At 54.1% G+C, this 55,910-nt stretch carries 61 protein-coding genes (1 of these 61 cut by a window edge); 51 read left to right on the forward strand and 10 right to left on the reverse strand.

The window, feature by feature from the left end; translation table 11 throughout:
* The first annotated feature begins 56 nt into the window (after positions 1-56).
* Positions 57-524: a hypothetical protein gene (locus tag ACT6RZ_RS07350; protein WP_444701477.1), complete on the forward strand. Its 468-nt coding sequence runs from the start codon at positions 57-59 to the stop codon at positions 522-524.
* Between the two features lie 227 nt (positions 525-751).
* Entirely contained in the window at positions 752-2,311 is a 1,560-nt protein-coding gene (locus ACT6RZ_RS07355; protein ID WP_444701478.1) for a peptidylprolyl isomerase, read from the forward strand.
* A 268-nt stretch (positions 2,312-2,579) separates the two neighbouring features.
* On the opposite strand, the gene ACT6RZ_RS07360 is transcribed toward ACT6RZ_RS07355, so the two are convergent.
* Positions 2,580-2,708 carry a hypothetical protein gene (locus tag ACT6RZ_RS07360; RefSeq protein WP_444701479.1) on the reverse strand — a complete coding sequence of 43 codons (129 nt, stop codon included), beginning with the start codon at positions 2,706-2,708 and terminating at the stop codon, positions 2,580-2,582.
* A 238-nt stretch (positions 2,709-2,946) separates the two neighbouring features.
* Between ACT6RZ_RS07360 and ACT6RZ_RS07365 the strand changes: the two genes are divergently transcribed.
* From ACT6RZ_RS07365 to ACT6RZ_RS07380, 4 genes are all read left to right on the forward strand, one after another.
* Complete coding sequence (locus ACT6RZ_RS07365) at positions 2,947-3,186, forward strand: hypothetical protein (RefSeq protein WP_444701480.1); 240 nt, start codon at positions 2,947-2,949, stop codon at positions 3,184-3,186.
* Between the two features lie 48 nt (positions 3,187-3,234).
* Positions 3,235-3,462, forward strand: a complete 228-nt coding sequence (locus tag ACT6RZ_RS07370; protein WP_444701481.1) for a hypothetical protein — start codon at positions 3,235-3,237, stop codon at positions 3,460-3,462.
* A gap of 181 nt (positions 3,463-3,643) precedes the next feature.
* A complete protein-coding gene (locus ACT6RZ_RS07375; RefSeq protein WP_444701482.1) occupies positions 3,644-3,928 on the forward strand; it encodes a hypothetical protein in 285 nt (94 codons plus the stop codon).
* Between the two features lie 221 nt (positions 3,929-4,149).
* Positions 4,150-4,491: a PilZ domain-containing protein gene (locus ACT6RZ_RS07380; protein WP_444701483.1), complete on the forward strand. Its 342-nt coding sequence runs from the start codon at positions 4,150-4,152 to the stop codon at positions 4,489-4,491.
* A 143-nt stretch (positions 4,492-4,634) separates the two neighbouring features.
* On the opposite strand, the gene ACT6RZ_RS07385 is transcribed toward ACT6RZ_RS07380, so the two are convergent.
* Positions 4,635-4,988 carry a hypothetical protein gene (locus tag ACT6RZ_RS07385; RefSeq protein WP_444701484.1) on the reverse strand — a complete coding sequence of 118 codons (354 nt, stop codon included), beginning with the start codon at positions 4,986-4,988 and terminating at the stop codon, positions 4,635-4,637.
* A gap of 144 nt (positions 4,989-5,132) precedes the next feature.
* Here ACT6RZ_RS07385 and ACT6RZ_RS07390 point away from each other — a divergent pair, with 144 nt between their 5' ends.
* Both ACT6RZ_RS07390 and ACT6RZ_RS07395 read left to right on the forward strand, forming a co-directional pair.
* Complete coding sequence (locus ACT6RZ_RS07390) at positions 5,133-6,056, forward strand: LysR family transcriptional regulator (RefSeq protein WP_444701485.1); 924 nt, start codon at positions 5,133-5,135, stop codon at positions 6,054-6,056.
* Between the two features lie 287 nt (positions 6,057-6,343).
* Complete coding sequence (locus ACT6RZ_RS07395) at positions 6,344-6,871, forward strand: OmpA family protein (RefSeq protein WP_444701486.1); 528 nt, start codon at positions 6,344-6,346, stop codon at positions 6,869-6,871.
* A 126-nt stretch (positions 6,872-6,997) separates the two neighbouring features.
* Here the strand turns inward: ACT6RZ_RS07395 and ACT6RZ_RS07400 are convergent, their stop codons facing one another.
* Positions 6,998-7,996 (reverse strand): LLM class flavin-dependent oxidoreductase, encoded by a 999-nt coding sequence (locus tag ACT6RZ_RS07400; RefSeq protein WP_444701487.1) that lies wholly within the window; start codon positions 7,994-7,996, stop codon positions 6,998-7,000.
* Positions 7,997-8,291: 295 nt separating this feature from the next.
* On the opposite strand from ACT6RZ_RS07400, the gene ACT6RZ_RS07405 reads away from it, so the two are divergent.
* The 26 genes from ACT6RZ_RS07405 (at position 8,292) to ACT6RZ_RS07530 (ending at position 30,750) form a co-directional block, all read left to right on the forward strand.
* On the forward strand, positions 8,292-9,059 hold the full coding sequence (locus tag ACT6RZ_RS07405; protein ID WP_444701488.1) for a 4'-phosphopantetheinyl transferase family protein: 768 nt from the start codon (positions 8,292-8,294) through the stop codon (positions 9,057-9,059).
* 27 nt (positions 9,060-9,086) lie between these two features.
* A complete protein-coding gene (locus tag ACT6RZ_RS07410; protein ID WP_444701489.1) occupies positions 9,087-9,809 on the forward strand; it encodes a beta-ketoacyl synthase chain length factor in 723 nt (240 codons plus the stop codon).
* Positions 9,796-10,569: a lysophospholipid acyltransferase family protein gene (locus ACT6RZ_RS07415; RefSeq protein WP_444701490.1), complete on the forward strand. Its 774-nt coding sequence runs from the start codon at positions 9,796-9,798 to the stop codon at positions 10,567-10,569. The genes ACT6RZ_RS07410 and ACT6RZ_RS07415 overlap by 14 nt, the downstream gene beginning before the upstream one ends.
* Positions 10,570-10,614: 45 nt before the next feature.
* A complete protein-coding gene (locus tag ACT6RZ_RS07420; RefSeq protein ID WP_444701491.1) occupies positions 10,615-10,890 on the forward strand; it encodes a phosphopantetheine-binding protein in 276 nt (91 codons plus the stop codon).
* 45 nt (positions 10,891-10,935) lie between these two features.
* On the forward strand, positions 10,936-11,193 hold the full coding sequence (locus ACT6RZ_RS07425) for an acyl carrier protein (RefSeq protein WP_444701492.1): 258 nt from the start codon (positions 10,936-10,938) through the stop codon (positions 11,191-11,193).
* A gap of 7 nt (positions 11,194-11,200) precedes the next feature.
* Entirely contained in the window at positions 11,201-11,785 is a 585-nt protein-coding gene (locus ACT6RZ_RS07430; protein ID WP_444701493.1) for a hypothetical protein, read from the forward strand.
* 2 nt (positions 11,786-11,787) lie between these two features.
* Positions 11,788-13,131, forward strand: a complete 1,344-nt coding sequence (locus ACT6RZ_RS07435; RefSeq protein WP_444701494.1) for an AMP-binding protein — start codon at positions 11,788-11,790, stop codon at positions 13,129-13,131.
* Positions 13,132-13,135: 4 nt separating this feature from the next.
* Positions 13,136-13,483 (forward strand): ApeI family dehydratase, encoded by a 348-nt coding sequence (locus ACT6RZ_RS07440; protein WP_444701495.1) that lies wholly within the window; start codon positions 13,136-13,138, stop codon positions 13,481-13,483.
* Positions 13,483-15,162 (forward strand): glycosyltransferase family 2 protein, encoded by a 1,680-nt coding sequence (locus tag ACT6RZ_RS07445; protein WP_444701496.1) that lies wholly within the window; start codon positions 13,483-13,485, stop codon positions 15,160-15,162. Before ACT6RZ_RS07440 ends, ACT6RZ_RS07445 begins: the two co-directional genes overlap by 1 nt.
* A gap of 3 nt (positions 15,163-15,165) precedes the next feature.
* Positions 15,166-15,660: an acyl-CoA thioesterase gene (locus ACT6RZ_RS07450; protein ID WP_444701497.1), complete on the forward strand. Its 495-nt coding sequence runs from the start codon at positions 15,166-15,168 to the stop codon at positions 15,658-15,660.
* A gap of 6 nt (positions 15,661-15,666) precedes the next feature.
* The gene (locus tag ACT6RZ_RS07455; RefSeq protein WP_444701498.1) at positions 15,667-16,281 is read left to right on the forward strand and encodes a LolA family protein; all 615 of its coding nucleotides are present in this window, start codon (positions 15,667-15,669) and stop codon (positions 16,279-16,281) included.
* 52 nt (positions 16,282-16,333) lie between these two features.
* Entirely contained in the window at positions 16,334-18,769 is a 2,436-nt protein-coding gene (locus ACT6RZ_RS07460) for an MMPL family transporter (RefSeq protein ID WP_444701499.1), read from the forward strand.
* Positions 18,762-19,310, forward strand: coding sequence for a DUF3261 domain-containing protein (locus tag ACT6RZ_RS07465; RefSeq protein WP_444701500.1), 549 nt, complete (start codon positions 18,762-18,764; stop codon positions 19,308-19,310). Before ACT6RZ_RS07460 ends, ACT6RZ_RS07465 begins: the two co-directional genes overlap by 8 nt.
* A gap of 24 nt (positions 19,311-19,334) precedes the next feature.
* Positions 19,335-20,519: a beta-ketoacyl-[acyl-carrier-protein] synthase family protein gene (locus ACT6RZ_RS07470; RefSeq protein ID WP_444701501.1), complete on the forward strand. Its 1,185-nt coding sequence runs from the start codon at positions 19,335-19,337 to the stop codon at positions 20,517-20,519.
* Positions 20,516-21,070: an ApeP family dehydratase gene (locus ACT6RZ_RS07475; protein ID WP_444701502.1), complete on the forward strand. Its 555-nt coding sequence runs from the start codon at positions 20,516-20,518 to the stop codon at positions 21,068-21,070. Before ACT6RZ_RS07470 ends, ACT6RZ_RS07475 begins: the two co-directional genes overlap by 4 nt.
* Positions 21,067-21,813 carry a 3-ketoacyl-ACP reductase FabG2 gene (locus ACT6RZ_RS07480; protein WP_444701503.1) on the forward strand — a complete coding sequence of 249 codons (747 nt, stop codon included), beginning with the start codon at positions 21,067-21,069 and terminating at the stop codon, positions 21,811-21,813. Before ACT6RZ_RS07475 ends, ACT6RZ_RS07480 begins: the two co-directional genes overlap by 4 nt.
* Positions 21,813-23,042 carry a beta-ketoacyl-ACP synthase gene (locus ACT6RZ_RS07485; RefSeq protein WP_444701504.1) on the forward strand — a complete coding sequence of 410 codons (1,230 nt, stop codon included), beginning with the start codon at positions 21,813-21,815 and terminating at the stop codon, positions 23,040-23,042. The genes ACT6RZ_RS07480 and ACT6RZ_RS07485 overlap by 1 nt, the downstream gene beginning before the upstream one ends.
* A gap of 23 nt (positions 23,043-23,065) precedes the next feature.
* Positions 23,066-23,485 (forward strand): hypothetical protein, encoded by a 420-nt coding sequence (locus ACT6RZ_RS07490; RefSeq protein ID WP_444701505.1) that lies wholly within the window; start codon positions 23,066-23,068, stop codon positions 23,483-23,485.
* 2 nt (positions 23,486-23,487) lie between these two features.
* On the forward strand, positions 23,488-24,717 hold the full coding sequence (locus ACT6RZ_RS07495; RefSeq protein WP_444701506.1) for a beta-ketoacyl synthase N-terminal-like domain-containing protein: 1,230 nt from the start codon (positions 23,488-23,490) through the stop codon (positions 24,715-24,717).
* A gap of 32 nt (positions 24,718-24,749) precedes the next feature.
* The gene (locus tag ACT6RZ_RS07500) at positions 24,750-25,193 is read left to right on the forward strand and encodes an excinuclease ABC subunit A (protein WP_444701507.1); all 444 of its coding nucleotides are present in this window, start codon (positions 24,750-24,752) and stop codon (positions 25,191-25,193) included.
* A complete protein-coding gene (locus ACT6RZ_RS07505) occupies positions 25,190-25,894 on the forward strand; it encodes a class I SAM-dependent methyltransferase (RefSeq protein WP_444701508.1) in 705 nt (234 codons plus the stop codon). Before ACT6RZ_RS07500 ends, ACT6RZ_RS07505 begins: the two co-directional genes overlap by 4 nt.
* Positions 25,895-26,101: 207 nt before the next feature.
* Positions 26,102-27,268: a diguanylate cyclase domain-containing protein gene (locus ACT6RZ_RS07510; RefSeq protein WP_444701509.1), complete on the forward strand. Its 1,167-nt coding sequence runs from the start codon at positions 26,102-26,104 to the stop codon at positions 27,266-27,268.
* 307 nt (positions 27,269-27,575) lie between these two features.
* Entirely contained in the window at positions 27,576-29,828 is a 2,253-nt protein-coding gene (locus tag ACT6RZ_RS07515; RefSeq protein ID WP_444701510.1) for a putative bifunctional diguanylate cyclase/phosphodiesterase, read from the forward strand.
* Between the two features lie 157 nt (positions 29,829-29,985).
* Positions 29,986-30,198, forward strand: a complete 213-nt coding sequence (locus tag ACT6RZ_RS07520) for a hypothetical protein (RefSeq protein WP_379056797.1) — start codon at positions 29,986-29,988, stop codon at positions 30,196-30,198.
* A gap of 10 nt (positions 30,199-30,208) precedes the next feature.
* A complete protein-coding gene (locus ACT6RZ_RS07525) occupies positions 30,209-30,514 on the forward strand; it encodes a hypothetical protein (RefSeq protein ID WP_444701511.1) in 306 nt (101 codons plus the stop codon).
* A gap of 11 nt (positions 30,515-30,525) precedes the next feature.
* A complete protein-coding gene (locus ACT6RZ_RS07530; protein WP_444701512.1) occupies positions 30,526-30,750 on the forward strand; it encodes a hypothetical protein in 225 nt (74 codons plus the stop codon).
* A gap of 133 nt (positions 30,751-30,883) precedes the next feature.
* Here the strand turns inward: ACT6RZ_RS07530 and ACT6RZ_RS07535 are convergent, their stop codons facing one another.
* Entirely contained in the window at positions 30,884-31,321 is a 438-nt protein-coding gene (locus tag ACT6RZ_RS07535) for a MarR family winged helix-turn-helix transcriptional regulator (protein WP_444701513.1), read from the reverse strand.
* 259 nt (positions 31,322-31,580) lie between these two features.
* Between ACT6RZ_RS07535 and ACT6RZ_RS07540 the strand changes: the two genes are divergently transcribed.
* Positions 31,581-32,972, forward strand: coding sequence for an exonuclease domain-containing protein (locus ACT6RZ_RS07540; RefSeq protein WP_444701514.1), 1,392 nt, complete (start codon positions 31,581-31,583; stop codon positions 32,970-32,972).
* 140 nt (positions 32,973-33,112) lie between these two features.
* Here the strand turns inward: ACT6RZ_RS07540 and ccoG are convergent, their stop codons facing one another.
* Both ccoG and ACT6RZ_RS07550 read right to left on the reverse strand, forming a co-directional pair.
* The gene (gene ccoG, locus ACT6RZ_RS07545) at positions 33,113-34,525 is read right to left on the reverse strand and encodes a cytochrome c oxidase accessory protein CcoG (RefSeq protein ID WP_444701515.1); all 1,413 of its coding nucleotides are present in this window, start codon (positions 34,523-34,525) and stop codon (positions 33,113-33,115) included.
* A 94-nt stretch (positions 34,526-34,619) separates the two neighbouring features.
* Positions 34,620-36,038, reverse strand: a complete 1,419-nt coding sequence (locus ACT6RZ_RS07550) for an aminotransferase-like domain-containing protein (RefSeq protein ID WP_444701550.1) — start codon at positions 36,036-36,038, stop codon at positions 34,620-34,622.
* 120 nt (positions 36,039-36,158) lie between these two features.
* Between ACT6RZ_RS07550 and ACT6RZ_RS07555 the strand changes: the two genes are divergently transcribed.
* The 7 genes from ACT6RZ_RS07555 to ACT6RZ_RS07585 all read left to right on the forward strand — a co-directional run bounded on the left by ACT6RZ_RS07555 (position 36,159) and on the right by ACT6RZ_RS07585 (position 41,562).
* The gene (locus ACT6RZ_RS07555) at positions 36,159-36,494 is read left to right on the forward strand and encodes a hypothetical protein (protein WP_444701516.1); all 336 of its coding nucleotides are present in this window, start codon (positions 36,159-36,161) and stop codon (positions 36,492-36,494) included.
* A gap of 104 nt (positions 36,495-36,598) precedes the next feature.
* Entirely contained in the window at positions 36,599-36,910 is a 312-nt protein-coding gene (rplU, locus tag ACT6RZ_RS07560; protein ID WP_442584534.1) for a 50S ribosomal protein L21, read from the forward strand.
* A 30-nt stretch (positions 36,911-36,940) separates the two neighbouring features.
* Positions 36,941-37,198, forward strand: a complete 258-nt coding sequence (rpmA, locus tag ACT6RZ_RS07565; RefSeq protein WP_306389109.1) for a 50S ribosomal protein L27 — start codon at positions 36,941-36,943, stop codon at positions 37,196-37,198.
* 226 nt (positions 37,199-37,424) lie between these two features.
* Positions 37,425-38,543: an Obg family GTPase CgtA gene (gene cgtA / locus ACT6RZ_RS07570; RefSeq protein WP_444701517.1), complete on the forward strand. Its 1,119-nt coding sequence runs from the start codon at positions 37,425-37,427 to the stop codon at positions 38,541-38,543.
* Between the two features lie 19 nt (positions 38,544-38,562).
* Positions 38,563-39,684 carry a glutamate 5-kinase gene (proB, locus tag ACT6RZ_RS07575; RefSeq protein WP_444701518.1) on the forward strand — a complete coding sequence of 374 codons (1,122 nt, stop codon included), beginning with the start codon at positions 38,563-38,565 and terminating at the stop codon, positions 39,682-39,684.
* A gap of 93 nt (positions 39,685-39,777) precedes the next feature.
* Entirely contained in the window at positions 39,778-40,272 is a 495-nt protein-coding gene (gene purE, locus ACT6RZ_RS07580; RefSeq protein WP_444701519.1) for a 5-(carboxyamino)imidazole ribonucleotide mutase, read from the forward strand.
* A gap of 102 nt (positions 40,273-40,374) precedes the next feature.
* A complete protein-coding gene (locus ACT6RZ_RS07585; protein WP_444701520.1) occupies positions 40,375-41,562 on the forward strand; it encodes a 5-(carboxyamino)imidazole ribonucleotide synthase in 1,188 nt (395 codons plus the stop codon).
* 45 nt (positions 41,563-41,607) lie between these two features.
* Here ACT6RZ_RS07585 and ACT6RZ_RS07590 read toward each other — a convergent pair whose 3' ends face one another.
* Entirely contained in the window at positions 41,608-42,072 is a 465-nt protein-coding gene (locus ACT6RZ_RS07590; protein WP_444701521.1) for a PH domain-containing protein, read from the reverse strand.
* A 237-nt stretch (positions 42,073-42,309) separates the two neighbouring features.
* Positions 42,310-42,711, reverse strand: coding sequence for a 30S ribosomal protein S20 (gene rpsT / locus ACT6RZ_RS07595; RefSeq protein ID WP_379031983.1), 402 nt, complete (start codon positions 42,709-42,711; stop codon positions 42,310-42,312).
* Positions 42,712-42,966: 255 nt separating this feature from the next.
* On the opposite strand from rpsT, the gene murJ reads away from it, so the two are divergent.
* The 5 genes from murJ to ACT6RZ_RS07620 all read left to right on the forward strand — a co-directional run bounded on the left by murJ (position 42,967) and on the right by ACT6RZ_RS07620 (position 49,173).
* Positions 42,967-44,511: a murein biosynthesis integral membrane protein MurJ gene (murJ, locus tag ACT6RZ_RS07600; protein ID WP_444701522.1), complete on the forward strand. Its 1,545-nt coding sequence runs from the start codon at positions 42,967-42,969 to the stop codon at positions 44,509-44,511.
* Positions 44,511-45,413 (forward strand): bifunctional riboflavin kinase/FAD synthetase, encoded by a 903-nt coding sequence (locus tag ACT6RZ_RS07605; RefSeq protein WP_444701523.1) that lies wholly within the window; start codon positions 44,511-44,513, stop codon positions 45,411-45,413. The genes murJ and ACT6RZ_RS07605 overlap by 1 nt, the downstream gene beginning before the upstream one ends.
* 77 nt (positions 45,414-45,490) lie before the next feature.
* On the forward strand, positions 45,491-48,349 hold the full coding sequence (ileS, locus tag ACT6RZ_RS07610) for an isoleucine--tRNA ligase (RefSeq protein WP_444701524.1): 2,859 nt from the start codon (positions 45,491-45,493) through the stop codon (positions 48,347-48,349).
* Positions 48,342-48,830, forward strand: a complete 489-nt coding sequence (gene lspA / locus ACT6RZ_RS07615) for a signal peptidase II (protein WP_444701525.1) — start codon at positions 48,342-48,344, stop codon at positions 48,828-48,830. Before ileS ends, lspA begins: the two co-directional genes overlap by 8 nt.
* A gap of 28 nt (positions 48,831-48,858) precedes the next feature.
* Positions 48,859-49,173 carry a DUF1905 domain-containing protein gene (locus tag ACT6RZ_RS07620; RefSeq protein WP_444701526.1) on the forward strand — a complete coding sequence of 105 codons (315 nt, stop codon included), beginning with the start codon at positions 48,859-48,861 and terminating at the stop codon, positions 49,171-49,173.
* Here ACT6RZ_RS07620 and ACT6RZ_RS07625 read toward each other — a convergent pair.
* Positions 49,170-51,473, reverse strand: coding sequence for a putative bifunctional diguanylate cyclase/phosphodiesterase (locus tag ACT6RZ_RS07625; RefSeq protein WP_444701527.1), 2,304 nt, complete (start codon positions 51,471-51,473; stop codon positions 49,170-49,172). The two genes, ACT6RZ_RS07620 and ACT6RZ_RS07625, sit on opposite strands and share 4 nt — an antisense overlap.
* 46 nt (positions 51,474-51,519) lie before the next feature.
* Complete coding sequence (locus tag ACT6RZ_RS07630) at positions 51,520-52,413, reverse strand: DUF808 domain-containing protein (RefSeq protein WP_444701528.1); 894 nt, start codon at positions 52,411-52,413, stop codon at positions 51,520-51,522.
* Positions 52,414-52,476: 63 nt separating this feature from the next.
* Here ACT6RZ_RS07630 and ACT6RZ_RS07635 point away from each other — a divergent pair, with 63 nt between their 5' ends.
* The 4 genes from ACT6RZ_RS07635 to ACT6RZ_RS07650 all read left to right on the forward strand — a co-directional run.
* On the forward strand, positions 52,477-52,911 hold the full coding sequence (locus ACT6RZ_RS07635) for a DUF2946 domain-containing protein (RefSeq protein ID WP_444701529.1): 435 nt from the start codon (positions 52,477-52,479) through the stop codon (positions 52,909-52,911).
* 63 nt (positions 52,912-52,974) lie between these two features.
* Positions 52,975-53,223, forward strand: coding sequence for a helix-turn-helix domain-containing protein (locus ACT6RZ_RS07640; protein ID WP_444701530.1), 249 nt, complete (start codon positions 52,975-52,977; stop codon positions 53,221-53,223).
* 80 nt (positions 53,224-53,303) lie between these two features.
* Positions 53,304-55,673, forward strand: coding sequence for a TonB-dependent receptor (locus ACT6RZ_RS07645; RefSeq protein ID WP_444701531.1), 2,370 nt, complete (start codon positions 53,304-53,306; stop codon positions 55,671-55,673).
* A gap of 27 nt (positions 55,674-55,700) precedes the next feature.
* Positions 55,701-55,910 carry the 5' end (the start) of a PepSY-associated TM helix domain-containing protein gene (locus ACT6RZ_RS07650; protein WP_444701532.1) on the forward strand. Its footprint extends 1,185 nt past the window's final position, so 210 of the gene's 1,395 nt are visible here — the first part of the coding sequence; the start codon lies at positions 55,701-55,703; its stop codon lies beyond the right edge, outside the window.

Here is a 55,910-nt window from a genome sequence, read left to right on the forward strand (position 1 = left end):
AGCCTGTAAGGTGTTGCTAGTATCAGGCTTGTTAACCCGGTCATTTGAAGAGAATAATGAAAAAAATAATTTACGCCCTGATGCTTTCAAGCTTGCTTTCAACGGCCGTGATCGCGGCTGATTCTGAAGAGATTGCGTTGAAGCTGGTCCAGAAGTATCACTTTGGTCAAAACTTGGCACTGATCAGCTATCAAGTCTCAGCTCAAACTCAAACCTATAAAATGATCGTCAATAAGGTTGGTGAGCAAAAAGCACAAGCACTGGTCAGAAGTGAAATTGATAAAGTCATCCCCCAATATCAACAGAAATGGGATCAGAATTTAGCTTCTGCCTATGCTCAGGTGATCAACGCTGAAAAGTTGCAATCCTTAATGGATGAAGGGCCATCATCTAAATATTCAGGTGAGCTTAAAGCCAGGCAGAACGAGATAGGCCCGCTGATGCAGTCCAAGTCCACCGAACTGCTGAATGAGATGCTGACTAAAGCCATGACTTCCGCATTCAACCAAATTGTTCCCAAGTGAATATCTACAACCATCCCTGGTAAACAGCAGCGCCGCGCCTGGCGATGTGTATGCTCGCTCAGGGCATAGGTCACAATGGCAGCTCAAGGGTCGCCTTGGTTTTTTATTTTGAAATGCGCTAAATTCTTATTTACAATGATTAAAAATAATTACGTGGGATTAAACTCATGATTGCTAGTTGTAATGGGCATATTAATAAGAAACAGCCGTTCTTACCTATCGTCCTCATGCTTTTTGCATCGATATTCAGCCTTTCAGCAGCATTTGCCATTACGCCCATGGAAGAAGCGCCTATCGAGGTGACAGATAAAGAGCTGGAGATCGCCTATGAGGTATATGTTCAGAACTTTACCGGCAAAGAGTTTCTGGTCCGGCACATACTGGTCGCTACCGAAAATGAGGCGCTATCCGCTTTGAAACGACTGCATGAGGGTGAGACCTTCGGCAGGGTGGCATCAGCGATCTCCATAGATCCGGGTTCAAACAATATGAGTGGAGAACTGGGCTGGGTCTTCCCTGGCGCGTTGTATCAGGAGTTCGCGAATGGATTTACCTCTTTATCCCCCGGGGAAATCTCTCCCGCACCCATCAAAACCCGTTATGGCTGGCATATTATTGAGTTGCTAGACGTGAGAACAGTAGAGATACGCTCATTTGAATCGGTAAAACAACCGCTGGCCGATGCGATCAGAAAGCGCAAATCAAAATCAAATACCAATGCCAATGCCCCAACGCTAGAGGATGCCAATACGGCTTTTAACAAAGGTGATTACGAAACCGCTTTCAAACTGTATACGCCGCTTGCAGAAAAAGGAGTGATGGCCGCCCAGATGAACCTGGGCCTGACCTACTATAAAAATAACAGTCGTTTCAGCAACACAGAAAAAGCCATCTACTGGTTCACCAAGGCCGGTGAGCAGGGGCACCCGGTTGCGCAAATGATACTGGGCGAGATGTACGTGCATGGCGATGGTGTAGAGCGGGATTACTTTCAGGCTGCGGATTGGTTATACAAGGCAGCGGAGCAGGGTGAGGCAAGGGCGCAGTATTATCTGGGCCTGCTTTACTGGGATGGTGCAGGCGTCTCCCGCACCCCCGAGAATGCTGTGAAATGGTTACAGCGGGCTGCCGAGCAAAATTATGTACCAGCCTATGTCAGTTTGGGTGATGCATACAGATTGGGCAACGGTGTCAGCCAAAGCCGGGATCAGGCTTATGAAATGTATAAGAAAGGAGCGGACCAGGGCGACCCTGATTCTATCCTCGGGCTGGGGTATTTGCTGCTGACGTTGCACCCTATAGACCCCAAAGCGGCCATCAAATGGCTCACCAGGCCAGAAGTGAAAGATAATGCACGGGCCGGCTTTTACCTGGGCCTGTTTTATGCGAATGACGATACCGCCTATAAAGACTACAGAAAAGCTGCGCATTGGTTCAGCAAGTCCGCAGAGCTGGGCAATTCAGTGGCTCAATTAAATCTGGGCATCATTTATCAATTCGGTCATGGCACTGCGATCGATTATAAAAAAGCACATTCCTGGTATCTGAAGGCGGCCAAGCAAGGCAATACGGATGCGCAAAATAATCTGAGTGTCTTGTACAGCGAGGGCAAAGGCATCAAAAGAGATTATGTAAAAGCGCAGATGTGGGAGAACATCAGTTTTGGCAACGGCGTTGAAAATAGCTTTAGAGATTCATACGCAAACAAACTCAGCACCCAACAAAAGAGCCAGGTCGAAAAAATGATAGCAACATGCCTGGGTACCAAATATCAGCAATGCGAATAAACGATTTTCAGCTGATATAAAAGAAAGAATGGTTTTTTATAGATGCAATCAGGTGGAACATCAGTATGGTCCACTTGTTTATCAGGGGCCAGTCACCTAAGCCAGTGACGTAAGTCATTCACATAAGTAGCGTCCATTTAAAAAAGACCCGAGGCGTATGCCCGGGTCTTTTCGTTTCTCGATCACTTTGGCCTTGTTGCCACTTGATAGAGGTCAACAGCTATCCGGCATTTTCTAGGGGCAGGGTTTGCTAGAACCCCTTTTCCAGTTAATGCGCTGATGGAGCCAGGGTTTCATTCGTTTTCGCTTCTGCAGCCCCTGGTTGATTATTTTGAACTGCAGCAAGCACTTTACGGGCAACGGCTGACAACACTAACAAAAATAAGAATTTTTTCATTTTAAGTCCTTCAGGTAATTGAAATTGTGCGGCTGGAAATGATTTTTAGCCTGTAGACTATTTAACGACTTTGCCGCTTGCAAACATATCCTCCGAAATCTTATTTGTGCGTAGGAGGGGCTTACTGGGTGACTCGTAGGTACGATTCTTCCTACAGGGATTTCAGTTTTACAGGGATACAGCACGCATTGTAATCAGGCCATTATGTATATTTGCAAGCTTTCCTGAGGAGCAAAATATGGCCTTGAACAAAGACACTAATGTGCACAGTGTGCATCATATTGATGAAAGTCGGCTTGATCCCTTGAACCCTGATTCTATTGATCCGGCGAATACTGACCCGGCAGATGATTCGCGCGGATATGAAAGAAGCCGTACAAAACCCAGTGTTGAAGATAAAGCGCTGAATAAACAGAATATCGATGACAGGAACAAGACCTTTGCTAACGATATCAGTAACCCGGATGCAGGCATTTAAACACTTGCCAGACTGGTGGCGTGCTGTCCTCAATGTGGGAGTACCCAGATGACCAATAAACAATTCAGGCGCATCGCGACTGTCGTTTTTTATCTGCTGGGTATGCTGGTGGCCGGTGTGTTGCTGATCAGCTGGAATGCCTCCGATATTCCTCCGGCCGCCCAGCCTTTGAGTGACGCGGTAGAGTCCATGTCAACAGCAGAGCAGGCCGTTCCGCTGCCTATCAATGATAGGGAGCCGCAGAATTTTGCGCAACCGACTGTCAAGTCTGATTAATGCCTGTCAGTTTGTTGTGCTTGTGTGCCCGGCCTAGTCAGCCCCGTCCTACACTCGAATGGGATTGTGCCGGATAACTTAAATCGTGAATAAATCATCTAATTCACTGGCAGTTCAGAAAAGATATCCAGTTACACAACTTCTAATTTTTCCAGTCACACACTTTTATAGGGACACCAAAATGAGCAAACTATTAATCGCATTATTATTTTCCGCATTTGCCATGACAACCTTTGCCGCCGACACTGATAAACAGACTGACGGTGCAGAGCTTGGTACGAATGAAACGCCACAAGCCCAGGATCAAACTAAAAATAGCCGTGATACCACTGCAGGCAAGCCTGCTAAAAAACGTAGTCATGTAAACAAGAAAGCAAAACATAATCACCAGAAAGCGGGCACTGCTGAGGAGAATCCGCTACAGCCTACTGACGCAGAGCCGGCACCGGGCGCTTCAACCCGCTAGTTAAAAGAGGATCGCAGCAGCGATCCTTTTTTAATCCAGGTCTGGATTGAAATATGGCAAACGCACCTGTTTAAAAAGCGGGTAGTTTTTTGTGTGGGCAGGTGATCATTCCAGCAATAATGCATCTTTAAAGTTTTGCTAAACGGAGCTTGAAGCATGCCGATGACCAGGCTTACAGCATATAATACGAGATATGCAGTCAGGGTCAGTAGTGGTCAGTAATGTCTTCCAGTAGTATGCAAAGCGCCGCCATCGATAGTAACCGTCGTTCATGGCAAAAAAAATCTCAGTTGGTCGATAGCTCGGGTGGTGAATATATTGTTTTCACCCACGATATCTCACACACCGGCATGAGCCTGTTTGCCGATAAGCAGTATCAGTCCGGGCAACTTTGCAAAGTGAATGTGCCGGTATTTGTTGACGCTACACTCAGGCATTATCGCTTTGATTGCCGGGTAATTTTCTCATCGCTATGTGGCATGCAAGGATTCAGGACCAAACTGGAATTCATGAACCTGCCGCCGGAGCATAAGACCCTGATCCAGTCTGTGATGGCCAGGTGATCTGCTCAGGCAGCATCACAGTTGCCAGATTTTCTAATCCCGCTTTTCAGCTTTTCACCTCAGCTCTAAAAGGCTTGCGCCTGGCAAGCGCTTAACTCCTGCGTGCTCAACCGCTGTGTCTGCAAAATTTGCCATGGGCCTGACTATCTCATCTCATAACTGTCGGCAGGCGTGAGGGCGACAGAGGGCAAGACTGCCGCTAACAGTATGGCCAGGAAATGATAGGCATAAGGCACGATAGGGATAGCGGTCAGCGCCGGTGTCAGATTGAATATGAAGGCGACGGTAGGGATAAGCACCAGCCAGTTTTTGCCTATGACGGCGCCCCTGATCAGACAGATCCCCCATATGGCCAGCATAGACAGCAGATAAAGTATTGCAGGCGCGCTGAAACTGGCGTGTTCTGCCATGCCTGAATAAGCTGAATAGTAGGTCGGCAGCAGACAGATAAGATAAGTCAGCGTAAACAAACTGGTATTGGCAAATGCTTTGTACATGGCGCACCTTCCTTGTTTATGATTTATGGCCTTGTTTATGATTTATGGGCGAAGTTCAGCTATGTCGTATGTTAACCATTTCTAAATATAAAATTAGTCCTTCAACTCGCATATGACTGTTTCCATTTGGGATACAATCTAGTCATGTATGATTTAAATCTGATGATTATTTTTGCTCATGTGGTGAGTGAGCAAAGTTTCTCGGCCGCCGCGAGGAAGATGGGTCTGAGCAAGTCTTCAGTGAGTAAAGCGGTAGCGAAGCTGGAGCTGGCCCTGGGTGCCAGTCTGCTCAACCGCAGCACCAGGCATTTGAGCCTGACCGAGATCGGCGCCAGCTTTTATGACTATTGCACGCGCATCAACGCTGAAGCCGAAGAGGCGCATCACATGATAGAAAGCCTGAACGCGCAACCGCGCGGCATGCTTAAAGTGGCTGCCTCGGTCGCTTTCGGCACCTTGCATATTGCGCCCGCCGTGGCTGAGTTCATGCACAGGTATCCGCAACTGGAGATCGACATGACCATCACCGATCGCCTGGTGGACCTGACGGAGGAGGGTTATGACGTCGTGATCTCCGTGACCAGGGATTTGCCGCTCAGCCTGGTGGCTAAACGTTTGGCGCCTATACGGCGTAACCTGTGTGCCACGCCAGCCTATTTTGAAAAGTATGGCGTACCTGATATCCCGCAAGATCTGGTGCATCATAATTGCCTGGATTACATACACTCGGGCGATAAAGGCTTATGGCGCTTTAACGGCCCTGCGGGTGAAGTCACCGTCAATGTGTCCGGCAGGTTGCGCATCAATGATGATGAAGCGTTGTCGCAGGTGGTGCTGGGTGGTTTTGGTCTGGCGCTGTTGCCTACATTTATCATTGGTAAAGACTTGCAGGCCAAACGGCTGAAGTCGGTATTGTCCGAGTACCTGCCGATCGAGCAACATGTTTATGCCTTGTATCTGCCCAAACGCAACCTGCCTTTGAAAACGCGGGTGTTTATCGACTATCTGTCCGAGCGGTTCGGCGCACAGCCTTACTGGGATCAGGAGTATCAGCCCGGGATGGATTGAGAGTGGCCAGCGGTTACATCTGTGCTTTAACGCCGTGATCAATGCGGAAATTGTAGACATATGGGAAACAGTAAATTTCGGCCTGACTGTGATTTTCAGTCGATGTCTGCACCGGCAGACTAGTGACTCTAACCAGGGCGAAAGATGTCTCTCCATCAACCAGCACTGAACTCATGGTTAACTAGTGCAGACCAAGATTGAGAGTCTGTAGCACTGCATCCTGAGCGCTTTTCAGCAGAGAGCGACTCACTTCTAACAAAAAGCTTCTAATAAAATGAGGACAAACCATGAAAAATAATCTCTGGAAAATCGTTGCCCTGGCATTGTTATTAAGTGCGTGTAAAAGTGCACCGACCAGCCCGGCCAAGACAGAGGCTGCCAGCGCCGAGGGTGCCAGCACTAAGCCGGCAGCAGCTAAAGCGCAGTCTAAAGACAATAGTGACAAGGCCGCGCATGCCGAGAACGTGTATGCAGCCTATCTTTCAAACCGGCAGATCTATTTTGAATATGACAAAGTCACTTTCAGGCAGGAATATCAAAACCTGATCGCCGTGCATGCCAAATACCTGTTGTCACATCCGCAGACCAAGATCCTGTTGCAGGGTCACTCCGATGAAAGAGGCACCGCCAAATACAACTATGAGCTGGGTAAGCGGCGTGCCGAGGCGGTGAAGAATGCGTTTAGCGACCATGGGGTGAAAAAGGCCCAGCTTGTAACGATCAGCTATGGCAATCAACAAGCCAGCCAGGATTGCGCAGATGAGGAATGCCACAAAAGGGATAGACGCGTGGATATCAGCTATGGCATGAAATAAGGCCAAAGTAACATTGGCATGGATGCGGACAGAGGGTTATCAGTCTTTAAACTCACTAACCTAATAGTTGCAGGCGAAAAAAGCCCCCTGGCGATATGTGCAGGGGGCTTTCGATTTTAACCGGCATCAGGCGTGCAAGGCTGCCCTGTAAACATTGGCAGTGATCTCATAAGACCTCAGCCGGGCCTGCTGATCGAATATCTGCGAAGTGACCATCAACTCATCAGCGCCGGTTTTGGCGATAAATGCCTGTATCTCTGCCAGCACCTTTTCCCCATTACCTATGGCTGAACAAGACAGCACCTGATTGAGGATCGCCCGCTCCGCACCGCCTAATTGATTCCATAGATCAAACACGGGTGGCGGTAACTGGCCCGGGTTGCCACTGCGCAAGTTGATAAATGCCTGTTGCATGGAAGAAGCCAGAAACACCGCTTCTTGCTCGGTATCGGCTGCGAACACATTGAAGCCCAGCATGAGATAGGGTTTATCCAGATATTGCGATGGCCTGAAAGTGTCGCGATAAATCTCTATCGCCTGCATCATATACGCCGGTGCAAAATGCGAGGCGAATGCAAAAGGTAGACCCAGGGCGGCAGCCAGCTGGGCACCGAACAGGCTGGAGCCCAGTATCCATACCGGCACATGCAAGCCGCTGCCCGGCACGGCCTTGACCGCGCGCCTGCTGTCAGTGGCGAAATAATCCAGCAACTCCACCACATCCTGCGGAAAGGCATCCGCATCTGAATCCAGATTGCGGCGCAATGCGCGCGCGGTGACCTGGTCTGAGCCTGGTGCGCGCCCTACGCCCAGGTCTATGCGCTTGGGGAATAAAGACTCCAGAGTGCCGAATTGCTCGGCGATCACCAGCGGCGAATGGTTGGGCAACATAATGCCGCCAGCGCCTACGCGTATGCTGCTGGTGCCGGCAGCGACATGGCCTATCAATATAGAGGTGGCTGCACTGGCTATCCCTGGCATGCCATGGTGTTCTGCCAGCCAGTAGCGATGGTAGCCCCATCGCTCGGCATGCTGCGCCAGCGCCAGTGTGTTTTTAAAAGACTGTGCCGCTACGCTGCCTTCAGCAATGGGGGAAAGATCAAGTACGGATAACCTGGGTGTCATTTTTAGGTGGTGATTCGATGCCGTGATTAGATAGCCGTGATTAGATAGTCGTGATTCGATATTTGATAGGTTTGATTGCCTGCTAGCGATTGGTTCACGCCACCAGTAAATTTTAGGCAATTTCTGCTACTCTAGCCGACATTCTTTCAGTCAACTATCTTGCACTCCGCGATCAGATGAAACCTGACCCATCTTGTTCCAGCTTGCCGCTATGCCACCTGTATGAGGCCGGCGCTGTTTTATCTGCGCTGAGGCATACGCTGCTGTCTCAATTTGTACATGTGAATGTGTTTCAATGCTGTGCCCGGCTGCGGTCGATAAAAGCGCTGGTTCCGGCTTTGTGCAGCCAAAATGCGGCTATGGGCCTGAAGGTGCAGATAAGCTGATGCTCAACTACCTCGATACCGCTGTAAGCACCCAGCTGGACCAGGTGTATGCGCTGGATGCAGGTGATGGCGAGCATGCGGTGCATATCAGCATAGGCCGTATGCTGGATGCCCCAGTTGACAGGCACGCGCGCAGGTCACGCCAGTCTACCCTGGCCAGGCAGTTGCTGGCCCATGCGCTGCAAGGGGCGCTAGGTCGTGAGCAGGTACAGCATTATGCATTGAGCGCGCTCAAGAATGGCAAGCCGCTGCTGGTTTGTTCACCGCAGGCGGTTTCTGCACCCGGTGCGGTTGTGCCTGCCATCAGCTTCTCGCATAGCGGCGATTTCGTTGCCTGTGCCTGGTCTGGCAGGCCGCAGGTAGGGGTCGATATCGAGTATCTACGGCCCAGGGATTGGGCTGTGGGGCAAGACCTTTTCCTGCATGTGGAAGAAAAAGCCTGGATGGCGGAAATAGCGCCGGAGGATCAGCCTTTGCACTATTACCGTTTGTGGTGTTTAAAAGAGGCCTGCTATAAGTGTCTGCCTGCGCAAACAGAGGTCGCCATGACTGAATTCTGCTTTTCACGCGAGCATGTGCTGCAGCGGGCGCCGGCAGCATTTTTACCGCTGGCCAGATGGAAGACGCATGTAGAATTTTTGCCGCTGCAGGGGGTGGTGCTGGCAGCGGTCTGGTAAAGTTTTTGTGATAATATTTCTTAACATATGATAACAGTATACAAAGATAATAAAAATAGCGACCCAGTAGTCCTGCCTATTGCAAAGTGGGCAAGCTGGCAGCAACAGGGGGAACAGGCGGCCAGCCCGGATGTGAGCTTTATGGAGCTTTCCATCAGGCGAAAATTGGGTCTGTTGACAAAAATGTGCCTGCACGTAGCCAATGAGTGCGCGGGCTATGATCCGCACCTGCGCGTGGTATTCGCCTCGCGGCATGGCGACCTGGCAAGAACGACCGGCATGTTGCAGGAGATCGTCGCGGCGCAACCGTTGTCGCCGACTGCATTCAGTATGGCGGTGTTGAATGCCAGCACCGGGGTTTACTCCATGCAGGCGAAAAACATCTGGCCTTCGACGGCGATCTCTGCCGGCGAGCATACATTCGCCATGGGCTTGCTCGAGGCCGCCTTGCAATGGCAGAGCCAGCCAGAACAAGCGGTGCTTTATCTATATGCCGAAGATACGCCGCCGGCGTTTTATCGCACAGACGATGCAGGCACCTTTGTGCCGCATGCGGTAGGCATCTTGCTGTCGGATGCCACACCGCTGTGTAAGGTCAAACTCGCCATGCAGGCCGCAGCGACGACTGCCTCACCAGCGCTGTTACCCATGTCGCTGGCCTGGGTGCAGAGCATGCAACAACAACAGGCGGCGGCCTGGCAGGGCGAAGGGCGCACATGGCAATGGGAGTTTCAACATGCAGCGCATTGATTATGCCTGGCGCCTGTTTGCCACTGCATTGTGTTTCTTTCTGTTCGGCCTGGGTGCATTGGTGATGACAGTCATCATCTTTCCGCTGTATTTTTTGTTTGCCGGTCAATATCGTACGTCGCTGGCGCGAAAAACCATACAGACCGCATTCGCCATGTTTCTGTGGCTGATGCAATTCACCGGGGTGCTCAAATTTGAGATCAGGTCGGCGCAACGCCTGACTGAATGCAGCGGGCAACTGATACTGGCCAATCATCCGACCTTGATCGATGTGATCGCCATCATCGCCTATATGCCGAATGTCAATTGCATCGTAAAGCAGGAGCTATGGAATAACCCTTTTGTCGGGATGGTAGTGCGCTCGGCAAACTACATACGTAACTCCGACTCTGAAAGCCTGATAGACCAGTGCGAACAGGCATTGCAGGCCGGCAATAACCTGATCATCTTTCCTGAAGGCACACGCAGCCGCCCGGGAGAGCCGCTGAAATTCAAGCGTGGTACCGCGCATATCCTGTTAAAAAGCAAAGCCATGCTGACGCCTGTCATCATACAGTGCTGGCCCAGCACATTAACAAAAGGAGAGAAGTGGTATAAAATCCCGCGCACCAAGGCAAATTTGCTTGTCGAGGTGCAGCCTGCCATCAGCATCACAGAGGTGATGATGGCTGCTGAAAGGGATGCAGACGGGTATTCCGCCCGCCAGCTCACCAAAAAACTAGAAGATTATTTTGTGAGTCAGATCGCAGTTGGTCGCTAGCTTGTACTTAACCATTAAAATAATAATATCAATAGAATAGTAAACATGCCTTCCACTTTAGAAATCAAACAGCTGGTGATAGACGCCCTGGATCTTGAAGATGTGACCACAGGTGATATTGACGATGATATGCTGTTATTTGACGCCAGCGGCCTGGGCCTGGACTCTATAGATGCGCTGGAAATCGGCGTGGCGTTACGAAAAAAATATCAGATCCAGATTGAAGCTACCAATAGCGACAACCGTAACAACTTTCAGTCAGTGCGTAATCTGGCTGAGTTTGTGACGCGACAACTGGATGCGCAACAACCGGAAGCCTGAATCAGGGCTTCCTATAATTAAAACAGGGATAGGATTAAGAGGGTGATGCTACAAGAATTATCTGATCAGGAAATTTTGGGGCGATTAAAAACAGTATTCAAGGACACGTTCGACCTTGATGCAGAGAGTATCAAGCCTGAAACACATTTGTTTCATGACCTCGATCTCGACAGTATCGATGCAGTGGACCTCGCCATTAAATTGCAGACCATGACTGGCAAGCGTATCAAACCGGAAGATTTCAAATCTGTACGAACGGTGAATGATGTGGTTGCTGCCGTGCGCAAGCTGATTTCCGGCTAAAGCCCTGATGAAGCTCCACGAGGCCAGGTTCTCATGGATGCAGGTACTGGCCGCCATCTCCATGCTGGCTTATCCCTTTATCATTCTGTTTGGCCTGGTTTATTTTGAGCCACGCTATGTAGGGTTGGGCCTGCTCGTCGTCTTGCTGCTCAGGACCAGATCCACCATCCAGCACCTGTTTTCCGCTTTCCCCCGCCCTTATCTGGTCATCATGCTGGGTCTGGGTCTGCTGCTGTGCAGTGTGCTGGTGTCCAATGATCCGTTGTTGCTGCGTCTGTACCCGGCGGCGATGAATGCCGGTGTCTGGCTGTTATTCACCTTGTCTTTGCGCTACCCGCCTTCCATGGTCGAGATCTTTGCCCGCATGCAACAGCCTGATCTGCCAGCACGCGCGATCGCGTATACACGCAATGTGACCAGAGTATGGAGTGTGTTCCTGCTGCTGAATACCTGTTTTTCACTCTACACCGCACTCTATGCCAGCAAAGCGTTCTGGGCCTGGTATAACGGCTTTTTCACCTACCTGGCCATGGGCGCACTGTTTGCCGGTGAGTGGCTGTTCCGGCGCTACTGGTTACAACGGGCAGCTTGAACATGCAGCGCCCACTCTGTTTAAGCCAGTTGCATGCACAGTCTTTTGCTGCTGACCATATCGTCTGTATAGACGGCACCCGGGCATGGACCTGGGCAGAATGCCATCAGCGCATAGCCGCTGCCGCGCAAACTTTCGCTGCGCACCCGGCGCAGCGATGGATGCTGGCCCTGTCGCAACCGCTGGAGTTCCTGATAGGCATGCTGGCCTTGCTCTACGCCAATAAAACAGTCATTGTGCCGCCGAACACGCTGCCAGGCACCATGCAATTACTGAGCGAAAGTTGTGATGCGACGCTGCAAGCCATGCCTGAGGGCGGCAGCCATGCCGGTATTGAATTAGCTGCGCTGGTGGCGCAACAAGCCACTATCGTGTTTTATACCTCGGGTTCCTCGGGGCAGCCCAAGCCGGTAGAAAAAACACTGCAGCAGATCCAGTGCGAGCTGGAGACACTGCAACAGGTGCTGGGCGAGCGCTTGCGCCAGGTGGCGGTGGTCAGCACCGTGCCACACCAGCATTTTTATGGCTTTACCTTTCGCCTGATTCTGCCTTTTGTACTGGGTAGCCGCTTTGATAACCACTTGTGTGCGACACCGGATATGCTGATGGAGCGCTTGCGCGTGCTGCCTAAGGTGGTGCTGGTCTCCAGCCCGGCACATCTGTTACGCTTGCCTGACCTGCTGGATCTGACCCTTAGTCAGCAACAGCTGACTATGGTGCTTTCTTCCGGCGGTGTGCTGCCGGCTGATACCGCGCTACGTTTAAGCGGCTTGCTCAATCACGCGCCGCTAGAGATCTATGGCAGCACTGAAACCGGCGCCATCGCCTGGCGGCAGCGGCAAGGCGAAGATGTCTGGCGCGCATTGCCAGGCTTGCAGGTGCGTGCAGATGCGGATGGCGCATTGTTGTTGCAGTCGCCGTTTGCCCCTGACCGCCATGAAATGCGCTTGGAAGACCAGATTGAGGCCGTCGCCCCGCAGCAGTTCAGGCTGGTCGGCCGCCTGGACCGTATCCTGAAAGTTGAGGGCAAGCGTTTATCGCTGCCTGAAATGGAACAACGCCTGATAGAACATCCGTGGATCAGTCATGCGGCGATCTCTGCAGTCTCGCGCCGCAGGCAATCGGTAGGTGCGGTGATCGTGCTCAGTGAGCAGGGCAAGCAGGCACAGTCAGGCTTGTCGCAACGCGCGAGTTCGCAACTGATCAAACAGTATCTGGCCCAGTTTTATGACGCTGTGCTATTGCCGCGTTACTGGCGTTTTGTCGCCGAGTTGCCGGTCAATGACAGGGGCAAAGTGCAGTTTTCTGCCGTACAGGCATTATTTATGTCGACGACGCCACATTGATACCATGAATCTTCCCGAGATATTAGCCATACATCGCGAGAGTGCCAGCAGCTGCCGCATCGATATGCGCATACAGCCTGAGCTGGCGTTTTTTACCGGGCATTTCCCCGGCTTGCCTATCCTGCCCGGTGTGGTGCAATTGCACTGGGCCATGCAGTATGGCCAGCAATATACGGATGCTGCCGGCGTTTTCCTGTCTATGGAGAACATCAAGTTTTTGGCGGTGGTACTGCCGGAGATGCGCTTGTGCCTGACGCTCAACTGGCAGGCAGACAAGCATGTGTTAAGTTTTGAATATGCATCGGCAGAGAAAAAGTACTCGGCAGGCCGTTTGTTACTGGGTGGCATTTAATGGTTTTTTCACCCTGCATCATCATCCCTATCTATAACCATGGCCGCACCATCACCGCCACTGTCGCTCAACTCACAGCCTATCAGTACCCGATATTGATCGTCGATGACGGCAGCGATGCGCAGACCCAGGCTACCCTGGCAACACTGGCAGCCAGCTGTGACCTGGTCACGCTATACCGCTTGCCGCAAAACCGCGGCAAAGGGGCGGCCGTCGTGCATGGGTTGATGCAGGCACATGCACTTGGCTATAGCCATGGTTTGCAGATCGATGCCGATGGCCAGCATGCGGTCACAGATGTGCCGCGCTTTATGGCGGCTGGCCAGCACTCGCCGCAGGCAGTCATTTCGGGTAAGCCGGTTTATGATGACAGTGTGCCCAGGGGCCGCCTGTATGGCCGTTATGTCACGCATGTGTTTGTCTGGCTGGAGACGCTGTCGTTCGAAATACAGGATTCCATGTGCGGTTTCCGGTTATATCCGCTAGCCGCAGTCCAGCGCCTGCTGGCGCATACCCGATTGCCCGAGCGCATGGATTTCGACACTGCCATCGCTGTGCGGCTGGCGTGGCAGGGCGTCCGCTTCGTCAATCTGCCGACCAGAGTGGTGTACCCGCAAGATGGTCTGTCACATTTTGATCTATGGCATGACAATGTGCGTATCACTAAGATGCACACCCGCTTGTGCCTGGGCATGCTGTGGCGCTTGCCATTATTGCTGGCCCGCAAACTGCTGCCGGCTTCGCTAAAGCAGCCAGCCAGCGGCACAGATACGCATTGGTCCAGCACCCCTGAGCGCGGCAGCCGCCTGGGCATGGCTGTGTTGCTTGCCAGCTACCGCTGGCTGGGCAAGCCGGTCGCCAGGCTGATGCTTTACCCTATCGTGTTTTATTTCTTCCTGGCCAATCAGGCAGCCCGGCGATCTTCCCGCTTGTATCTGCAGCGCTTGTCCCAGAGCAGCAGCCAGCCGATAGCACATGGCAATTGGGCGGTGTTCCGGCATATGCTGACATTTGCCGGTTCGGCCCTGGATAAATTCTCTGCCTGGATAGGCGATATCCCGTCTGAGCGGGTGACACTGCACGGGCTTGAACATCTTGCGCTTGCGGAACAGTCTGCCGCCGGGCAGGGCGCGCTGATAGTCAGTGCGCATCTGGGTAATATCGAAATGGCCAGGGCGCTGGCGGTACAGCGCAAATTGACCATCAATGCCGTGGTTTACACTGAACATGCGCAACGCTTTAATGCTTTGCTGGCTAAATCCAGCAGCGATTTCGGCGTCAATCTGCTGCAGGTGAGCCAGTTTGGGCCAGACACCGCTGTGATGCTGAAAGAGAAGGTAGAGCAGGGTGAAATGGTGGTCATCATGGGTGACAGAACGCCGCCTGCCGAAAATGGCCGCATAGTGAGCGCCGACTTTTTAGGCCACCCGGCAGCGTTTGCCCAGGGGCCATGGATACTGGCCAGTTTGCTGGAGTGCCCGGTGTACCTGATGTTCTGTGTGCCCGGCCCGCTGGAGCACCACATCTTCCTGGAGCCGTTTGCCGAGCGAGTGCTGCTGCCGAGAAAAGAGCGGCAGCGTGCTGTGGCCGACTATGCGCAACGCTATGCCCACCGGCTGGAAGCTTATTGCAGGCAGTATCCTCTGCAATGGTTCAACTTTTTCAATTTCTGGAAATAGGCCGTGCTCAGCGCAGACTCCACTCCTGTCATTACTGCAACTGTAGAAGTTGAAGTTGCTTTTCATGATGTAGACCAGATGCATGTGGTCTGGCATGGGCATTACCTGAAATACCTTGAGATCGCGCGTTGCGCCCTGTTTCGCAGGTTTGACTTTGACTTCGCAGAAACGACTGCTTCCGGCTATCTGTGGCCAGTGGTGGATTGCCAGTTGAAGTATCTCAAGTCGGCGTTTTACGGTGATGTATTGCTGGTGCAGGCGACGCTGCTGGAGTACGAGAATCGCCTCAAAGTGGCTTACCAGATCACACACCGGCATAGCGGGCAGCTGCTGACCAAGGCCAGCACCACACAGGTGGCGCTGCAAGCGGACACCCTGGAGCTACAGTTCGTTTCACCGCCGGTGCTGTACCAGAAAATAGAGTCGCTTTACCGGCAACTGCAAGCCGGCGCGAGCCTCAATTCAGACATTAATCCAGACATAAAACCAGGAAATTAAAAGCAAATGAGTCGTTTAAGCGTGATGTTATGCCTGGCCATGTGGCTGATGCCTGCCGTGGCTGCCGAGCCCTCGGAAGCTTTGTTACAGCAGATCAGCCAGCAACTGGCCAAACAGACCAGCTTGCAGGTGGATTTTATCCAGACCAAGCAGATGGCGGCGCTTAAAAAACCGCTGGTGATGAAAGGCGAGCTACTCTATAACAGGACTGACGGCGTCATCTGGCAGCTGACCTCGCCTTACCGGGTGCGCTATGAGTTTAACGGCCAGGCTATCATTGAAACCAATGCTGCCGGCGAACGCCGTGAGCGAAAAGCAGAAGATTCGCCTGCCATCGCGCAGATCAGCAATATCTTTAAAGCCATTTTAAGCGCCGACCAGGCGCTGCTGGCTCAGCACTTTACGCTGACGGCAGCCGGCTCCATGCAGAAATGGGAGATGCATTTAACGCCAAAAGCGGCTTATTTGCGCAAAGCGATGACAGAGATCGTGCTGAGCGGCAAGCAGACGGTAGAGGCGGTGCATATAGACGAAGCCAATGGCGACCGTACCGACATCCGCTTCTTCAATCGGCCAGCGGCCGGATCACCCAATGCTGACGCAGCTGGTTCAGGCCAGTGATGCGCGTGCGTGATATGCAGATGCCATTGAGTGATCGCACATGAAGCCAGGCATGCATAAGTCATTAAAACAGCGCTTATGGCTGTGGCTGCTGTTTGCGGCGCTGGTGCTGGCAGGGGCGTTGCGCGTCTGCAGTGTGCATGACTTCAGGCAAGGGCTGCCCATAGAGACCAACCTGCTGGACCTGCTGCCCAAGACGGAACGTAATGCGGTGGCTGAAACTGCCGTGCAGCATTTGTCGCAACTGATAGGCAACCGGGTATTCGTGCTGATAGGCGCGCCTGTGCCCCAGTCAAGCAGAGTCCAGTCAGGCAGAGACCAGCCGCCAGATGACGCACGACTGCTGGCTGCCGCGCGTGACTACGCCAGGCAATTGCAGCAGGCCGGTGTTTTTCAGCGCGTGGATATCGAAGTGCCAGCGTTTGATATACAGAAGATCCAGCAGGATTACCTTGCCCATCGCAGCAGCCTGCTGGCGCATGCCGATGCGCAAGCCCTGCGGCAAGACCAGCTGGATTGGCAGACGCAGCTACAGCAAAAGCTGATGAGCCCGTTGTCATTCGGCATGACAGTGCCGCTGGCGCAAGACCCGTTCGGCCTGGGTGACCGCTGGCTGGCGCAAAGCATGTTGAATCCAGGCAAGCTGGTGATCAATGATGGCGTACTGACCACGCAGGAGGCGATGGCAGACGGCAACTCGCGCAGCTGGGTGCTGGTGAGTATCCTGCTCAAAGGTTCTTCATATGATGCCACTATCCAGGAACAGACCCTGGCGGCGTTGCAGCAGGCAGAGCACGCATTGCAGCAGCAATTACCGGGTGCTGAGCTGCTCAAGGCCGGCGCGGTGTTCTATGCCAGCGATGCACAAGCCAGCACCCGTGCCGAAGTCGATATGATAGGGGTGGTGTCATTGACCGGTATCCTGCTGCTGATGCTGGTGGTGTATCGCACCGTGCGCCCCTTGCTGCTAGGCCTGGCCAGCGTGGCCTGGGGCATATTGACGGCGCTGGTGGTGATCTTGCTGGTCTACGGCAAGATACATCTGATCACGCTGGTGTTTGGCGCCAGCCTGATAGGCGAAGCCTTTGATTACAGCATACAGTTCTTTTCTGCGCGCATGGCTGCCGGTGCGCAGTGGCAGGCACGTTCAGGGGTGCGCAAGATCAGCTCGGCATTGACCATGGCTTTGCTGACCAGTCTGCTAGGCTATGCCGCGCTGGCGGGCGCGCCTTTCCCGGCGTTGTCGCAGATCGCCATGTTCGCCATGGTCGGGCTGGTGGCGACCTGGGCCAGCGTCTTGCTGCTGCTGCCGGTATTTCTATCGCGGCCACATAATATCGCGACCCCGGCTTATTTTGTGCAGTTGCAGCAGGCCTTGCCACGCCTGTTAAACCGGCTGAACGCTAAAAAGATGCTGGGCGCATTGCTGGTGCTGGCTGTGCTGATGATTCCTGGCTGGCGCATGATACAGGCCAACGACGATATCCGTATCCTGGTGCATAGATCGCAGGATCTGCAGCAGCAGGAACAAAAAGTCAGGCAACTGGTGGGGCTGGAGACCGAGACCGCTTTCTTTCTGGTGCAAGGCGACACGCCTGAGCAGGTATTGCAGCATGCAGAGCAACTGCAAACGGTGCTGGACCAGTTTGTCAGCCAGCGGCAGTTATCCGGCTACCAGAGTATCGCCAGCATGGTGCCTTCCAGCCGTAGCCAGCTTGAACATCAGCAGTTACTGCAATCGCGGGTGAAAGCGCAACAGCAACAGCTGGCACATATCATGTCCGAAGCAGGCCTGCGCGATGAAGTGATCAGCGACTGGCTGCAAGCGGTGACTGCGCCGGCACCGCCGCTGACGGTTGCAGACTGGCTGCAGTCACCGGCTTCTTTGCCGGTGCAGCATTTATGGCTGGGCCAGCAAGGGCAGGGCTATGCTGCCATCGTGCAATTGCAGCGCAGTCAGGATATGCCAGCCTTGCAACTGGCCACCCGCGACCTGGCCGGGGTGGTGCTGGTGGATAAGCCGGCCAGTGTCAGCCAGCTGCTGGCACAGTACCGGCAATGGAGCGCTTTCTGGCTGCTGGGGGCGTTTGCCCTGATCCTGCTGCTGCTGGGCATACGCTACCGCTGGCGCCGCGCATTGCTGATGCTGTTGCCGCCACTGCTGGCCATTTTCGTCACCATAGGCGTGCTCGGTTATCTGGGTATCATATTCACCTTGTTTAATATGATGGCGCTGATGCTGGTGTTGGGGGTGGGCGTGAATTACGCGATATTCTTGTATGAAGGCGGCTGGAGCCAGCCTTCGGCCCTGGTGGGTGTGCTGCTTTCGGCCGCCACCACTTTGCTTTCTTTCGGGCTGCTGTCGTTAAGCCATATGCCTGCACTGTCCGGCTTTGGCGCCACCCTGCTGATAGGCATAGGCGTCAGTGTCATTTGTGCCCCGCTCAGCTTGCTGGGCACGCGATTGCCGGAGGCTGCACATGCTTAAACAATGGTTGATACTGGCTGCCTGCCTGCTGTTGGCCGCCTGCAGCAGACCCTCTTCGCCACGCTGTACTGCCTTGCCGGACAATGTGCAGTATTGTTTGCAAGCGACGACCCAGGTGAGCCCTTTTGCCGGGCAGCAGAAAGTCACGGTGACCATGAAACAGACGCAGGAGACCCTGCTCACCAGTACCGAGGTAGATGCTGCAGGCGTGCGTATGGTGATGTTGTCGCCGTTGGGGCAGACGCTGGCCAATATCAATATGCCGAATGAAGGCGCTATCCAGGTCGAACAGCAGGGTAAGCACTGGGATGCCAGATGGTTGCTGGCTTTATTGCAGGTGACGCGCTGGCCAGCCAGCCAGGTACGCGAAGGATTAAGCAGAAATGCTGAACTGCACGACAGCCCCATGCAGCGAGAAATATTATTAAATGGTAATGTGATAATTGATGTTAAGTTCCAATTTGAGGATAATCCTTATCAGAAGTTGATCGTCCGCTTTCCTGCACTGGGTATGCAGATGGACATTGAGACACTAGAATAACCAACCATAAAAGTAACGATCCCGATGCAGCAAGCCCCACTCTATTTATCTAATCCCGGACTAGTCAATGCGCTAGGGTCTGGCCGCGAGTCTGTGGCCTCCGCCTTGTGGCAGGCTGATACCTCCGGCATGGTGGAAGAAACCGGCTGGATACCGCAGCGCAGCATCCCGGTCGGGCGCGCGCAAGGTCAGCTGCCGGACATCCCCGCGCATCTGCGCCGGTTCAACAGCCGCAATAATCAGTTATTGCTGGCGGCAGCCTTGCAGATACAGGCTGATATAGAAGCAGCGATCGCGCAGTATGGCAGCCATAGAGTAGGCGTGGTACTGGGTACCAGCACCTCGGGCATCGCAGAGACCGAACAGGCATTGCGGGTGCTGGCTGAAAGCGGTGAACTGCCGGCAGCTTATGATTATGCCCAGCACGAGTTCGGCTCGCCTTCGCGTTTTCTGTCTGAATATTTCGGCCTGACCGCGCTGGCTTATACGGTTTCCACCGCATGCACTTCCAGCGCCAAAGCATTCCAGTCGGCACGCAATCTGATACGCCACCAGTTATGTGATGCCGTCATTGTTGGCGGCGTAGATTCGCTATGCCACCTGACATTCAACGGCTTCCATGCGCTGGAATCCATCTCGTCCAGCTTATGTAACCCTATGAGCAGCAACCGCTCGGGCATCAATATCGGCGAGGGGGCAGCGGTGTTCGTCCTCAGCCGCAACGCCTCTGCTTTCCAGCTGCTCGGCATAGGCGAAAGCAGTGATGCCTGGCATATTTCCTCGCCGCACCCTGAGGGCACCGGCGCCAAGCAGGCCATGCAATATGCCTTGCAGGATGCAGGCTTGTCTGCCCGTGATATCTGGTACCTGAATCTGCATGCCACCGCCACCCCCAAGAATGACGCCATGGAAAGCCTGGCAGTCGCCGAGATCTTTAGCGCGGGCGTGGCCTGCAGCGGTACCAAGCCATACACCGGGCACACGCTGGGCGCAGCCGGTGCCACCGAGATCGCCATTTGTGCCTTGGCCATAGAGGCGGGCAGACTGCCTGTGCATCATTGGGATGGCCAGGCCGATGCTGAAATACCAGCCTTGAACCTGGTGACTGCCGCCACCGGTGCCGACACAGAGGCGCCACGCATTTGCATGAGTAACTCCTTCGCCTTTGGCGGCAGTAATGCCAGCGTCATCCTCGGGGCCGGGCTATGAATACCTCTGCGATACAGGCATTGCCTGATGTATCCGAATTGCTGATGCACAGGCCACCTATGCTGCTGATAGACCAGGTGGAGAAGTTTGATGCCGAGTCCGTGACCATGCTGTATACCCCGCAAACACAAGCCTGGTATGCAGATGGCGATGGCAATATGCCGGCCTGGATAGGCATAGAACTGATGGCGCAGGCGATAGGCTGCCATGTGGCATTGAATAAACGCCTGCAACAGCAAGCGCCCAAGCAGGGCGTGTTACTGGGTTCGCGGCGTTATCTGGCCAATGTGCCGGCGTTTATCGGCAACCGGCAATTGCGTATACATGCGACCATGATATTCCGCGATGAAAGCGGCCTGGCTGCTTATGACTGCACTATCAGTGATTGCACTATCAGCGAGCCAGCTGATCCCGCCCTTGCCCATGCGGGGCAGCAGGATCAGCGCGCTGAACAGCAGGCAGGCGAGACGCCAGGGCTGCTTGCCAGCGCCACACTGAAAGTATTTGAACCAGACGATTTTCAACAATTTTTACAAGGGGCCGGGGCATGAGTGGCAGACGGGTATTGGTAACAGGCTCTAGCCGGGGCATAGGCCGGGAGATCGCGTTGCGGCTTGCGCGCGACGGGTTCGCAGTGACTTTGCATGGCAGGAGCGCCAGCGATGCACTGGCAGCGGTTACCGGCGAGGTCGCAGCCATTAATGGCCAGGCTCAGGCGGGCAAGCCGCATGCACTCACCTTCGATATCTGCGACCGTGCGCATGTGAAACAAGTGCTGGAAGAGGATGTCGCCGCCCATGGTGCTTATTATGGCGTGGTCTGCAATGCCGGTATCACGCGCGATGGCGCTTTCCCTGCCCTGACTGACCAGGACTGGGATCAGGTGATAGATACCGGATTGAACGGTTTTTTTAATGTGGTGCAGCCGCTGGTGATGCCCATGGTGAGGATGAAACAGGGCGGGCGTATCGTCACCCTGGCTTCTGTGTCCGGCATCATGGGTAACCGTGGCCAGGTCAATTACAGCGCCGCCAAATCCGGCCTGATAGGCGCGACCAAAGCCCTGGCTGTCGAACTCGCCAGCCGCAGGATCACCGTCAACTGTGTCGCCCCCGGCTTGATAGAGACCGATATGACAGGGCAGCTGGAACATCTGGACGAGATGCTGAAAATGATCCCTCTGGGCCGCATGGGCAATACCAGGGAAGTCGCCGCCGCGGTGGCGTTCCTGCTGTCGGATGATGCAGCCTATATGACCCGGCAGGTACTCAGCGTGAATGGCGGGATGGTGTAATGAAACGCGTTGTTATCACCGGCATGGGCGGGGTCACGGCACTGGGCTCGCAGTGGGAACAGATCGAGCAGCGGCTGCGCGCCGGGCAGAATGCGGTCAGACAGATGCCGGAGTGGGATTATATAGGCGCACTGAACACGCGTATCGCTGCGCCTATCGATGACTTTAGCGTGCCCAGTCATTTCTCGCGCAAGATGACCCGCTCTATGGGCCGGGTGGCGCTGCTGTCGGTGACAGCGACAGAAACGGCACTGGCACAAGCCGGGCTGCTGAATAGCGACGAGATACAGAATGGCAGCATGGGTATCGCCTATGGTTCATCGTCAGGCAGTGTAGAGCCGGTGAAAGTGTTCGCCGCCATGCTGGAAAAAGGCGATATGCAGAATGTCACCTCCACCAGTTATATCCACATGATGCCGCATACGGCGGCGGTCAATATCGGCCTGTTTTTCGGCCTCAAAGGCCGCATCATCCCCACCTCCAGCGCCTGTACCTCAGGTAGCCAGGGCATAGGTTATGCCTATGAAGCGATCAAATATGGCCGCCAGAAGATGATGGTGGCAGGCGGAGCAGAGGAGATGTCAGCACCTGCTTCGGCGGTGTTTGATACGCTGTTTGCAACCAGCACCCGCAACGACTCCCCGGCGCTCACGCCGCGTCCGTTCGACCGTGAACGGGATGGTCTGGTAGTAGGCGAGGGTGCGGCGACGCTGGTGCTGGAAGAGCTGGAACATGCCCAGGCGCGCGGCGCCACCATCTATGCCGAGATCGTCGGTTTTGGCTGTAACGCCGATGGCACCCATATCACGCAGCCAGAAATGGAAACCATGGCGGTGGCCATGCAGCAGGCGCTGGATGACGCCGCCTTGCCTGCCTCAGCCATAGGCTATGTCAGTGCCCACGGCACCGCCACCGATAGAGGCGATGTGGCCGAAAGCCACGCCACGGAAAAAGTATTGGGCCGCCAGGTGCCTATCAGCTCCATGAAAAGCTACCTCGGGCATACCCTGGGTGCGTGTGGCGCCATAGAGGCCTGGTGGGGGATAGAAATGCTCAGGCGGCAATGGTTTGCGCCCAGCATCAACCTGGCGCAGCCTGACCCGGCCTGCGCCATGCTGGATTATGTGACAGGTGCCGGGAGAACGCTGGATATCGAGTATTTCATGAGTAATAACTTCGCGTTCGGCGGGATCAATACCTCGCTTATTTTCAAGAAGTTCACTGGTTGATTATTTTTAAAAAGGAGAAAAAAATGAAAAGATTGTTGCCCATCGTTATGTCATTGTTACTGGTCGCCATGTTGCCCATGCAGGCGCATGCCCGCAATACCGTGCCAGTTGAAACCATAGAGAAAGAAGCCATTAAGCCGGCCAGTGGCAAGACTCTGAGCCTGGCCCAGGTGAAACAGGCAGTGACCACTGCCGCCGAAAAAAATGACTGGAAAGTGACTTCTGCCACTGAAGGCAAGATACAAGCCACGCTGGAAGTGCGCCAAAAACACACGGTACGTATCGAGATCACCTATGATGCCACTGCCTATTCCATTCTGTATAAAGACAGTGTGAACATGAAGTATGAGACCAAGTACGATCAGGCGTATATCCACCCTTTTTATAACAAATGGGTAGGCATACTGAAAAACAGCATAGATCAGGAACTCAGCAAGCTGTAAACATGCGTCGTGTTGTCATCACCGGTGTCGGTATCACCTCCTGTCTGGGTAATAGTCTTGCCGAAGTCACGTCTGCCTTGCGCGCTGGCCGCTCCGGCATCCGTTATGACGCCGAGTATGCCGCACATGGCATGCGCAGCGTCGTCTCCGGCAAGCCGGAGATCAGCGGCTTGCCAGAGGTGCCGCGCAAGTTGCGCCGCTTTATGGGCGATGCCTCGCTGTATGCATACCATGCCGCGCGGCAGGCGATCGCCGATAGCGGCCTGACGCCTGCCCAGCTGACTTCTGAGCGCACCGGCCTGGTGACCGGCTCTGGTGTAGGTTCGCCGTTCGAGCATCACCTGGGGACACAGTTGCTACAGCAACACGGCCTGCACAAGGTGTTGCCCTATGTGGTGCCACGCGTGATGGGCAGTACCGTGTCTGCCAACCTGGCGACCGCCTTCGGTATACAAGGCTTGAGTTGCGGCATGACCTCTGCCTGTGCCACCTCGGCACACTGCATAGGTTATGGCAGCCAGCTGATACAGTTCGGCAAGCAGGATGTCATGCTGGTGGGGGGCGCCGAAGAAGCCAACTGGACCAGTGCGGCAATGTTTGATGCCATGGGTGCATTGACGACGCAGTTCCCCGACCAGACGGCTTCACGCCCTTTTGACGAAAGCCGCGATGGATTCGTTTTTGCGGGCGGGGCCGGCATGCTGATTTTGGAGTCGCTGGAGCATGCGCAAGCCAGAGGTGCGAGGATCTATGCCGAGCTGACCGGCTTTGGGGCCTCATCCGATGGCCTGGCGGATATGGTGACGCCTTCGCCAGAGGGTGCAGCCAGGGCCATGAAACTGGCGCTGGCTGAACACCAGGCCAGTGGAGCCGCCAGCGTGGCTGTGGATTATATCAACGCCCACGCCACCTCGACGCCGCTGGGGGATGTCAGCGAGCTGCAGGCGATCAGGCAGGTGTTTGCGCCGCGCATACCCATGATCTCATCGACCAAAGGGCTGTCCGGGCACCCGATAGGCGCCTCGGCCGCTCACGAACTGATTTATGTGATTTCCATGATGCAAGACGGCTTTGTTGCCGGCTGCCAGCACGTTTCCCGCCTGGATGCGGCAGCGGCCGGCCTGCCTGTGGTCGAGCAGAATAGGGATCACTCGATAGAATGTGCCATGTCCAACAGCTTTGGATTTGGCGGTACCAACGTGAGCATTATCCTCCAGCGATACCATGCTTGATTTCTTACTGTTATTCATCAAAGGTCATAAAAATGAAAAAACCTAAGGTCGCGATGTTGTTATGTATAGCTTCACTCATCCTGGTCTCGCATGCGCAAGCCAGAGATGACCGCAAAATGTATCCAATCGCCGATGCGCTGGCCAGCGACCAAGCCAAAGGCAAGCTGGACCCGTCTATCAGCCTGCAGTTTGGCAATCAAAAAACTGCTGCAATCGAAAAAGAGTTTGGCGAATGGAAAACCAACAAGAAAACCAACGGCTTTAACAAGACTGACCAGGTGGCCTGTGAATGGACTTTTTTAAGTGCGCTGCTCGAATTGCAGGAGCGCGCCAGAAAAGAGGGCGGTAACGCGGTCGTTCGTATCAAGAGCAACTATAAAGATATTGAAACAGTGAGTGATACAGAATATATGTGCGGTAGCGGTGCACTGATGTCAGGTGTCGCATTAAAAGGGACAGTGGTTAAATTAAAATGACAACGCAACTTTTTCCTTTCGTCAAAGAGTCCCGTTTTGGCGACTGGTTCCTCAACACCGATATGTGGAAGATCCGCGTACTGGAACGGGCCCTCAATGATGTGCAGCGTTTTATCCCGCCCGAGAAAACGCAGTTTGAGACCATACTCGACATAGGCTGCGGTTTTGGCCACGCGTTTGAAAGTCTGAGCCGGCGTTTCTCGCCCACCTTGCTGATAGGGGTGGATGCCGACCCTGATATCCAGGCCAGGGCCGGGGCTGCTGCCGAGCGTTGCTCGACGCCGGTGCGCTTGTGCCATGCCAATGCGGCCGCTATGCACGAGATCGCAGATAACCAGGTAGATATGATCTTCTGCCACCAGACTTTTCACCATATCGTCGAGCAGGAAGCCGCCATGCAGGAGTTTTTCCGCATACTGAAACCTAACGGTCTGCTGGTGTTTGCTGAATCGACCAAGTATTACATCGAGACCCTGCAGATACGCTTGCTGTTCCGCCACCCGATGGAAGTGCAGCGCACGGCAGATGAATATGCCGCCATCATACGCAACGCCGGCTTTTCGCTGCCGCCTGAGCGTATCTCGCTGCCATTCTTGTGGTGGAGCCGTCCCGATTGCGGCATGCTGGAATGGCTGGGATTCTCCGTGCCTCAGGAACGCAAGGAAACATTGATCAACGCGGTCGCCGTCAAGCCTGCCTGAGTGTTTTGAGCACGGCAGTGCATTGAACGCTGCCGGGCTGGTGATGTGCCAGCTGGGCCTGTGCGATGGTGCAGGGCCAGCGCGATTGTAATGAATTGAAAACCCCTGATGGGGAACTGGTTATTTTTGCATGCTTGTATTAGCATGGCCCCGATATATTGATGCTATTAAATTGCCTCGGCAATCATTTCAGGGTGAAGAGATTCGATGAGTTTAGACGGGCGTATTGACGAAGCGTTGTTTCATCGGCTGATGGCTAGCGCCCATATCCCATTGATAGGCAGTGCCCTGGGTGGTCTGCTGATCAGCATCTCGCAGCTGGATTCTGCTGACCGCGATCTGTTTTTTGCCTGGACCTTGCTGGTCTATGTGGTGATCGCCTTTCGCTGGTGGCTGACATACCGCTGCAAAAACAAACTGGCCAAACAGGGTTTCAATTCGCGGCTGGCTTTCCAGTATTGCCTGACCATCGCCTTATCCGGGCTGGCGTGGGGCACGCTGGGCTTTTTGATCACCGATGCACCGCCGATGACAGTCATCATCGTCATCACCGCCATCCAGGCCATGGTGATGGGGGGTGTGGTGACCATGGCTTCCTGCATTCCGGCTTTTTTTGCCTTTAGCCTGCCGGCCATGCTGCCTACCGTGGTGATCTTTGCCACCGGCAACAGTGTGCCCAATGCCGTGATGGCGGTGTTCAGCGTGATCTTCTATTTGTTGATGATAGGTGTCACCTACAGATTCAATCAGTCTTTACGGCAGGCCCAGCGCATCAGCTTTGAGAATGAGGACCTGATAGGGTCCTTGAAAGAGGCTTACCAGAAGATCTCGGCGCAGAACCTGGAGCTCAACCATGTCGCGCATCACGATATCCTGACCGGCCTGCCTAACCGTAAACTGCTGGCAGTGCGTATGCTGCAGGCCATGGAGATCGCCAAAGTCAAACAGACCAGTACCGCCATCCTCTACCTGGACCTGGATGGTTTCAAGGCCATCAACGACCAGCTGGGGCACGAGGCGGGCGACCTGGCGCTGATAGAAGTCTCACGCCGGCTGGGCAAAGTGATACGCGGCAGTGATACCCTGGCCAGGGTGGGCGGTGACGAGTTCGTCATCGTGCTGTCCGATCTGCAAGGGCAGCCGAATGCTTCAGTAGAAATGGTCGCCAACAAATGCCTGATGGTGTTTGAGCAGGCGTTTATGATACAGGCGTCGGAGTGCCGGCTGGGGGCGTCTATCGGGCTGGCCATCTGCCGCGAGGGTGACAGCATAGAGCAGTTGCTTTCAACCGCTGATAAGGCCATGTATCAGGCCAAACTGCTGGACAGCGGACAGATCTACTGGGCCGCAGCTGCTGAGCTGGAAACCAGCTGAGCGAGCGACGCTTTCCAGTGGTAGCTGGTGCAGGCAGTTTCTCAATGGCCGACCCGGTTGCGGCAGCAATCACACAATCACCACAGATTTATCCACTTTTTCAACGCTTTGCATATCAGGCTGTCTCATACAATAGTGAGGTCGTTGATTATATTTGCACTCATGTTTGTAAGTTATTCAATATGATGGCAAAGTGGCGTAGCAGGCTAGCCAGCATGCGCTGACCTATATACAGGCAGATAAAAACGGCATCCCCCTGCACAGGCTTTAGCAGTGTGTAGAGGTATGCGTGTAGTGGAGTGATGTCATGAGTACGTCGCAGACTGTCAAGCACCATCAGCAATTGACGCAGTTGTATCTGGCGCTCAGCCAGTGCAACCAGGCGATAGTGCAAAGCCATGATAGGCAGACTCTGTTTGAAAAGATCTGCCGTATCATCGTTGATTTTGGTCACGCTAAACTGGCCTGGGTAGGCGAGGTGCTGCCAGAATCAAAACAGGTCAAGGTCGCCGCCGCGTTTGGCAGCGGGCTTGAATACCTCAGCAAGATCACCATTTCTGCAGATCCGCACACACCAAACGGCAGAGGCCCGTGCGGGCTGGCGATCGCCAACGATCAGCCTTACTGGGTGCAGGATTTCCAGACTAACCCGGTCGCCGCGCTATGGCATGCCTCAGCCTCTGAGTTTTCCTGGAAAGCGGCGGCTTTCCTGCCTTTGCATTGCGAAGCCAGGGTAGTGGCCTGCCTGTCACTGTATACCTCGGAAGAGCAGGCATTCGACCCTGACACCCAGCGCTTATTGATAGATATGGTCGCCAATATCGATTTCGCGCTGGACCGTTTTGCGGTGCAGCAGGAACGCACCCGCTATCAGAAAAGCCTGCTGGCCAGTGAACAGAGAGCGCAGCTGGTGATGGAGAACGCGCTGGACGCCATTATCAATATGGACACCGCCGGCTTTATTATCGAATGGAACCTGGCCGCCGAACGTATCTTCGGCCACAAACGGGTGGCCGTGGTCGGCAGGAGTCTGGGCGAGGTGATTGTGCCGCCTGCTTATAGAGACGCGCACAACAAGGGTCTGCAGCGGCTGCAGCGCTCGGGTGAATCCAGGCTGCTGGGCCGCTCGATCGAGATCGCCGCCATGCGTGACGATGGCTCGGAGTTCCCGGTGGAATTGACCATTATCGAGATAGAGCGCAGTGGCGAGCGCTATTACAGTGCCTTTTTGCGTGATATCACTTTGCGCAAAGAGGCTGAACAGCGCATACAGTATCTGGCGAATTATGATGCGCTGACCGGCCTGCCTAACCGCAATCTGCTCACAGAACGTGTCACGGTAGAGATAGAACGAGCCTGGGCACAAGATGGCCAGTTCGCGCTGATGTTCCTCGACCTGGACCACTTCAAAGACGTGAATGACAGCCTGGGGCATAGATATGGCGACAGCCTGCTGGTAGAGCTGACCAAGCGCTTTCAAAGCCTGGTGCGGCCTGAAGACACCATCTGCCGGCTGGGCGGTGATGAGTTCGTGTTTCTGCTGGCGGGTGCCGGGCATGATGTCGCCCAGGAGATCGTTGAGCGATTACTCAAGGCCATAGAGCAGCCGCTGGTGATAGATCAATACCAGCTGACGATCACGGCCTCGGTCGGCATCGCCATCTATCCTGAGGATGGGCTGGATATGGAAAGCCTGCAACGCAACGCCGATGTCGCCATGTATCGCACCAAAAAAGAGAGCCGCAATGGCTATCGCTTCTTCAGTAACCAGATGCAGATCCAGACAGCGCGGCATCTGCAACTGGTGAATGCCTTGCGGCAAGCCATTGCGCTGGGGCAATTGGCCGTGTATTACCAGCCGCAAATGGACCTGGCCACGCACAAGCTGGTCGGCGTTGAAGCGCTGTTGCGCTGGCAGCATCCTACCCTGGGGGCGGTCTCGCCGGCCGAATTCATCCCGCTGGCAGAATCCAGTGGCCTGATCATTTCTATAGGCAGCTGGGTACTTGAGCAGGCGGTGCAGCAGGTCAGACAATGGCAGCAGGCCGGCATAGACGCGATGTGTGTGTCGGTCAATCTATCCAGTGTCCAGTTCCGCAACCCCGGTTTGCCGGCGCTGATACAGGAGATACTGCAGCGTTACGATGTGGCGCCGCAGTTTCTGGAGCTTGAGCTGACAGAAGGTGTGGCCCTGGAGAACCCGGAAGGCGCCGTGAATATGATGGATACGCTGGACAAGCTGGGCATACGTATGTCTATAGACGATTTTGGCACCGGCTATTCTTCGCTGAGTTACCTGAAGAAATTCAAGGTCGGCAGGCTGAAGATAGACCAGTCGTTCGTGCGCGATATTTCTACCGATGACGAAGACAAAGCCATCGTCATCGCCATCATCCATCTGGCGCGCAGCCTGGGCTTGAAAACCATAGCCGAAGGCGTAGAGACCGCCGAACAAAAAGCCTTTTTACTGTCGCATGGCTGCGACGAGATCCAGGGTTATCTGCTGAGCAAGCCCATGCCCAGCGACCAGGCCACCACTTTCCTGCTCAAGCACCGATAAGTCACTCCTTTGCTGCAACCCCGGCCTAGAGTTAAACCCAGGCCGGGTAACTCCTATACCCTTGCTGTGATACCTGCGATAAAGACGCAAATATAATGGTTGACTTCCTAAATGATAATAATTATCATTTACTTGTCGTTTAACGAATAGGAGATCCATGATGAGGCATCAAACTGTAGTAGGCAAGACCATGCTGGCAGGGAAAACGGCTTGTAAAGTGCTTTATCATAAATCTTCGGATATGGTTGAAGTCGAAGTCGGTGGCACCACCCTCAAGTTCGAGGCCGGCAGCTTTATTGTGATGAACGAGATGTTGCGTAAAGCCGCCGCCAGGATAGTGATGCAAACCGAGATAGAAATGAGCGTTTGAAAGGGTGATCATGCAAGCAGTCACACTCAACACCATGCGCTACGACCCGGCATTGCCTGATGCTGAGTCTGTCATGGCCTCTTTGCTTTACATAGCCACGTTATATATCAAAAAACCAACCTACGAACTGGCCAAGCAGGCACTGCGGCTGGCTGAAACCCTGACTGCCCCCGAGTATGCAGATTCGGACCTGGTCTGTCGTGTTTCGCGCCGCATGTGTGTGCAATGGACGCTGCTGGTCAATGAGCACGAACAATCTGCGTTGCCAGCCAAGGCCAGTCACTCATTAACCCAATTGAATGAAGAACCATCATGAGCGAGCATTCCATGTGTAAGAAGATTTTGTTATCCGGCCAGGCCGGCTTTCGTGTGCATTATTGCGAAACACATCACACAGTAGAACTGGAGATAGGCGCCATGAGTTTGCGTCTGGATGAAGATGCGCTGGAAATGATGAGCGACTCTCTGGCAGAATCAGTGAGCAAGCTGCATGCCTTGCAAGCGACCAAAGGCTCATTTGAAGCCTTTATGCGCCAGCTGAAAAACGCCTGATAACCTGGGTCTGGCGCCCATTAAAAAAGGCAATGACCTCACAGTCATTGCCTTTTTGTATGCCGCAGGCGGTCTTACTTATCTGCGACGCACCACTGGCCAGCAAGCCCGGTTTTAATGAGCAGGCCAGCGACTAGTCAGCCAGCTTGGCGCTGACGTTCTTGGTCAGCTCGCTCAGGGTGCTGTTCAGGGTCTGGAAAGCCCCATCTGAGAGGCCGGTGTCACAGGCGACCCGTTTTTGAACCTCTGACAATTTACTGCGCAAATTCTTGCCTTCTTCGGTCAGTGTCACTATCACCACGCGCTCGTCACTTTTCTGGCGGGTGCGGGTAGTCAGTTTTTTAACTTCCAGGCGTTTGACCACCGGCGTGATGGTGGCTGGTTCCAACAGCAATTTTTCGGCGATCTCTTTGATAGAAAGCTGCTTGAATTGCCACAAAGCCACCAGCACCAGATACTGCGGATAGGTCAGATTGAGTTTATCAAGATCCGGCTTATAAGAACGTAGCAGTGCGTGTGTAGCGGAGTAAAGTGAAAAACAGAGTTGATTTTCCAGGTATAAATTCGGCATGTTATGTAATTATAATTGTCATAAATAGAATTAGGTGATTACAGCATCAATCCAGACAACTGTCTATAGTAGTTTCACTTAGAAATGTATGCAATCGGTTACAAGCGCCTTTACCTGATTAAAGAGAAGTTAAGGTGTAATAAGTGCTTGACTGCGCTTGATAAATTTAGTCCTGATCCGATCAGAAGAATGGGCTTAACTACGTTAGAATAGTCTGGTGCACATGACAGAATGTGCAGTCAATCTAGCCTTTAAATTTATGCTGCCCTCCATCACTTTTCTTGATCTTGAAACCACTGGCGCCACCCCGTTAAAAGACCGCATCACCGAGATCGCACTGGTACGTTTTGATGGCGGTGTAGAAACTGCCCGCTGGCAGACACTGGTCAATCCGCAAATGGACATTCCGCCATTTATTCAGTCCCTGACCGGAATCAACAATGCCATGGTCGCACATGCGCCGGTGTTTTCTGAAGTGGCCGGCCAGTTGCTGGCTTTCCTCGATGGCACGGTGCTGGCTGCGCATAATGTGCGCTTTGATCATGGTTTTCTTAAAACCGAGTTCAAGCGCCTGGGCATCACCCTGCAGCAAAAAGTGTTGTGCACGGTTAAACTTTCCCGCCTGTTATACCCGCAACATTTCAGCCATGGCATAGATGCCATTGTGGCGCGCCACAAGATAGAAGGCATAGCCAGGCACCGCGCCATGGGCGATGTGGAGGCGGTGTTGCGCATGCTGGATGATGCCAGGCAGGAGCTGGGTGATGCGGTGGTGCAGTCTGCCGCGCAAAAGCTCATGGCAGCGCCGGTTTTGCCTGCCCATATCGATGCCGGCCTGATCGGCGAGTTGCCGGAAACGCCAGGCGTCTACCAGTTTTATGGCGAGCAGGATGTGCCGCTATACATAGGCAAAGGCAGCAATGTGCGCGCCCGCGTGCTGGCACATTTCAGTGGCGGCAAGGCCACGGCCAGAGAGCAGCGTCTGGTGCAGGAGGTCAGGCGCTTTGAGTGGATACCCGCCGCCGGCGATCTGAGTGCCTTGTTGCTGGAAACGCGCCTGCTCAAGCAGCAAAAACCCTTGTATAACCGCCAGCTTACACGTGAACGCCAATTGTTCAGCTGGCGGCTGGACCCGCTGTCACAACCGCAGGTCAGCCTGGTGGCAGCCGGTGATATAAACCCCAGCCAGATGGGGCGTCTGTTCGGCACGTTTAAAACCCGGCAGCAGGCGACCGAAGCCCTGCGCAAGATCGCCGAAAGAAGCCAGCTATGCCTCAGGCTGCTCGGCCTGGAAGCCAGTGCTGGCGGCCCCTGTGCTGCTTTTCAGCTTAAACGTTGCAAGGGCGTGTGTTGTGGTCAGGAGTCGCCCGAGAGTCACAGCCTGCGCCTGCAACAGGCGCTGATCGCGCATAAACTCAGTCTATGGCCTTACCCCGGCAAGATAGGCATAGAAGAATATAACCTGGAGAATGACCTGCGCCAGATCCATGTGTTCGAGCACTGGGTCTATGTGGGCGTCGCTGATAATGACGACGACCTGCAAGCCTTGCGCGCGCAAACAACCACGCTCACGTTCGAGCTGGAGACCTACAAATTACTGCTGAAAGTGTTGCCGCAAAAAAAGACCCGTGTGCTGGATCTGGCGCCTTGAAGCTCGCCAGCCCAGGTGACACAGGTCAAGGGGTAGTCGGAATCCCGGCCTGGGTTTAATCAAAGCTATGGTTTAACTAGAACTAAGGTTTAACTAGAACTAGGGTTCAACCAGGACTATGGTCTATCCAGGCCCAGTACTTATTTGGGCAGATAAAAGGTAGTGTCAGTGTTTACCGTCTCGCCGGAGGGCTGGGCGGTCACCTCTATGCGGATACGCTGGCTGCCGGTCTTGTCCGAATGCGGCACGGCAAGGCTCAGTGGCACCAATGCTTCTTCAGTCGCGCCTACCGTGAGTGACTGTTCACTTTCTATACTGATATCTGCCATGCCGCTGGCGCGTATGCGATAGTGCTGCGGCTGTTCGGTGGCATTCAGCAGGTGCAGCTGGTAAAGGTTCTCCACGCCTCTATCAGTCTCGCGGTACATGATATTGCGGTCACGCATGATGTCGACCTTGAAGGCTGGTTTATGCAGCATGCTGTAGGCCATCCAGCCGAATATCAGCGCAAACAGTGCGCTATAGATCAATACCCTGGGGCGCAGCATATGGCTTAACAGGCCATGTTCGCTGGTGTTGCCGCCTGCTGAAAAACGGATAAGCCCGCGCGGATATTGCATCTTGTCCATCACCTCATCACAGGCATCTATGCACAGGCCGCAGCTGATGCATTCATATTGCAGGCCCTGGCGGATATCTATGCCCACCGGGCATACCTGCACGCAGATATTGCAGTCTATGCAAGAACCCAGGCCCTGCGCCTGGTAGTCCTGGCCTTTGCTGCGGCCGCCACGCGGCTCGCCGCGTGTGCTGTCATAAGCGACTATCAGGGTGTGATTATCAAACATGGCACTCTGAAAGCGGGCATACGGGCACATATGCTTGCACACCTGCTCGCGTAAAAAACCGGCATTGCCATAAGTGGCCAGACTGTAAAAGCCGAACCAGAACCACTCCCAGCCACTGAGCTCGAATTGAAGCAAGGCCGGCGACAGCTCGCGTATGGGTGTGAAATAGCCGACAAAAGACAGCCCGGTCAGCATGGCGAATCCCAGCCAGACGCTATGCTTGCCCAGTTTGATGCCTGCTTTTCTCACCCCCCACGGCTGCGCATCCAGCTTCTGTCTCGCCATGCGGTCGCCTTCAATGCGGCGTTCCATCCATAAGAATATTTCTGTATATACCGATTGCGGGCACGAGAAGCCACACCACAAACGGCCAGCGACCGCGGTGAACAAAAACAGGCCCAGCGCACACACGATCAGCAGCAGTGCCAGGTAAAACAGGTCCTGCGGAAAGATCACCATGCCAAACAGGTAAAAGCGTTGCGCGTTGATATCCAGCAAAAACGCCTGGCGTTCGCCATATTGCAGCCAGGGCAAACCATAAAACACGATCTGCGTGAGCCATATCATCAGCCAGCGCCAGTTTTTAAAGTAGCCGCTCACACTACGCGGGTAGACCTTGGGTGTTTTCTGGTACAGCGAGATGGTTTTTTCAGTGACCGGGGCGGCCACGATAGGAATCACGGTTTTGCTACGCGAGGCTTGCATGATGACACTCGAACACGACTGAAGACCAGCGCACTATAGGCTGTTCAGGCCAGTTAAAACAGATTCAGTTTTTAATTAAAAAACCATATCAGTTTTAGATGGATGTCTGTGAAATCAGCTTGCCCAGGGTCTGGATCGCCTGCAGGCTATGCGCATTCAATGGATGGCCGTAGTTGAATCTAACGAAATTGGCATATTGCTGTTGCGATGAAAACATGCACCCGGGTGCCAGACTGATGTTATGCGCGATCGCCTGCTGGAAAAGAGGCAGGCAATCGCATTGCTGCGGCAGCTGCAGCCAGAAGAAATAGCCGCCTTGCGGCAGGTTAAAGCGCACCTGTTCAGGAAAGTGCTGATGCAGGGCCTGCGAATATTGCAGTTGCTGCAGCATCAGCTGGTGCCTGAGCTGGCGCAGGTATTTATCGTAGCCGCCTTTGGCCAGGTAGCTCGCCAGGGCATGCTGGGCGGGGATGGAAGTAGCCAGGGTGGTCGAGATCTTTAGTCGCGTGATCTGGTCGGTGAAGCGGCCGGCCGAAACCCAGCCGACGCGGTAACCCGGCGCCAGCGATTTGGAGAACGAGCTGCAATGCATGACCCAGCCCTCGGTATCCCACGCCTTGGCCGGCAGCGGGCGCTGCTTGCCAAAATATAATTCGCGATAGACGTCATCTTCAATCAGCGGCAGTTGGTGGCGCGTAATCAAGGCCACCAATGCTTGTTTGCTGGCTTCCGGCATCAGGCTGCCGGTCGGGTTCTGGAAGTTGGTCATCACCCAGCAGGCTTTGGGTTTATGCTGAATGATGGCCTGTTCCAGTGCCAGTAGATCAATACCATATTCAGGATGGCTGGGCACCTCTATCGCACGCAGCCCCATTCTTTCAATCGCCTGCAAGGCAGCATAAAAGCTCGGTGATTCTATGATCACGCTATCGCCGGGCTGGGTCACCGCCGCCAGGCTCAGGTTGAGCGCTTCCAGTGCGCCGTTGGTGACGACGATATCTGCCGCATCCGTCTGCGTACCATCCAGCTGATAGCGCAAGGCGATCTGGCGCCGCAGTTCAAAATCGCCTTGCCCGATATCACTGACCGTATCAGACGCTTGCATGCGGCGTACCGAAGCCACCATATGGTCGGCCAGTTTGGACAGCGGAAAGTGCAGCGGGCTGGGAAACGCCGAGCCGAACGGCACATGCTGCGGGTCTTTGATGCGGTCCAGCAGGGTGAACACCAGGTCGCTGACCTGCAAGGTGGTCGGTAGCCCGGTAGCAGCAGGGCTGGCGGGGGCCAAGAGCCGGTCGTTGCGCAATGGGCCGGCCACGTAATAACCTGAGCGCGGCCGGGTGACCAGTAGCCCGCGTGCTTCGAGTAAATAATAAGCCTGAAAAACGGTGGAAGCGTTGACCTGCTTCAGGGCCTGGATCTGGCGTATGGAAGGCAGTTTGTCACCGCGTTTAAGCAGGCCTTGTTGTATGGTGCTGGCGATCTCTTCGGCTATGATCTCGTATTTTTTCACATCTGGGCCTTGCGTCATCGTTGCCAGTTAACTGATATGGTAAATTAAATCCAAACTGAGGCTGTTTGGCAAGCGCCATTGTATTTAGCATAGCGTTTTTCCGCAGAATAGCTTTTTTATATGTCCCAGTTGATCATCAGTCATATTGAACGCCTGAATAAAAGGCATTACCTGCTCTGGCTCAGCGACGGGCAATCCATGCAGTTATCCATCACCGATATGTTCAATGTCAAAGTCATGCAGGCAGGCCAGCAAATCGCCGCGGCGCATTTTCAGCCATTGAGCTCCTTGAATAATATAGAAATGCCACCGCTATATCGCATTAATGATTACCAGGCGCCCGGCGGTGTCTTTTCTTTATTGGCCGATGGTTTTCTGCAGGCGATATTGAGTGTGTATGCGTTTTACACACACGGTATAATCAGGCCTTGGCGAGCCGCAGCGGCAGCTGGCTAGCCACCCTCCGCATGCGCTGTCAAATATACGCAAATGTATTTGCATTCCTGGATTAATTGCGTATAATTGCGGGTTCTTTAAAAGGCGACGTTTAAGGCATTTTTATGTACGCAGTGATCAAAACAGGTGGTAAGCAATACAAAGTTACCGCTGGTGAAAAATTAAAAGTTGAAAAATTAGTGGGTGACGTTGGTTCTACTGTTGTGATCGACAAAGTATTGTTGATTGCTAACGGTGAATCTACCACCATAGGCGCACCTCTGGTAGCCGGTGCTAAAGTCAGTGCCACTGTGGTATCACATGGCCGTGGCGACAAAGTGATGATCTTTAAAATGCGTCGTCGTAAGCACTATCGCAAGACTCAAGGTCATCGTCAGAGCTATACTGAAATTCAAATCGATACTATTTCTGCTTAATCGGCAGATTGCTAGAGTAAGGAATCAAACATGGCACACAAAAAAGCAGGCGGTAGTTCACGTAACGGTCGCGACTCACAAGCCAAACGCCTGGGTGTAAAAGCCTTTGGTGAAACAGTAGTTAACGCTGGCAGCATCATCGTGCGTCAACGTGGTACAAAAATGCATGCTGGCGAAAACGTCGGTATGGGTAAAGACCACACACTGTTCGCACTGGTTGAAGGCAAAGTGAAATTTGCTGTTAAAGGCGCGTTAAAGCGTCACACAGTGAGCATCGAAGCGGTTTAATCGCAGATGTATGAAAAAAGCCCTGTCGCTTGACGGGGCTTTTTACTTTATAGTTATTAGATTGTGCCTTGTATGATCACCTGTAACGGCTTTTGCCTGGCAGGCGATTTTAGATTTTAAGATGCAGTGCAAGGCGCACGGCGCGCAAAAACAGCCATGTACCACTAGTACATAAAGGTTCTGGGCACCGTGTCACGCAACAATGCGCTGAAAAGGCCAATTGATCATGAAGTTTATTGACGAAGCAACTATCAAAGTTTACGCCGGTGACGGTGGCAATGGCGTGGCGACATTCCGCCGCGAAAAATACGAGCCTATGGGCGGCCCCAATGGCGGTGATGGTGGCCGTGGCGGCTCGGTGATCGTGCTGGCAGACCGCAATATCAATACCCTAGTCGATTACCGCTATACACGCACTTTCAAAGCGCAGCGCGGTGAGAATGGCAGCGGCTCCGATTGCTATGGCAAAGGCGGCGATGACATGGTGCTGCGTGTGCCGGTAGGCACCACCATCAGTGATAAAGCCACCGGCGAGCCTATGGTCGACCTCAACACCGATGGCCAGCAAGTCATGATCGCCAATGGCGGCAAGGGTGGCCTGGGCAATATCCATTTCAAAACCAGTACCAACCGTTCACCGCGCCAATGCACCAAAGGTGATCCGGGCGAGGCATTTGAACTATACCTGGAACTCAAGGTGCTGGCGGACGTCGGCCTGCTGGGCATGCCTAACGCCGGCAAGTCTACATTCATACGCTCGGTCTCTGCTGCCAAACCTAAAGTCGCTGATTACCCGTTCACCACACTGCACCCTAACCTGGGCGTGGTGCGCGTGGATAGCAACCGCAGCTTTGTGATCGCCGATGTACCCGGTCTGATCGAAGGCGCTGCAGAAGGTGCCGGCTTAGGCCATCAGTTCTTGCGCCATCTGCAACGTACTTCCTTATTGCTGCATCTGGTCGATATCGCGCCGTTTGATGAAGCAGTCGACCCGGTGCAGGAAGCCAAAGCCATCGTCAACGAGCTCAAAAAGTACGATCAGGAGCTGTATGACAAGCCGCGCTGGCTGGTGTTGAATAAGATCGATATGCTGCCCGACAGTGCCGAAAAAGTCGCCGAGTTCGTGCAGGCGTATGGCTGGCAAGGGCGCGTGTTTGCGATTTCTGCCATCAGTGGCATAGGCTGTAAAGAACTGACGTATGCCATCATGGACCATATCGATCAGGCACGGGCGCAGCGTGAAGCTGAAGCCGCAGTGACTCAGCCAGTCTCGCCGTCAGGCCAGGCACAGGCGCAGGCAGTACCGTCACAGCCTGTACAATCACAGCCTGTAATAGAACAATAAATAACACAATTGATTCCGTATGGGTGTCTCCCTCATTCAAGATAGCAAGACCCTGGTGGTAAAGGTCGGCTCCAGCCTGGTCACCAATAATGGCCAGGGTCTGGACCGGGCTGCGATCGCCGCCTGGGCCGAGCAGATCAGTGCCCTGGTCAAACAGGGCAAGCAGGTGGTGCTGGTATCCAGTGGCGCCGTTGCCGAAGGCATGCAGCGCCTGGGCTGGAAAAAACGCCCGGTAGAGATCAATGAGTTGCAAGCCGCCGCCGCTGTAGGCCAGATGGGGCTGGTGCAAATGTACGAGCAGTGTTTCGCCCAGCATGGCTTGCATACTGCACAATTGCTGCTCACGCATGAAGACCTGGCTGACCGTAAGCGCTACCTGAATGCACGCACTACCTTGCGTACGCTGCTAGACCTTAAAGTCATTCCTATCATCAATGAAAATGATACCGTAGTCACCGAAGAGATCCGCTTTGGCGATAACGATACCCTGGGTGCGCTGGTCGCCAACCTGATAGAAGCCGATGCGCTGATCATACTCACCGACCAGCAAGGCTTGTATTCGGCCGACCCGCGTAAAGATCCGGCTGCCGTATTCATACATGCCGATATGGCAGGCAACCCGGCCCTGGAGGCGATGGCAGGCGGTGCCGGCAGTGCCGTAGGCACCGGCGGCATGCTGACCAAGATACTGGCGGCCAAACGGGCCGCCAGCAGCGGCGCGCATACCGTGATCGCCTCGGGCCGCGAGCCGCAAGTGCTGCTGAGATTGAGCCAGGGGGCCGCGATAGGCACCCACCTGCAAGCGGGAAAAATGAAGATCATCGCCAAAAAACAATGGCTGGCCGATCATTTGCGCCTGGGTGGCAAACTGGTGCTCGATGCAGGCGCGGTGAATGTATTATGCAAGGATGGCAAAAGCCTGCTGCCTATAGGGGTGGTAGAAGTGATAGGCCAGTTTGAACGTGGTGATGTGGTCGCCTGTGTCGATGCCGACGGCAAGGAGTGGGCGCGCGGCATAGTCAACTACCACGCCAGCGAGGTACGCCGTATCATGCGCAAGCCGAGTAGCGAGATCAAAAACATCCTTGGCTATGTAGAAGAAAAAGAATTGATCCACAGGGACAACCTTGTGCTGTTATAAAAAACGGTAGGGCCAGCGATGCGCTGACTAGCCTCGCGGCCTTGACCACATTTGCTTTTGCACTAAAAAATCAACTAAAAAGGTTATGTGATTATGAGTAAACCTCTGGTAGCCATCATTATGGGATCTGACAGCGATTGGCCGGTGATGAGAAATGCCGCCCAGATGCTGGCAGATTTTGGTGTCGCTTATGAAGCGCGTGTGGTGTCTGCGCACCGCACGCCTGACCTGATGTTCCAGTTTGCCGAATCTGCGGCCAGCCAGGGTTTTCAGGTGATCATCGCCGGTGCTGGCGGCGCGGCACACCTGCCAGGCATGGTGGCTGCGAAAACCACATTGCCGGTACTGGGCGTGCCGGTGCCATCCAAGCATCTGCAAGGCCAGGATTCATTGCTGTCTATCGTGCAGATGCCTAAAGGTATCCCGGTCGCCACCTTTGCCATAGGCGATGCAGGTGCTGCCAATGCCGGCCTGTTCGCTATTTCGGTATTGGCCAATCAGGATGCAGCTCTGGCACAAAAGCTGGCGGATTTCCGCCACAAGCAAGCCGAAAAAGTGCATGCCATGACATTGCCTGAGCAGCCTTGAGTTAGTCCAGAGTTATTCAATAAACACGACTTCTAGGCAGCGTTGCACAAAAAAAGTGTCGCCAGACACGGGAATGCTGCCGGAACGTGATGGGGATGGTTGATGAGTTCGCAAGCAAATATTCAGAGTCAAAATTTACCTAAAGGATCGGCCGTGATCCAGCCTCCCGCCATGCTAGGCATGCTGGGTGGCGGCCAGCTGGGCCGTTTCTTTGTGATCGCAGCCCACGAGATGGGTTACAAGGTCACAGTGCTCGACCCGGACAAACATAGCCCGGCGGGTAGCATCGCCGATGTGCACTTATGTGCCGCTTTCGATGATGCCGCGGCCCTGCAAACCATGGCACAAACCTGCCAGGCCATTTCAACCGAGTTTGAAAACGTGCCCGCCGAAACCCTGGCGACCCTGGCGCAGTCCACCGTGGTACACCCCAGTGCTGACGCCGTTGCCATTGCCCAGCACAGGATCAAGGAGAAAACCTTTTTCCAGCAGGCCGGTTTGCCGGTAGGCCCATTTGTGGCGGTGAATAGCGAGAGCGATCTGCCACCTGATGGTGAACTGTATCCTGCCGTACTCAAAGTGGCGCGTTTTGGCTACGACGGCAAAGGCCAGGCGCGCGTGGCCGACCAGGCCGAGGCCAAGGCTGCCTTCCACAACTTCAAGCAGGAAGTCTGTGTACTGGAAAAAATGTTGTCCCTGGACCTCGAAGTGTCCGTGGTACTGGCGCGTGATGTGCATGGCAATATCGCTGCATTCCCGACTGCTGAAAATAGTCACCTGAATGGCATCCTTGATGTCAGCATAGTCCCGGCGCGCTGCTCCGAAGTGATCAAAGCCAATGCGCAGGAACTGGCCAAACAACTGGCTGCTAAACTTGATTATGTCGGTGTGTTGGGCGTAGAGTTTTTTGTGGTCGGCCAGCAATTGCTGATCAACGAGATCGCCCCGCGGCCACATAACTCAGGCCACTACACAGTGGATGCCTGCATCACTGACCAGTTTGAGCAGCAGGTGCGCGTGATCACTGGCCAGGCGCTGGGCAGCCCGGCTTTACACAGCAATGCCGTGATGGTGAATATTCTTGGTGATAGCTGGCTTTACAGTGGTGAGCAGCATGAGCCGGCCTGGGATAAGGCTTTTGCACATGGCAACCTGAAAATGCATCTGTATGGCAAGCAAGAGCCGCGCAAAGCCCGAAAAATGGGCCATTTCACGGTGATAGGTGACGATGCACAGGCCGTGCTGAACACCGCCAGGATCGCGCGTAGCGAGTTACATATAGGTGAGTGATACTAGCCAATAAAAAAGCCCGGCTGATCCGGGCTTTTTTATTGGTCAGGCAAGATGCATCTGCACTTGTTTTCTGAACTCCAGCGGTGAAGCGATCTGGTCGAAGGTCTCTTTGGTGCCGCCGGTGCCGGTGACGATAATGGTGCCAAAACCGAATACACGGCCTAGTATGCTCTGGTTAACGCCTATGCCTTCCACTTTATGCAGCAACACTTCCAGCGAGTGGCGTTGTATGAATCCTACCTTGATCAATACACGTTTATTGGTGATGGCGAATTCTGAGGTCATGTGCCTGATATAGCTGCTGATGGCTGAGATGCATGCCATCAGCAGCGCCAGTGCGCTGATAGACCACAGCAGTTGTCTGGGCTCGGCGCTGGCAAGGTTATAACCGCAGACGATCACACTCAGCAGCAAATAGAGCAGGGTATTGAAAAAGATGATCCAGTGTAATCTGGCGCGATAAATGACCACCTCATTAGACAGCAGATTTTTATCGATAAAACTCAAGCTGTTCTCCTTAGTCCGGCAAAGCGATTGAATCTGGCCAAGCGATTGAATCTGGTAAGTGTCGGAAATAGTATCAGCAAGCGCGGATTGCGCAAAATCTGGCGAGAGCGGGCGGGGGCTGAACCCATGTCTAACCCTGGCTGGGCCATGTTTGAAGCAGGCAGGTTTGAACCAGGTTTGAACAATAAAAAAAGCCGGACATGCGTCCGGCTCTTTTAGTAAGCACCCCTACTGAAATTATTCAGCAGCTTTTTTCGCGCGAGGCTTGGCAGCAGCTTTTTTGGCTGGAGCGGCTTCGGCTTTAGCAGCAGCTTTTTTCGGAGCTGCTTTAGGAGCAACTGCTTTTTTCACAGAAGTCAAAGTTGCAGGTACGTCGCCTGACAATGCTTTGATCGCAGCTGTCAAACGGCTCTTGTGACGGGCAGCTTTGTTTTTGTGAATGATCTTTTTGTCAGCGATACGGTCGATCACGCTAACATTTTCCTGGTAGGACGCAACTGCAGCAGCCTTGTCACCAGTTTGAATTGCCTTGATTACTTTTTTAATCGCAGTACGCAAAGTTGAACGTAACGCAGCGTTGTGCGCGTTCACTTTTACGGATTGGCGCGCGCGTTTGCGTGCTTGTGCGGTATTTGCCATATCTGTTTATCCTGTAACTTTTCAAAAGGGGTGTAATACGAAACCGTGCATAATACTGTTTTTGCTTGGTTTTTGCAAGGCGAAAATCATATTTCTGCGGATTCTGATGCGGTTTATAAATAGTCGCGTGGTAAAATCGCCCGACTCTAAAAACAATTGTTTAGATCGTTTCAAAACTTGCGGCAGACATGATAAAGCAATCGTCATGCGGCCGTATGGTTTTTTACTAGACTGCCGGAAGCCTGAACACCCCATATGAACTTGCTCAAAGCTTTGGCCACCGTGGGTGGCATGACGTTTATCTCGCGCCTGCTGGGGTTTGTCCGGGATACGCTGATCGCCCGTATTTTTGGCGCCGGCATGGCTACCGATGCCTTTTTTGTCGCCTTCAAGATCCCCAATCTGTTACGCCGCATCTCGGGTGAGGGCGCGTTCAGCCAGGCATTCGTGCCCATCCTTTCCGAGTACCGCAAGCAGCGCACACCTGAAGCCACCAAGGCGCTGATCAACCATGTCTTCAGTTTGCTGGGCTTGTTCCTGGTGGCTATCACTATTGTCGGCATGCTGGCGGCGCCACTGATAGTGCGGCTGACTTCGCCAGGCTTTGTCGGTGACCCGGCCAAGTTCGCGCTGACTACCGATCTGCTGCGTATCACCTTTCCCTATATCCTGTTTATCTCACTGGTATCTATGGCCGGTGGTGTGCTCAACGCACACAGCAAATTCCAGGTGCCGGCCTTTACCCCGGTGTGGCTGAATCTGAGCTTTATTACGGCGGCTTTGTTTGTCGCGCCATACTTTAACAATTCGGTCTATGTGCTGGCGTGGGCAGTGTTTGTCGGCGGTATCATACAGCTGCTGTACCAGTTGCCCTATCTGCAAAAGATAGGCATGTTGCCGCGTTACGCGCTGAATACGCAGGACGAGGGCGTGCGGCGTATCCTCAGATTGATGGGGCCGGCCATTTTCGGCGTTTCGGTGGCGCAGATCTCTATCGTGCTGAATAATATATTCGCCTCGTTCATGCCTACCGGCAGCGTGTCGTGGCTATATTATGCCGATCGCCTGATGGAGTTTCCGACCGGCGTGCTGGGTGTTGCCCTGGGCACCATACTGTTGCCCAGTTTATCCAAGGCACATGTCGATAAATCAGCGGCGGAGTTTTCGCAATTGCTGGATTGGGGCTTGCGCCTGACCTTTATGCTGGCTATCCCGGCGGCAGTGGCCATGGCCGTGCTGTCCAAGCCGCTGGTCGCCAGCCTGTTCTACTACGGTAAATTCTCGGCGATTGACGTGGCGCAAACCGAGCGTGCCCTGATCGCCTATAGTCTGAGCTTGCTGGGCCTGATCATGGTCAAAGTATTGGCGCCAGGTTTTTACGCGCGGCAGAATGTGAAAACGCCGGTCAAGATCGCCATCTTCACCCTGGTGGTGACCCAAATTCTGAATGTGTTATTCCTGTATTTCACGCCATTGCGCCATGCCGGGCTGGCCTTGGCCGTGGGGCTGGGCGCCTGTTTGAATGCCACTTTGCTGTGGCTGACCTTGCAGCGCAGCGGCGCATTCGTGCCGAACAAAGGCTGGTTCCTGTTTCTGGTCAGGTTGTTGCTGGCTGTCACTGTCATGGCCGTGGCGCTGCATCTGGTGGCAGACTGGGCTGGCGACTGGCTGGCTATGCCCGCTTTACAGCGCTTGTTGCACCTGGCGGGTGTCGTGGTCATGGGCATGCTGATCTATTTTTCCATGCTGGGATTACTGGGTTTCCGCCCCGGCGACTTTATGAAACGAGTGGCTAAATAATGCAGATCTTCCGCCATATTCCGCTGTCTTCTGCGCCTGCAGCGATCGCGATCGGTAACTTTGATGGCATGCACCTGGGCCATCAGGCCTTGCTGCGCCAGTTGATCGCTTATGCGCAAACCTATCGCATCGTGCCGGCGGTGATGACATTTGAGCCGCACCCGCGCGAGTTCTTTGTCCCGCAGAATGCGCCTGCGCGCCTGGCATCCATGCGCGAAAAGCTGGAGTATTTTGCCGAGTTTGGCGTGAAGCGCGTGTATGTACAACGCTTCAGCCATGCTTTTGCCGCGCAAAGCCCGGCCACTTTTATGCAGGTGCTGCGTCAGCAGCTGAACGCCAATGTGGTCATGGTCGGTGAAGATTTCTGTTTTGGTGCCAAACGCGCAGGCACGGTGCAGACCCTGGTCGAACATGGTTTTAACGTGATCCCATTGCCGGAAGTTCAGCTTAACGGTGAGCGCGTTTCCAGCACGCTGGTGCGTGATGCGCTGGCAGCGGGTGAGTTCGCCAAGGCGCATACTTTGCTGGGACGCTCTTACAGCATCAGCGGCAAAGTGGTGCATGGTGCCAAGCTGGGGCGGCAATTGGGTTTCCCCACCGCCAATGTGCACATGCGCCACGAGCGGCCTGCACTGACTGGTGTTTATGCGGTAAAATTGAACGATTTACCGGCAGTTGCCAATTTGGGCGTACGGCCCACCCTGGAAGGCATTCCAAAACTCAAGCTCGAAGTGCATGTATTTGATTTTTCTGGTGATTTATATGACCAGCATGTGCATGTGCAGTTTCTGCACAAATTGCGTGATGAAATGAAGTTTTCCGGGCTGGATGCACTCAAGGCGCAAATTGCGGCAGATGTGGTTCAGGCCAGGCAATATTTCCAGCCTGGCAGCGCTGACTGAAGTAGCAGAGAACAGATGTGCTGCAAAGCCAAAGTACTGCAAAGCCAAAGTGCAGCACATACAAATGAGATTTTTAAATGACTGAGCAAAACAAAGATTCTAAATACCCGTTGAATTTACCTGAGACCAGCTTCCCCATGCGCGGTGATCTGGCCAAACGTGAACCGGCCTGGCTCAACAGCTGGCAGCAACGCAAGGTGTACGAGCGTATCCGCAACAAGCGCCAGGGCGCCAAAAAATTCATACTGCATGACGGCCCGCCGTATGCCAACGGCGATATACATATTGGTCACGCCGTTAACAAGATACTCAAGGACATCATCATCAAAGCCAAGACCATGAGTGGTTTTGACGCGCCTTATGTGCCGGGCTGGGATTGTCACGGCCTGCCTATCGAACTGGTGGTGGAAAAAGCACACGGCAAGAATATAGATCCGGCCAGGTTCCGCGAGCTGTGCCGTGCCTATGCAGCCGAGCAGGTGGAAAAGCAGAAAAAAGACTTTATCCGTCTGGGTGTGTTTGGCGACTGGGATCACCCCTACCTGACCATGGCCTTCGATACCGAGGCCGACATCATGCGTGCGCTGGGCGAGATCTACAACAACGGTTATCTGTACCAGGGTAGCAAGCCGGTGCACTGGTGTGTGGACTGCGGTTCAGCGCTGGCAGAAGCCGAAGTGGAATACGAAGATGTGAACTCACCGGCCATAGATGTCGGTTTCAGGGTGGTGGATAATGCCGCCCTGAGCCAGGCCTTTGCCACTACGGTGAGCGGTGACGCCTACGCGGTGATCTGGACCACTACGCCATGGACCTTGCCTGCCAACCAGGCGGTGAGCGTGAATGCCGAGCTGGATTATGACCTGATACAGACCAGCAAGGGCTTGCTGATCCTGGCGCGCGAACTGGCCGAAAAAACGCTGGCGCGTTATGCCGAAGAAAATACTTCTGTCATTGGCAGTTGCAAAGGCGACGCCTTGCGCGGGCTGCTGCTGCAACATCCTTTTGATGAGCGCCAGGTGCCGGTGATCACGGGCGACCACGTCACTACCGAAGCCGGTACCGGCCTGGTGCATACTGCTGCCGCCCACGGTAATGATGACTGGCTGGTGATGCGCGCCAACTTCCCCAACGAGAAGCCGCGTGTGCTGATCGGTGGTGATGGCAAGTTCTTTAGCAGCGAGCTGGTAGAACTGGCCGAGATCCGTGGCCTGAGCCGCCAGGAAGCCAACAAGATCATCCTGGCCAAGCTGCAGGAAAACGCAGTGCTGTTCGGTTCGGCCCGCCTCAATCACAGCTTCCCGCATTGCTGGCGCCATAAAACGCCACTTATGCAACTGGCGACCCACCAATGGTTTATTGGTATGAATGCGGTCGGCACGGATGGCAAAGCCTTGCGTGAGCAAGCCAATACAGCGGTGGGTGCGACTGCGTTCTTCCCGGCCTGGGGCCGTGCGCGTCTCGAAGCGATGATCAAAAATCGCCCGGACTGGTGTGTCTCACGCCAGCGTAACTGGGGCGTGCCTATGCCTTTCTTTGTGCATAAAGAGACCGGCGTGCCGCATCCTGATACCCTGAACCTGCTGGAGATCGTCTGCAAGCAGGTAGAGCAGCAGGGGGTAGAAGCCTGGTTCAGCCTGGATGGCGACGCTTTCCTGAGCCAGCATGCGCCTGTAGATGCCGCACAGTATAAAAAAGTGACTGATACGCTGGATGTCTGGTTCGATTCCGGCGCTACCCATTACGCGGTGATCCGTTCCGCACAGCATCCAACGCTGGCGGCTGAAGCCAAGCTGCGCGCTGCTGCCGGCAAGCCGGTGGCTGATCTTTACCTGGAAGGGTCTGACCAGCACCGCGGCTGGTTCCAGTCCAGTTTACTGACCGGCTGCGCGATAGACGGCCATGCGCCTTACAACGCTTTGCTGACCCATGGTTTTGTGGTGGATGGCGCCGGCCACAAAATGAGCAAATCCAAAGGCAACGTGGTGGCACCGCAAAAAGTGATGGACACTTATGGCGCCGATATCCTGCGCTTATGGGTGGCTTCTACCGATTATTCGGGTGAGCTGACCATTAGTGACGAGATCCTGAAACGGGTGGCCGATGGCTACCGCCGTATCCGTAATACCTTGCGCTTCCTGCTTTCTAACCTGGCTGACTTTGATGCCGGCAAAGACTTGTTGCCGGTGGAGCAATGGCTGGAGATAGACCGTTATGCCTTGCACCTGACGCATGAACTGCAGGCTGGCATCCTGGCCGATTACGATCACTACGAATTCCACCTGGCGGTGCAGAAATTCGTTGGCTTCTGTTCAGAAGACCTGGGCGGTTTCTACCTGGATATCCTCAAGGACCGCCTGTACACCAGCGGTGAGACCTCGCATGCGCGGCGTGCCGCGCAAAGTGCGCTGTATCACATCACCCACGCCTTGATGCGCTTGATGGCCCCTATCCTGAGTTTCACTGCCGACGAGATCTGGCAGACACTGGGTCTGGATGACCAAGCCACAGTATTTGAAGAGGACTGGTATGGTTTACCTGCACATGGCTTGAGCGATACCCAGTTGCAACACTGGCAGACCCTGAGAGATCTGCGTAGCCAGGCGGCCAAGCAGATAGAGCTGTTGCGTGCTGAAGGCAAGGTCGGCTCATCGCTGCAAGCTGAGCTGGAGTTCCATGTCGCGGATGAGGCATTTGCAGCACTGAGCAGCCTGCAGGATGACTTGCGCTTTGTCACCATCACCTCGGCGGCGACCACTTATCAGGTGGCTGACGCGGCGGCGCAGAAGATACTGGTGAAAGCCAGTGCTTATCAGAAATGTGACCGCTGCTGGCACTACCGTGCCGATGTAGGCAGTGATGCCGCACACCCTGGCATTTGTGGCCGTTGTGTCAGCAACCTGTTTGGTCGTGGTGAAGTGCGTAAATATGCCTGAATTCAATACGCGTAGTGCGCGCTCGGCGCTGCCCTGGCTTGTGTTGAGCGCAATCGTGATCGTGCTCGACCTGTACAGCAAACACCTGGTCCAGCAGGCGTTCGTCTATGGCGAACATCTGCCGGTGACCGGTTTTTTTGATCTGGTGCGCTACCACAACACCGGCGCAGCCTTCAGCTTTCTGGCCGATGCCGGCGGCTGGCAGCACGGTTTTTTCACTGCAGTGTCTACCCTGGCATCGGTGGTGATGGTGTATCTGCTGGTCAAACATGCACAGAAGACCCTGTTCTGTCTGGGTATCGCCCTGGTGCTGGGCGGCGCGCTGGGTAATTTATATGATCGCCTGACCCTGGGTTATGTGGTGGACTTTTTGCTGTTTTACTATGAGCAATGGGCATGGCCGGCGTTTAACGTAGCCGATAGTGCGATCTGTGTAGGCGTGGCTCTGCTGGTCGTGGACAGCTTCAAGAATCCAGCCTGAGTCAGCAGCGAGTGAGAGCTAGGGGTCTATGGACGGGCTGGAATACAGGTTTACCGATACCATCAAGATCTGGCAGGGCAGCAAAAGCACCTGGCATTACGTGAGTCTGCCCGCTGCCATCTGTGAAGAGATACACACGCTGAACCAGTACCATCAAAGCAAACGACGCGGCTGGGGCGCGGTGAAAGTGGATGCCGTTTTAAATGACCAGCATTGGCAGACTTCGATTTTTCCGGCGTTTGGTGATGGGCGTTATGCCTTGTTCCTGAAAGCGGAAGTGCGTAAAAAAGCCGCGATCATGGTCGGCGACCAGGTCAGCGTGCTGGTCAAAGTGCGCTTTTAAGCCGGCGATGGGGCTGCTAGCTGCAGCAGCAGCGCCTGGATATCCTCTATAGCCATAGGTCGGCCCAGCAAGAAGCCCTGAATACAATCACATTCGGTGCTGCGTATAAAGTCCAGCTGTGCTTGCGTTTCTATGCCTTCCACCACCACCGAGATTCCCAGTATCCTGGCTGTTTTTACGATGGTGCTGAGGATCTCGCTATCGGCGCTGCTCTCCGGCACATCCAGCATAAAGGCGCGGTCTATCTTCAGCTCATCCAGCGGTAGATGTTTCAGCTTGAATAGCGAAGAATTACCGACGCCAAAATCGTCCAGCGAGATACGCACGCCAGTGGCTTTTAACTGGTTGATGATCTCCAGCGCTTGCGCTTCATGTTCAAACACGGCACTTTCGGTGATCTCCAGCGTCACCGATGCCGGAGACAGGGCGTTTTTTTGCAGATGTTCGGCGACTTGCATTGACAGATGATGATTACGGAACTGGCGCGGAGAAATATTGATAGATAAGCCTATGCGTTGTCCATACGACTGCCCCAGTATAGATAGATGGCGGAGAGCTTCGGCGATCACCCACTCGCCTATAGGCACGATCAGCCCGGACTGTTCTGCATAAGGGATGAAATCTGCCGGGCATATGGTTTCGCCCCTGGGATTTTTCCAGCGGATCAAGGCCTCGATTGAAGTGATACGTGGCGGCTGATGCTGGGTCAGGCTGAATATAGGCTGAAACAGCAAAAAGAACTCTTGTTTCTTGATCGCTTTGCGCAACTGGATATCCAGTGCGTAGCGGTTTTGCTCCAGCCGCGTCTGCTCCCTGCTATAGAACAGGAACGGCTGCTGGCCAGCGCGTTTGGCCTGGGTCAGTGCCGTATTGGCATGGCGTGTCAGTTGCTCGGCATTGCCGGCATCACGCGGGTAAATGCTGATGCCTATGCAGCTATCCAGGATCAGCTCGTGATCATTGATCAATACCGGTTTATGCACGATCCTGCAGAGATCATCAGCCAGTTGCGTTAACTGGCTATCGGTTTTGTGCTGGCTGATGATGAGGGCGAATTTATCGCCATGCACCCGCCCCAGTTCGCCGTGCTCGTTGCTGATATATTGCAGACGCTGGGCGATCTCGCGCAAAAAGGCATCGCCGGTCTTGTGGCCAAAACTGTCGTTGATGGTTTGAAACTGCCTAAGATCGAGGATGAGCAAGCTCACCTTGCCACTGTCACTGGCGGCATTGATCACGGCATGCTCAAGCAGGTTGAACATGGCAATGCGATTGTGCAGGCCAGTCAGCGGGTCAGTACGCGATAGCTGCAGGTATTCCTTCTCTTTTTCTGCCAGCAGTTTCTCTGCGCTCAACAGCTTCTCGCTTTCTCTGAGCAGTATGCTTTGCCTGATGGCCGAAAAACACAGGATAGACGCCACTGAGGCCATGACCACCTGGTAAGCGTGAGGGTGCGGACCACTTTGCCACCAGACCAGTAACAGCGAACAGAGGCCAAATACGAAGGCAAGCATGGGTATCCAGTTGCGTAATCTGCGGCACTGCGCGAGATAAGCAGCCTGGGTCGAGGTTTGAATCTGCCAGCCATACAGGCCCGCGCCTATCAACAGGTCGGCCACAGAAAAACCGGTGTTGGTCCACAGGTTGGTTTGCGGCAGGTGGTTGAGGGCATTCAGGTTCCATTGCATCCAGCATAGGCCTTCCAGCATCAGGCCGGCACTCAGCAGTAACCAGGGCAGTGTCCACACAGGTCTTAAATAGGGGATCAGCAGCAAAGAGAGCAGGGCGGCACTGAGCATGCTGACCGGGTAAGCGGTGAGCACTGCCAGTTGCAGAAAAGTGACATCGCCTGACTTTGGTAAGTAAGCAATCAGGATATAGCCAAGAATGGCCATGCTGAATGAAAGTGCATCTATGATGAACGCCCAGCTTTTGGCAAGTGACAGCTGGCTGCGCAGGGCGATAATAAAACCAATGACCAGGCATGGCCCCATCAGTGGATAAAAGATGTCAGACTGTTGCGGAAAATCAGCGTGGCGGGTAAATACCTCGAACACCCATAGCAGGCCACCGTTGAAATAGGCCAGTGTGCCTATCACAAACCAGCCTTTGAAAGGTCTATGCTCAGGGCTGGCGTGCAGATAACCCAGCACCGCCAGCACCAGGCAAGCGGTATTGGTGGTGAGCCAGTGAATATTGTGCAGCCAGAGGGTCGTTAACGGTGCCGCCTGTAAGCTGGCGGCAGTGCAAATGACTAAAACCGATAGTGCAACAACTATGACTCTATTTGAAAGTGTCATAAAGCCCCCTGTTTTTTATTGATTCTAACAAGGGGTTAGAAAAAAACTACCCTTTGCTGATAAAAAATTTAACACTGTTTACCAGAATGACACACAGGGCGCCGGTGACTATGCCAACAGCGGCATTGACCAGCAACGACCATGGTAGTGCCAGTTCAGCCAGCGCGTGCAAAGCCGGGATGCCATGCGCAATGATGCCGCCACCGACCAGGAACATGGCAGCAGTGCCAAGTACGCTGAGCAGGCGCATCAGGTAAGGCACGACCGATACCATGCTCCAGCCGAGTTTGCGGTTGAGTTGTGGCAGCAGGCCCTGGCCCTGGCGCTGCATCAGCCACAGGCCTATATCATCCATTTTTACTATGAATGCCACCAGGCCATACACGCCTATAGTCATCAGCACGGCGATCACAGACAGCACCAGTATGCGTTGGGTCAAGGCCGCTTCAGCCACCACACCCAGCGAGATGACGATGATCTCAGCCGACAGGATAAAGTCGGTGCGCACCGCGCCTTTGACTTTTTCTTTCTCCAGCGCGACCAGGTCAGCCTGCGGCGCTTGAATGGCAACATGTTCGACTTTTTTGTCGCCCGCATCAGGCTGGGCATGCAGTGAGTGCCAGACTTTCTCAAAGCCTTCATAGCATAAGAAAGCGCCGCCCAGCATCAGCAAGGGCACGATCAGCCAGGGGATAAAGGCGCTGATCAGCAAGGCGGCGGGCACCAGTATCAGTTTGTTGAGGAAAGAGCCACGCGCGACCGCCCACACCACCGGCAGCTCGCGTTTTGCCGCGATGCCTGTGACTTGTTGCGCGTTGAGTGCCAGGTCGTCGCCCAAAACGCCGGCGGTTTTTTTCGCCGCCACCTGGCTCATGACAGAAACGTCATCCAGCATGGTGGTGATATCGTCTAACAGGGCAAGCAGGCTGGGAGTGGCCATGAAAATATTCCGCAACAATGACAAAGATTGCTTATTCTACGTGAATCCCGCTAGAATGGCCGGATGCAGAACTCAGTCACTCAGCGTTGGATAGCACGGCTGGCCATTATGGCCATGCTGCTGGCCAGCCTGGTGCCTAGCCTGAGCCTGGCTTTTCCCATGCAGCAGGGCAACAGTTTCATCGGGCAGATCTGTTCTACCCAGGGCAGCAAATTGCTGGTGCAGGTGATGACCACCCAGGGCAAACAGTTATCCACGCTGATAGACTACAAGCCTTCACAAAAACCGGTTTCCATCAGCCACCACCTTGATCATTGCCCGTTCTGCCATATGACTATCGATCAGGTGGCCTTGCCTGCGTACAGTCCGGCTTATATCCTGTTTCAGCAAGCACAGGCGGTGATCGCACTCAGCGAATACCAGCCACCCGTTGTTTCCAGTTTTTACCCCACTGCGCATCCCACACGCGCACCCCCTGCGACTCCACTCTCAATCTAGTACCGTCCATATCGCGGCCGGATTCTGAGTCATGCCTGCCCCGCAGGCATAGAGGAGTCATCTATGATCGTTATCAACCTACAGGCAATGATATTTGCCAAACAGGTGGAGTGGAAACGCCACATCACCCTTAAAGAAATCGCTGAAGCGACCGGCATCAGCCGCATGACCTTGCACCGCATCGTTAAAAACCCTGCCTACAACGCCTGCACCGAGCACCTGGACAAGCTGTGTGCCTATTTCCAATGCGATATCGGATCGCTGATACGCTGGCAGCCGGACGAGCCGGCGCAGCAGGTGTTTGCCGCCTGATACAGCATCACTCACTTTGCCGGTCACACTCTGGCCGCAGCGTGAGTGCATATCTATAAGAAAATAAGGATAAATTCGCGATGAATGACATTAAAATCAGACTGGCGCTGTTGCCCGTCCTGAGCTGTTTTGCCCAAATATTCACCACCGCATTGTTAGTGTTGCCAGCGTCAGCCTATGCCGACCACAATGAAGACGTTGAACTGGATGATATTCATGTCACCGGCACCGTCGATAGCAGGATCACTAAACATCCTGCCACGGTAGAAACTTACTCGCGCAAACAGATCCAGGAATCGGTGAACGCGACCACTTCACAACAGACCCTTAAATACTTACCCAGCTTTCAGGTGCGTGAGCGCTATATTGGTGACCGTAACGGTCCATTAGCCACCCGTACCACAGGCACCTTATCAAGCGCCCAGACCATGGTCTATGCCGATGGTATTCTGCTATCCAATTTACTCGGTAATTCTTTCAGTTTCCCGCCGCGCTGGGGCATGGTCAGCCCGGAAGAGATTGAGAGCGTAAGTATTTTATACGGCCCGTTTTCAGCACTGTATGCGGGAAACTCGTTTGGTGGGGTAGTGAGTATGAACACCCGCATGCCCAGCAAATTTGAAGCGCATGCGACCGCCCAGGTGTTTGCACAAGACTTTAAGTTGTACGGCACCAATAAAACGTTTCAGGGCAATCACGAAACCGCTTCTGTTGGTGACAAAGTCAATGATTTCAGCTTTTGGCTGGGCGTGGATCGCTTGCAAAACGAAAGCCAGCCCATGCAGTTCGCCAACGCCTTACTGTCTACCATAGCGCCAGCTGGCGCGCCGCTGGTGACCGGCGCCTATCTGGACAGGAATGAAAAGAACCAGAACAGGGTGACATTTGGCGCGACCGGTAAAGACCGTACCGAGCAACTGAATGTAAAACTGAAAGCTGCTTACGATATCAGCCCTACGGTGCGCGCCACCTATACTTTAGGCTTGTGGGATCTGGACAGCCGGACCGATGTGGATAGCTATATCAAAGATGCTGCAGGCAACCCGGTGTATAACGGCCGCGTAAACTTTAACGGGCAACGTTACGATATCTCGGGTTTCAGCCCGGCAGAAGTAGCATCTTTTCATGTGATGCAGGCGATAGACCTGAAAAGCAACAGCAAAGGTTTTTTTGACTGGAACCTGACGCTGTCTGACTATGATTATCAAAAGGATAAAAATAGTAGTGCGAATACACCTGCCAACGGAAGCATAGCCGCTGGCAACCCTTATCTGAACCGTAGCGGACGGATCGTGGATATGGGCGGCACTGGGTGGACTGTGTTTGATGCGCGCGGTACCTTGCGGCCGACTGATGGCAATGGTGACAGGCACGAGATCGATTTTGGTTACCATATAGACCAATACACCTTGAAAAGTGATACCAATAACACGCCTGACTGGTCCGGCAGCAATAAAGGGTCATTGTTTGCCAGCTCGCGCGGCCAAACGCAGACGCAAGCTTTGTATGCACAGGATAAGTGGCAGTTAAACCCGGCCTGGGCGGTTACATTTGGCGGACGCTTTGAGCATTGGCAGGCCAGCGACGGCTTGAATCAGACAACCACGGGTGCGGGTCTGCAGGCCAGCTACTATGCGGATAAAACAGATAATAAATTCTCGCCCAAACTTTCCATCAGCTTTGAACCAGTGCCTGAGTGGGGTTTCCGGGCGGCGTTCGGCCAGGCATTCCGCTTCCCGACAGTGAGTGAGTTATATCAGCAGATCACCACCGGCACCGCCCTGGTGCAGAATAACCCGGACCTGAAGCCCGAGGAAGTGATATCAAGTGAGCTGACAGCTGAACGCCGGTTTACTAGCGGCTTGCTGCGCGCGAGTTTGTTTCATGAAAATAAATACGATGCCTTGGTGTCGCAAACCACCACCAATGGTAATGCGGTGCCATTCGGGTCCGGCACCTGTACCGCAGGCGCAGCTGGCTGTACCTTTATCCAGAACATCGATCATGTCCGCACCTATGGCCTGGAACTGGCCAGCGAGTGGCAGGATGTGCTGGTGCATGGCCTGGATCTGATGGGTAGCGCGACGTTCACCCATGCCGAGATCGTGAAGAATGATGCTAACCCGGAGTTTGAAGGTAATCACCCTTTACGCATCCCAAGAGCAATGATCAAAGGCGTGGCTACTTACCATCAGGGCAGCAATATCACTTACAGTCTGGCGGCGCGTTACAGTGGCAGGCAGTATTTTTACCTGGATAACAGTGACAGCAACCCGGATGTGTATGGTGGTGCCAGCAAATTTTTTATCATGGATGTGAAAGCCAACTACAAGTTTGCTGACCGCTGGACAGCCTCGGTAGGCGTGGACAATCTTAATAATTATAAAGCCTATATTTTCCACCCTTATCCGCAACGTACTGCTTATGTGCAGATCAGGTTCAATTATTGATGCCAGTCGCGCAGAGAGGATGACATCATGAAATTACGCCGCTGGCCTGCCCATCAGATCGTCTGGCGCTGGCATTTTTATGCAGCGCTGTTCTGTATCCCTTTTATTTTATTGCTGTCGGTGACCGGTGGCCTGTATCTGTTTAAACCGCAGCTAGAGGCGGCACTGGATAGCCGCTATGAACATCTGCAACTGACAGGCCCCGCCGTGTCTGCGCAGCAACAGGTAGCGGCGGCA

Source organism: Methylophilus sp., from assembly GCF_052437885.1.
Classification (GTDB): domain Bacteria; phylum Pseudomonadota; class Gammaproteobacteria; order Burkholderiales; family Methylophilaceae; genus Methylophilus.

Coding starts and splice junctions, on each gene's coding strand:
- ACT6RZ_RS07350 (WP_444701477.1), top strand. CDS start 57: ATGAAAAAAATAATTTACGCCCTGATGCTTTCAAGCTTGCTTTCAACG.
- ACT6RZ_RS07355 (WP_444701478.1), top strand. CDS start 752: ATGCTTTTTGCATCGATATTCAGCCTTTCAGCAGCATTTGCCATTACG.
- ACT6RZ_RS07360 (WP_444701479.1), bottom strand. CDS start 2,708: ATGAAAAAATTCTTATTTTTGTTAGTGTTGTCAGCCGTTGCCCGTAAA.
- ACT6RZ_RS07365 (WP_444701480.1), top strand. CDS start 2,947: ATGGCCTTGAACAAAGACACTAATGTGCACAGTGTGCATCATATTGAT.
- ACT6RZ_RS07370 (WP_444701481.1), top strand. CDS start 3,235: ATGACCAATAAACAATTCAGGCGCATCGCGACTGTCGTTTTTTATCTG.
- ACT6RZ_RS07375 (WP_444701482.1), top strand. CDS start 3,644: ATGAGCAAACTATTAATCGCATTATTATTTTCCGCATTTGCCATGACA.
- ACT6RZ_RS07380 (WP_444701483.1), top strand. CDS start 4,150: ATGTCTTCCAGTAGTATGCAAAGCGCCGCCATCGATAGTAACCGTCGT.
- ACT6RZ_RS07385 (WP_444701484.1), bottom strand. CDS start 4,988: ATGTACAAAGCATTTGCCAATACCAGTTTGTTTACGCTGACTTATCTT.
- ACT6RZ_RS07390 (WP_444701485.1), top strand. CDS start 5,133: ATGTATGATTTAAATCTGATGATTATTTTTGCTCATGTGGTGAGTGAG.
- ACT6RZ_RS07395 (WP_444701486.1), top strand. CDS start 6,344: ATGAAAAATAATCTCTGGAAAATCGTTGCCCTGGCATTGTTATTAAGT.
- ACT6RZ_RS07400 (WP_444701487.1), bottom strand. CDS start 7,996: ATGACACCCAGGTTATCCGTACTTGATCTTTCCCCCATTGCTGAAGGC.
- ACT6RZ_RS07405 (WP_444701488.1), top strand. CDS start 8,292: ATGCTGTGCCCGGCTGCGGTCGATAAAAGCGCTGGTTCCGGCTTTGTG.
- ACT6RZ_RS07410 (WP_444701489.1), top strand. CDS start 9,087: ATGATAACAGTATACAAAGATAATAAAAATAGCGACCCAGTAGTCCTG.
- ACT6RZ_RS07415 (WP_444701490.1), top strand. CDS start 9,796: ATGCAGCGCATTGATTATGCCTGGCGCCTGTTTGCCACTGCATTGTGT.
- ACT6RZ_RS07420 (WP_444701491.1), top strand. CDS start 10,615: ATGCCTTCCACTTTAGAAATCAAACAGCTGGTGATAGACGCCCTGGAT.
- ACT6RZ_RS07425 (WP_444701492.1), top strand. CDS start 10,936: ATGCTACAAGAATTATCTGATCAGGAAATTTTGGGGCGATTAAAAACA.
- ACT6RZ_RS07430 (WP_444701493.1), top strand. CDS start 11,201: ATGAAGCTCCACGAGGCCAGGTTCTCATGGATGCAGGTACTGGCCGCC.
- ACT6RZ_RS07435 (WP_444701494.1), top strand. CDS start 11,788: ATGCAGCGCCCACTCTGTTTAAGCCAGTTGCATGCACAGTCTTTTGCT.
- ACT6RZ_RS07440 (WP_444701495.1), top strand. CDS start 13,136: ATGAATCTTCCCGAGATATTAGCCATACATCGCGAGAGTGCCAGCAGC.
- ACT6RZ_RS07445 (WP_444701496.1), top strand. CDS start 13,483: ATGGTTTTTTCACCCTGCATCATCATCCCTATCTATAACCATGGCCGC.
- ACT6RZ_RS07455 (WP_444701498.1), top strand. CDS start 15,667: ATGAGTCGTTTAAGCGTGATGTTATGCCTGGCCATGTGGCTGATGCCT.
- ACT6RZ_RS07460 (WP_444701499.1), top strand. CDS start 16,334: ATGCATAAGTCATTAAAACAGCGCTTATGGCTGTGGCTGCTGTTTGCG.
- ACT6RZ_RS07465 (WP_444701500.1), top strand. CDS start 18,762: ATGCTTAAACAATGGTTGATACTGGCTGCCTGCCTGCTGTTGGCCGCC.
- ACT6RZ_RS07470 (WP_444701501.1), top strand. CDS start 19,335: ATGCAGCAAGCCCCACTCTATTTATCTAATCCCGGACTAGTCAATGCG.
- ACT6RZ_RS07475 (WP_444701502.1), top strand. CDS start 20,516: ATGAATACCTCTGCGATACAGGCATTGCCTGATGTATCCGAATTGCTG.
- ACT6RZ_RS07480 (WP_444701503.1), top strand. CDS start 21,067: ATGAGTGGCAGACGGGTATTGGTAACAGGCTCTAGCCGGGGCATAGGC.
- ACT6RZ_RS07485 (WP_444701504.1), top strand. CDS start 21,813: ATGAAACGCGTTGTTATCACCGGCATGGGCGGGGTCACGGCACTGGGC.
- ACT6RZ_RS07490 (WP_444701505.1), top strand. CDS start 23,066: ATGAAAAGATTGTTGCCCATCGTTATGTCATTGTTACTGGTCGCCATG.
- ACT6RZ_RS07495 (WP_444701506.1), top strand. CDS start 23,488: ATGCGTCGTGTTGTCATCACCGGTGTCGGTATCACCTCCTGTCTGGGT.
- ACT6RZ_RS07500 (WP_444701507.1), top strand. CDS start 24,750: ATGAAAAAACCTAAGGTCGCGATGTTGTTATGTATAGCTTCACTCATC.
- ACT6RZ_RS07505 (WP_444701508.1), top strand. CDS start 25,190: ATGACAACGCAACTTTTTCCTTTCGTCAAAGAGTCCCGTTTTGGCGAC.
- ACT6RZ_RS07510 (WP_444701509.1), top strand. CDS start 26,102: ATGAGTTTAGACGGGCGTATTGACGAAGCGTTGTTTCATCGGCTGATG.
- ACT6RZ_RS07515 (WP_444701510.1), top strand. CDS start 27,576: ATGAGTACGTCGCAGACTGTCAAGCACCATCAGCAATTGACGCAGTTG.
- ACT6RZ_RS07520 (WP_379056797.1), top strand. CDS start 29,986: ATGATGAGGCATCAAACTGTAGTAGGCAAGACCATGCTGGCAGGGAAA.
- ACT6RZ_RS07525 (WP_444701511.1), top strand. CDS start 30,209: ATGCAAGCAGTCACACTCAACACCATGCGCTACGACCCGGCATTGCCT.
- ACT6RZ_RS07530 (WP_444701512.1), top strand. CDS start 30,526: ATGTGTAAGAAGATTTTGTTATCCGGCCAGGCCGGCTTTCGTGTGCAT.
- ACT6RZ_RS07535 (WP_444701513.1), bottom strand. CDS start 31,321: ATGCCGAATTTATACCTGGAAAATCAACTCTGTTTTTCACTTTACTCC.
- ACT6RZ_RS07540 (WP_444701514.1), top strand. CDS start 31,581: ATGCTGCCCTCCATCACTTTTCTTGATCTTGAAACCACTGGCGCCACC.
- ccoG (WP_444701515.1), bottom strand. CDS start 34,525: ATGCAAGCCTCGCGTAGCAAAACCGTGATTCCTATCGTGGCCGCCCCG.
- ACT6RZ_RS07555 (WP_444701516.1), top strand. CDS start 36,159: ATGTCCCAGTTGATCATCAGTCATATTGAACGCCTGAATAAAAGGCAT.
- rplU (WP_442584534.1), top strand. CDS start 36,599: ATGTACGCAGTGATCAAAACAGGTGGTAAGCAATACAAAGTTACCGCT.
- rpmA (WP_306389109.1), top strand. CDS start 36,941: ATGGCACACAAAAAAGCAGGCGGTAGTTCACGTAACGGTCGCGACTCA.
- cgtA (WP_444701517.1), top strand. CDS start 37,425: ATGAAGTTTATTGACGAAGCAACTATCAAAGTTTACGCCGGTGACGGT.
- proB (WP_444701518.1), top strand. CDS start 38,563: ATGGGTGTCTCCCTCATTCAAGATAGCAAGACCCTGGTGGTAAAGGTC.
- purE (WP_444701519.1), top strand. CDS start 39,778: ATGAGTAAACCTCTGGTAGCCATCATTATGGGATCTGACAGCGATTGG.
- ACT6RZ_RS07585 (WP_444701520.1), top strand. CDS start 40,375: ATGAGTTCGCAAGCAAATATTCAGAGTCAAAATTTACCTAAAGGATCG.
- rpsT (WP_379031983.1), bottom strand. CDS start 42,711: ATGGCAAATACCGCACAAGCACGCAAACGCGCGCGCCAATCCGTAAAA.
- murJ (WP_444701522.1), top strand. CDS start 42,967: ATGAACTTGCTCAAAGCTTTGGCCACCGTGGGTGGCATGACGTTTATC.
- ACT6RZ_RS07605 (WP_444701523.1), top strand. CDS start 44,511: ATGCAGATCTTCCGCCATATTCCGCTGTCTTCTGCGCCTGCAGCGATC.
- ileS (WP_444701524.1), top strand. CDS start 45,491: ATGACTGAGCAAAACAAAGATTCTAAATACCCGTTGAATTTACCTGAG.
- lspA (WP_444701525.1), top strand. CDS start 48,342: ATGCCTGAATTCAATACGCGTAGTGCGCGCTCGGCGCTGCCCTGGCTT.
- ACT6RZ_RS07620 (WP_444701526.1), top strand. CDS start 48,859: ATGGACGGGCTGGAATACAGGTTTACCGATACCATCAAGATCTGGCAG.
- ACT6RZ_RS07625 (WP_444701527.1), bottom strand. CDS start 51,473: ATGACACTTTCAAATAGAGTCATAGTTGTTGCACTATCGGTTTTAGTC.
- ACT6RZ_RS07630 (WP_444701528.1), bottom strand. CDS start 52,413: ATGGCCACTCCCAGCCTGCTTGCCCTGTTAGACGATATCACCACCATG.
- ACT6RZ_RS07635 (WP_444701529.1), top strand. CDS start 52,477: ATGCAGAACTCAGTCACTCAGCGTTGGATAGCACGGCTGGCCATTATG.
- ACT6RZ_RS07640 (WP_444701530.1), top strand. CDS start 52,975: ATGATCGTTATCAACCTACAGGCAATGATATTTGCCAAACAGGTGGAG.
- ACT6RZ_RS07645 (WP_444701531.1), top strand. CDS start 53,304: ATGAATGACATTAAAATCAGACTGGCGCTGTTGCCCGTCCTGAGCTGT.